We start from the raw sequence: 56,574 nt of genomic DNA on the forward strand, positions 1-56,574 counted from the left end.
ACCACGGCACACATGACAAGACCTCTCAGGAGTACGAGCAATAGCGGGCGTTCGCGGAGCATGACATCTCCTCGCTGAATCGTTTCATGAATGTTCGCGGCTGATGACGTCGCGAAGCAAGGTGTGTTGCGGGGTCAATTCGCTGCACCGCTCAGCACCGTCTTGAGTTCGGCAGTGGCATCGGCACCGCCGTCTTCGATCAGGACCGCCGTGGGCCACGGCCGTTGGAGCATTGTCACCGTCGCTTCGGACAGGCCGAAGTGCCCTACCTTGCCGTCCTGTACGAGCTCTGTGACGGCGCCCGCGACGTCCTCGATCGGAACGTCGGGATCGACCCGGTGCTCGTAGAAGAGGTCGATCGTGTCCATGCGTAGTCGGCGCAGAGAGGTGTCGGCGACCCGCTTGGCCTGCTCCGTTCGACTGTCGAGCCGAAAGAGGTGCTTTGTGATGCCCCGGTCGACGGCGCTACGGATCACGGCGAGCATGTCCTGCCGATTGCTGATTGCCGGGGTGGGGGCCGCAACTCGGGGACATGCGCATGCAGTCAAGCCCCATGGCCGAGACCTCAAGGCTCTGGGCGAGGGACGAGTGTGCGCTGTGGCGCCTCCTCGCGGTGATTGCGGACCTGCCGCCGAGGCCGTTGTTCAGCGGCTGGTCGAGCGGTCGACGGCAGCGGAGGGATCCTCAGTGGCGGCCCAGGCGGCCCAGGCGGCCAGCAGCTGCAGCGCGTCGTAGGCCGGGGTGTGCGGGGCGGCGCTGTACGCGGTCAGGGTCAGGCCGGGCTGTGCGGGCAGTTCCATGGCGTCGAAGTCCAGGGTGATCTCGCCGACGGCCGGGTGACGGAACGACTTGCGGCCGGTGTGGTGCAGGCGCACGTTGTGCTTGGCCCACGCGGTGCGGAACTCCTCGCTGCGGGTGACGAGTTCACCGATCAGCCCGGTCAGATCGCTGTCGCCTGGAGCCCGTCCGGCCTCGGTGCGCAGCAGCGAGACGGTTGTGTTCACGGACTGCTCCCAGTCCGGAAAGAAGTCACGGCCGTGCGGATCCAGGAACTGGAAGCGCGCGACGTTGATCGGGCGCGGGGCGTCATCGGTGAACAGCGGTGCGTACAAGGCGCGGCCGAGGTGGTTGATCGCGAGGATGTCGAGGCGGCCGTTGCGGATGAAGGCCGGGGAGTCGGTCATGGAGTCCAGGACGCGCAGGACGCTGTCCGGGAGCGGACCTCGAGTGCGTTTGGTACGGCGGAAGGGGCGTCTGGCGACGGCGCGGGCCAGGTCGTAGAGGTGAGCGCGTTCGGCTTCGTCGAGTTGCAGGGCGTTCGAGAGGGCGTCGAGGACTTCCTCGGAGGCTCCGGCGAGGTGGCCGCGTTCGAGGCGAACGTAGTAGTCGACGCTGACGCCGGCGAGCATTGCGACTTCCTCGCGGCGTAGACCGGGCACGCGCCGGTTGCCGCCGTAGGCGGGCAGCCCGGCCTGCTGCGGGGTGATCTTGGCGCGGCGAGAGGCCAGGAATTCGCGGATGTCGCTCTCGGTACTCACGTGTTCCAGGCTAGGCGGGCGGGCGCGGACGAGGGGGGTTCTGTCAGTACCTGGAACAGCCGTACCTTCCACACGCGCGTGACCTGCGGTTACCTCGGTAGTGGCCGCTGCGGCGGCGCCCGGGACGAGAGGTCTCGGGCTGCTGGGACGGGCACCTGGCTACAGGCTTGCGGTGCCCGCTTCCACGACGTTTGTGAGCGAAGGAGTCGTCTGATGGCGAAGCAGTCCGCACCCCAGGAACTGGCCGGAATCGCGCCCAAGCTCGTCGAGGTCACCAATGAGGTCCTCTTCGGCGACGTCTGGGAGCGGGCGGAGCTCTCCCCGCGGGATCGCAGCCTGGTCACCGTGAGCGTGCTTGCCGCGCTGTACCGCGGCGAGCAGCTCGGCTACCACCTTCGTGTGGCGCTGGAGAACGGGCTGAGTGTGGAGGAGCTGTCCGAGGCAATCACGCACCTCGCCTTCTACGCCGGCTGGCCGAACGCCATGACCGCGATCACCCTGCTCAAGGAGATCGCAGACGAGCAGACCGCGGCCTGACCGCGAGACCGGCGAAGAGGAGCACCGCTGATGGAATTGTTGAACAAGCAGCCGACGATGAAGCTGCCCGCCCAGTGGTTCACTGGCGACGCCTGGGCGGATGTGATCTACCGAGGTGAAGAGCCCTCCCGCGCCCGCGCCAACGCCGTGCGGTTCGCGCCCGGCGCCCGGACCGCCTGGCACAGCCATGGCCTGGGCCAGACCCTCTATGTCGTCGAGGGCATCGCCCTGATCCAGTCCCGCGGTGGCGAGATCCTCGAAGCCCGTCCGGGCGACGTGATCTGGACTCCGCCGGGCGAGGAGCACTGGCACGGCGCCGCTCCGGACCACTTCATGACGCACATCGCGCTATGGGAGACCGACGAGGTCGACTGGCTCGAACACGTCGGCGATGACGAGTACGGCGGCCCGCGTACCAGCGCCCGCCGCTGATCCGAACCCGGGCAACTTGCGAGGAGCATCATCATGCGCGGAGCCGTTCTCCACGCTCCCGGGGACGTGCGCTTCGAGGAGCGTGCCCACCCGACGATCATCAACACGACCGACGCGGTCATTCGTACCGCCGCGACCTGTGTGATGCTCGGACCTGTGGGACTACCGCGGTATCAACCCGGTTGAGCAGCCAACCCCGTTCGGTCACGAGTACGTCGGCATCGTCGAGGAAGTCGGCAGCGAGGTGACTACCGTCAAGCCAGGGCAGTTCGTTGTTCATCGCCGGCCCGCCTACGCCGCCCTGTTCGCCTGCCTCTCCGGGGCGACCTACATCCGCCAAGGCAACTACGGGTGATCTTCGGCTCCATCGGCGGTCGCACCGCCGAGCGGTGGACCCTGGCGGGCGTGGTGATGTCCGGGCAGCTTGCGGGACGGGCCGGGCTGCACCACAGCGTGCGGCCTTTCGCCGTCCGTGACCACCATGGATGTGACGGCGTTCTGCCTGTTGCCGGAGACGAACTTGTCCCGGGCCTTGCGCCCTTCCCGCTCGCGTCGAGGTGGTTGACGACCTCGGCCAGGTACCGCAGCCGCACCGCGTTGACGGCCCGGGTGATCGTGGAGCGGTCCGCGCCGAACGAGCAGGCCTGCACGTTGTGGGTGACCCCGGGGCGCAGATGGACAAGCGTGACCAACAGCCGGTCGACGAACACCAGCCGGTGGTTCGCACCGACACCCAAAGCCCGCTTCCGCGGCCGGGAGGCAAGCCTGACTTGGTGACGCTCGTGCCACAACGGCCCGATCTCGCCGACGAGTTCGGCATCACTCCGGCCGTCAGGCCCGTGCTCGTCAGGAGCGCGGGAAACCCCGTCGGGGCAGGGTGACCAGATGGGTCTCTCACCCCGACGGAGCTCGGTCGGCCGGGCGGCGGGTTATCGGCGCCCGGCAGAGGCCGGTGCCGTGTGCGGCGCTGGCCGGATCAGCCGAAGTTCACGTCGCTGCACCACATGTAGGCCTGGTCCAGGTGCGAGGCCTGCCAGATGACGAACAGGATGTGGTGTCCGGTGTAGCCGGAGGTCTGGATGGGGAACGTGATGTCCTGCGCCGGGGCGAAGCGGCCGGTCTGCGTGATGAAGTCGAGGTTGCTCCAGCCCAGGGTCTGGGTCTGGGGGTTGAAGCCCTGCTTGCTCACGTAGACCTTGAAATAGTCGGCACCGTGGGACGCCTGGTCGTACAGGTGGACCGAGAAGTTGTTGCCGACGGTGGTGGTCTTCCACGGCCCGGGCTTGTCCAGGCTGGCGTTCCTCGAGAGATTGTTGCTGCAGAGCGTCCCGTCGGGGGTCCGCGCCTCGAACTGGCCACCGAGGCCGTCGCGTAGCGCGCTCATCCAGTTCCACATGGTGTCGGCGTTGGCCTGGAAGGCCTGCCAGCACATGGGGTCTTCGGTCTGCATGGCCGGGTTCGTGTGGTTGCTGCCCCACGTCTTCCAGCACTGGTACGCGCGGGAGGCGGGGTCGACGATGGTGCCGTGGGCCTGGGCGGGGGCCGACCAGGTGAGGGCGCCGACAACCAGGGCGAACAGCATGACGAGCGCCTGGAGAGGCCGGCGGAGGGGTGATCGCGAACGCCCGGTTAACGGACTCTGTGTGCGCATGTGGGGGGACTCCTTCCAGTTGCAAGGCTATGGGAGCGCTCCCAACGCTAGGACTTCTGAGGGAGATGTCAATGAAGCAAACCGAGTTGATTACCGGGGTGGGCGGCGAGCAGGGAATCTGTCGTGAGTCGGGAGTCAGAACCGTTCCCGGGACCGGAAAACGAGGATGGCCTGCGGTTCCCGAAGCCGGACTGGAGGCGACCTCGCAGAAGTACGCACACCTGACGCTGACAGTGAATTCCCGGGACCTCTACCAGCACGTGCCGTCGCAGGACCACACCATCCACCTTTTTTCACGCCCAGACCCGGAAGGTGACCAGACAGCCCACGTCCACTGGCTCGCCCATCAAGTAGGCGGCCGGTTCACCGGCAGGATGGAGTCCGCGTACCTGTAACCCCTCAGCAAACAGGCAAAACCGCCGTCTCCAGCTGCCTCTGTCACCTGATCGGCCGGACAACTCCCCGTCTTCCAGCGCGACTTCGTGAGCGGGTATGTCGACGCTTCGGCGGGCCGACGCCATTGCGCGAGAGGTCTGATCGATCTGATGGGTGACCATCTGCTGTCAGCGAATCTGCCTGGCCGGGCGGTGATCCCGGTGCTTGTGTGTCGGTATGGAGATCCTGGTTCTGGGCGGAACGGCGTGGGTAGGTCGGGAGTTGTCGCGGCAGGCGATCGAACGCGGCCATCGGGTGACCTGCCTCGCGCGTGGCGAGAGCGGAGACGTCGCGGACGGAGCGACACTGGTCGCCGCCGACCGCCGCGATCCGTCGGCGTACGAGCCCCTGCTCGACCGGGTCTGGGACGCGGTCGTCGAGGTGTCATGGCAGCCGGGCTTCGTTCGCGGAGCGCTCGACGTACTGGGCAGCAAGGCCGGGCACTGGGTGTACGTCTCGTCCGGCAACGCCTACGCCTCCCACGCCACCCCGGGGGCGGACGAGTCCGCGGCGTTGCTCGCCCCAACCGACCGGAGCGAGGCCGACCGCGAGGTGTACGGCGAGGCGAAGGTCGCCTGTGAGCAGGCGTCGACGGCCGCTGGGGGAGACCGCCTCCTCATCGCACGCGCCGGGCTCATCGGCGGCCCGGGCGATCACAGCGGGCGTTCCGGTTACTGGGTCGCCCGCGCAGCACACGATCCGCGTGGGCCGATGCTGATCCCCGACACACCGGCCATGCCGACCCAGGTGGTCGATGTGAGGGACCTCAGCTCCTGGTTGCTCGACTGCGCGGAGACGGGAACCACCGGCACGTACAACGCTGTCGGTCCGGTCGTTCCGTTCGGAGAGTGGATCGAGCTGTGCCGCGCCATCGGCGGGCACACCGGTCCGGTGATCCCCGCCGAATCGGCGTGGCTGCTCGCCAACGGCGTGGCCCAGTACATGGGATGTGAATCGCTGGCGATGTGGCTGGTCGAGCCGGGCATGGAGGGGTGGTCGGCCCGGGACGGGTCCGCAGCACGCGCCGTGGGGCTGCATCACCGGCCCCGGGCGGAGATGCTGGCCGACACGCTGCGCTGGGAACGCGAGCAGGGGCTGGACCGGGAAAGGCGCGCAGGCCTCAGCGCGCGACGCGAGCGCGAGTTGCTCGATGCCCTCGGCTGACGGCGCTGGACCGGTCGCGCACACCCGAGCATCTCTACAGGCACCTTCCGTTCTGATTTACCGATCTCGTGGTGGGCCGGCCGATAGCCGGTACGGCCACCGCGTGATCATCGAGGGTTGCGTGGATTCCTGACGATCGTGCGGTGGCCACAGGCCATAGCGCGGATCCTGCCCGTTGGCGGGCGATGCTCGACCAGGCTATGGCCCGAATAGCGGGCCGGATCGCGTCGGAACCAGCCGGGCGAGATCCTCCGCCGCGCCGACCGCACGGGCCGGGGCGGCGTACGGCGTCAGGGCGGGCGGGCGCGCCCTGACGCCCCGGTGTGGGGCCGATCGCCGCCACGAGAGGCCGCGAAGCTGCCCGGCTACGCCTCTGGCGGGACGCCACCCCTGACGCTCTCCCGGTAACTGGTGGACGGAGAAATTCGCATACGCGGACCCTTTGCATCCGGCAAGGGAGATTTTCCTCCCCCTCACAGAACGGATATCCGGTGCGAGGCTGTGCGGCGTCAGCACTCCCCGCGGCCAGTCGCGGTCCGCTCCGGAAAGAGAACACCACTCAGATGCCACCCCTGACCGACGACCGATCCGCCAGGCTGCCTTTCGTCGTCCTGGTGCTGGCAGCCGGGATCTTTCTGATGGGCACCACCGAGTTCGTCATCGCGGGCCTGCTGCCCGAGATCTCGGACGATCTGGGCGTCAGCGTGTCCCACGCGGGGCTGCTGATCACGGCCTTCGCGGCAGGCATGATCGTCGGCGCGCCGGCGATGGCGATCGCGACGCTGCGCCTGCCGCGGCGGTTCACGCTGGTCCTCGCGCTCACCGTCTTCGCGGTCGGCCACGTGGTCGCCGCCCTCAGTCCGTCCTTCGCGGTCGTGCTCGCGGCTCGCGTGGTGACCGCACTGGCCACAGGTACCTTCTGGTGCGTCGCCGCAGTCGTGGCGACAACCGCGGCCGGACCGGCAATGACGTCCCGGGCCCTGGGCATGCTGCTCGGGGGCATGACCGTGGCCAACATCGCCGGCGTACCGCTGGGCTCGTGGCTGGGGCAGGTATCCAACTGGCGGGGGCCGTTCTGGGTCCTCGCCGCCCTGTCAGCCGCCGCGGCGGCGGTCATCGGCCGGTACATCCCCGATGAGGAGCGGTGCGAAGCGCGTTCGGTTCGGGCTGAGTTCGCCGTGCTGCGCCAGGGCCGGGTCTGGCTGGCGCTGAGTGCCATCGCGTTGCTCATGGGAGGTGTCCTGGCGACCTACACCTACATCTCGCCCCTGCTCACCGAGCGGGCCCAGATACCCGCCGCGGCTGTGCCCCTGGTCCTGACCGGCTACGGTGCGGGCGCCCTGCTGGGCACCACGGTCGGCGGGCGCCTGGGTGACCGTCGGCCGCTCGCCACCCTCATCACGGCCGCCGCCGCGACCAGCCTGATCCTGCTTCTGCTGGTGTTCTTCTCCACGAGCCCCGTGGTGACCGTCGTCCTGGTGACGGTCATGGGGGTGACCGCGTTCGCCGCCTCCCCGGTGCTCGGCGCGCTGGTCAGGCGCTTCGCCGGTTCCGCGCCCACGCTCGCCTCCGCGCTGGCCAGTTCGTCGTCCAACGTGGGCGTCGCCGTCGGCTCCTGGGCGGCAGGCATCGCCCTGGCCTCACCACTGCGGCAGGCCGGGCCTCCGCTGGTCGGCACGGTGACGGCCGCCCTGACCCTCGTACCGCTGACCGCACTCGTGCTGATGCGCGCCACCCGATCTGACGACCACGCCGTCACCAGCGACCCTTCACCCCGTGGTCGAGCCCGGGTGGGGTGAAGAAGCCGCACCCCACATATCCCCTTAGTGAGACTGCCGAGAGGGGCCATCGTGACTACTCCGACCGAAGCCGCAGCCGAGGGCATCATTCATCTCCGCGCAGCAGGTGTGAGCCTGATACTCGACCTGCGGGGCAACGGTCTGCCCGCCGTTCTGCACTGGGGCGCCGACCTCGGTGACCTCAGCCGCCAGGACCTGCACCGGTTGGCCGAGGCCGTCACCATGCCGCCGATGCCGGGATTCCCCGACGCCGTACCGCGTGCCGCACTGCTGCCCGAACACGGCACCGGCTGGCCCGGACAGCCCGGACTCACGGGACACCGTCAGGGAGCCGACTGGTCACCCCTGTTCACCCGCGACTCACTGGAACTGGATGCCGCAGCACCATCCGTGAAGGTGCGGGCCACCGACGCCGCAGCCAGGCTCAGCCTGGTACTGGAAGCCGGACTCACCCCGTCCGGCCTCGTGCGCATGCGAGCCGCCGTACGCAATGACGACCCAAACCGCGGCTACACCCTCGACGGCCTGCTGCTCGCCCTGCCGGTACCCGACTCCGCCACCGAACTGCTCGACCTCACCGGCCGCTGGTGTCGCGAACGCGCCCCGCAACGCCGGCCCTTCACCCACGGCACCTGGCTGCGCGAGACCCGCAGTGGGCGCACCGGCCACGACGCCCCTCTTGTCCTGGCGGCCGGCACACCCGGCTTCGGCTTCGGCACCGGCCAGGTATGGGGCCTGCACCTGGCCTGGAGCGGGAACCACCGCGTACTGGCCGAGCGACTCCCCGCCGGTCGTCCGGTCATCGCCGCAGGCGAACTGCTCCTGCCGGGCGAGCTGATCCTCGCCCCCGGCGAGGAGTACACCGGCCCGTGGCTCTACGCCTCCCACAGCGACCAGGGGCTCGACGGCCTCTCCGCCCGCTTCCACGACCACCTCCTCGCCCGCCCCGAACACCCCCGCAGCCCACGCCCGGTCGTGCTCAACACCTGGGAAGCCGTCTACTTCGACCACGACCTCGACCGCCTCACCCACCTCGCCGACCGAGGCGCCGAGGCCGGCGTGGAGCGTTTCGTCCTGGACGACGGCTGGTTCCGCCACCGTCGAGACGACCGGGCCGGACTCGGCGACTGGTACGTCGACGAGACCGTCTGGCCGACGGGACTTCATCCGCTCATCAGCCACGTTCGCGGCCTCGGCATGGAGTTCGGCCTGTGGGTCGAGCCGGAAATGGTCAACCCCGACTCCGACCTGGCCCGCGCCCACCCCGAATGGATCCTGGCCACCGGTGGCCGCACCCCCGCCGACCGCCGCTCCCAGCAGGTCCTGGACCTCACCCACCCCGAGGCGTACGCCCACATCCTGCAGCGGCTCGACGCCCTGCTCAGCCAGTACGACATCGACTACCTCAAGTGGGACCACAACCGCGAACTGGTCGACGCCGGCCACGCACCGGGCGGCGAGCCCGCCGTGCACGCCCAGACCCTCGCCGTCTACGCCCTGCTGGACGAACTGCGCCGACGCCACCCCGGCCTGGAGATCGAGTCCTGCGCAAGCGGCGGCGGACGCGTCGACCTCGCCATCCTGGAGCGCACCGACCGCGTCTGGGCCAGCGACTGCAACGATGCCCTGGAACGCCAGTCGATCAATCGCTGGACCCAGCTGCTCCTGCCGCCCGAACTCATCGGCTCGCACGTCGGCGCCGCCCGTTCTCACACCACCGGTCGCACCCACGACCTGGCCTTCCGGGCGGGCACCGCGCTCTTCGGTCACCTCGGCATCGAATGGGACCTCACCCGCACAACCGAGACCGAACGCGCCGAACTGGCGCACTGGATCACCCTGTACAAACAGCTGCGCGGGCTGCTGCACACCGGCCGCGTCGTACGCATCGACCACCCCGACCCGGCCCTGTGGGCCCACGGCGTCATCTCCCACGACCGCACGGAAGCCATCTTCGCCCTCACCGCCATGGCCACCCCGATCTCCGCCCAGCCCGGCACGCTACGACTGCGCGGCCTCGATCCCGACGCCACTTACCGCCTGCGCCCGCTGCCGCCCGCCGACCAGGCACCCGGCATGGCACGCGGCACCCCCGCATGGTGCACCAGCGACGGAATCACCGTCCCGGGCAGCGTCCTGGAACGCGTCGGGCTCCAGATCCCCAACCTCCACCCGGAACAACTGCTTCTGCTGCGGCTGTCGAAAGCCTGACCCCGCCGCCCTCGGTCTCCGCAGGCCCTGCACTGCGGGCCTCGCGAAGTGGGAAGTCCCCCGGCACCCTGGAACATCGAGCCGGGGCAGGCGGCCGCGCTGACGGCTCCCTTTGTCCCGCGTTGCTCGTCGGTCAGTCGGGTGTTCCGGCCGTGTCGGCCGACTCGGATTCGTTGGCCGGTGTGGACCGCTCGATGTCGTTGCCGGTCGCGGCCCGGCTGGCCAGCAGGTTCAGGGCGTCCTGCGTGGGTGAGTGGGGCTCGGCGGTGTAGGGGAGGAGCAACTGCTGGGGTCGTGGGGGAGCGGGAAGGTTTCGAAGGGCAGGTCGAGGTCGCCGACGACCGGGTGGTGCAGGAGCTTCACGCCGGTGGTGTGCATCCGGACGTTGTGGGCCGCCCAGCGGCGCCGGAATTCCTCGCTGCGGGTGGACAGCTCCCCGATCCCCGGAGGTCCTCACCCGTCACGGTTGTGTCGTCACGTGACTCCGAGTTCGACCAACGTCCCCAGCATGCGATCGTCTCACTTGCCGACGAGGCGCATGTGCTGGTCGTTGTAGCGGTCGCCGTGCACGCCGATGCGGGCCGCCGTGGCGTCGAGGTCCGCGATGTCATCGGCGGACAGAGCGACCTGGGTGGAGCCGGCGTTCTCCTCAAGGCGTTCGATGCGGCGGGTGCCGGGTATCGGGGCGATCCACGGGTGCTGGGCGAGGAGCCAGGCCAGGGCGACCTGCCCGGAGGTGGCGTTCCTGGCGCGGGCGAGGGTGGCAACGTGGTTGACCAGGGCCTGGTTGGCTGCGAGGTTGTCCTGGTCGAACCGCGGGATGGAGGCGCGGATGTCGCCTTCGGTGAACGCGGTCGTGGTGTCGACGGCGCCGGTGAGGAAACCCTTGCCGAGCGGGCTGAACGGCACGAATCCGATGCCGAGTTCGGCGAGTGTGGGCAGCACCTCGGATTCGGGGTCGCGGGTCCACAGGGAGTACTCGCTCTGCACGGCGGTCACGGGGTGGACGGCATGGGCCCTGCGGATCGTCGCCGCGGCGGCTTCGGACAGGCCGAAGTGGCGTACCTTGCCCGCCTGTACGAGTTCTGCGACCGCGCCCGCCACGTCCTCGACGGGGACGTCGGGGTCGACCCGGTGCTGGTAGAAGAGGTCGATCGTGTCCGTACGCAGCCGGCGCAACGACGCGTCGGCGACCTTCTTGATCTGTTCAGGCCGACTGTCGAGCCCCACCGACGTGCCGCCCTCGATGCGCCAGCCGAACTTGGTAGCGATGACGACCTGTTCGCGCACCGGCGCGAGTGCCTCGCCCACGAGTTCTTCGTTGGTGTAAGGGCCGTATACCTCGGCCGTGTCGAAGAAGGTGATGCCCCCGTCGACGGCGGCGCGGAGCACACCGATCATGTCCTGCCGGTCTCCGGGGTTGGGGCCATAGCTCTGGGACATGCCCATGCAGCCCAGTCCGATCGCCGAGACCTCGAGGCCCTGGCCGAGTGTGCGGGTGTGCATGGCGGTGCTCCTTGTGCGGTAGCAGGTGACAGTGAACGAAAGCCTCGCTCGGGCGCGGGGAGGCCGTTCGCGGCACGAGAGCCAGAGCGGCTGAGGGGCATGGTGAACGCCTTCGACCGCCCGCCGCCGGAGTCGTGGAAGCGGCCGACGGCGTCAGGTGAGTGGTGGCGACGCGGGCAGGTGCTGGTCGGCGGCCCAGGAGGAGAGGATGCGCAGCCGTTCGTGGGTGGGGGAGCCGGGGGCGGCGGTCCAGACGGTCAGGTTCTGGTCGGGGTCGGTGTTGGCGGTGAGGGTGTCCCAGTCCAGGACGAGTTCGCCGACGACGGGATGGTTGAGGGTCTTCGTGCCCACGGTGCGGGCGGCGACGTGGTGTTCGCCCCACCATTTGGCGAACTGTTTGTCCCGCAGGGACAGTTCGCCGACCAGCTCGATCAGGCGGGGGTCCTCGGGATACTTCGCGGCCTCCATGCGCAGCTGGGCCACGGAGATCTGCGCGGAGGCCTTCCAGTCGGCGTACAGGGTGCGCATAGCCGGATCGGTGAAGATGATCCGGGGATAGTTGCGGTGCTTTTCCGGGAGGTGGGAGAAGTCGGTGACCAGGGCGGCGGCCAGTGCGTTCCAGGCGAGGATGTCTCCGCGCCGGCCCTGCACGATGGCCGGGGTGGCGGTCAGGTCGTCCAGGACCCGTTGCAGTTGCGGCTGGACCTTCTGCCGACTGCGGCGCCTGGTGCGGGTGCTGGTTTTGCCGGCGAGCTGGAAGAGGTAGCCGCGCTCGTCGTCATCCAGATGGAGTACCCGGGCCAGCACGTCCAGCACGGGTGCGGACGCCTGCATGCGGCCCTGTTCGAGGCGGGTGTAGTAGTCGGTGCTGATGCTGGCGAGCTGGGCGACCTCCTCGCGGCGCAGCCCGGCGACCCGGCGGGGCCGGTCGCTCTCGGGCAGCCCGACCGTGCGCGGGCTCAGCTCGGAGCGGCGTGTCTTGAGGAATTCTCCCAGCTCATTGAGGGGGACGTTGGCGGTCATGCTTCCCAGCATGACACCGATTCCACTCGGGAAAGGGGGGAGAATTTACTCCCAGGATGTTCTCCTCCCAGGATAGATTTCTCCGCTTTTCGCGCCCGCCCTCGCGTGTGAGGCTCGATGTCGAGCAGCCGATTTCGTGACCACCGGCTGCCCGTACACCGACCCTCGTACCGAAGGAAGACCCCATGCGCGGAGCAGTCATCTACGCCCCCGGCGACGTACGCTTCGAATCCCTCGACGACCCGAAGATCCTCCAGCCGACCGATGCGGTGATCCGTACGGTCGCCACCTGTGTGTGCGGCTCGGACCTGTGGCCCTACCGCGGCGCGGAACCCATCGGCGACCCGCACCCGATGGGGCACGAGTACGTCGGCATCGTCGAGGAGGTGGGCAGTGAGGTCGCCAACGTCAGGCCGGGCCAGTTCGTGGTCGGCTCCTTCGCCACCTCCGACAACACCTGCGCCAACTGCCGCAACGGCTGGCAGTCCAACTGCCTGCACCGCGAGTTCATGAGCACCTGTCAGGCCGACTACGTGCGCATCCCCAACGCCCACGGCACCCTCGTCGCCACCGACGAGCACCCCGACAGCGAGATGGTTCCCAGCCTGCTCGCCGTCTCCGACGTGATGGGCACCGGCTGGTACGCCGCCCTCGCCGCCGAGGTGAAGCCCGGGTCGACGGCCGTCGTGGTCGGTGATGGAGCGGTCGGCCTGTGCGGCGTCATCGCCGCGAAGGAACTCGGTGCGGAGCGGATCATCGCCATGTCACGGCACGAGTCCCGGCAGAAGCTCGCCCTGGAGTTCGGCGCGACCGACATCGTCAGCGAACGCGGCGACGAAGGCATCGCCCGCGTCAAGGACCTCACCGGCGGTATCGGCGCCGACTCGGTCCTGGAGTGCGTCGGCACGGCCGAGTCCATGCGGCAGGCCCTGCACTCCACCCGGCCCGGCGGCAACGTCGGCTTCGTCGGCGTGCCGCACGACGTGGCCGTCGACGGCCAGGAGCTGTTCTTCTCGCACGTCGGTCTGCGCGGAGGCCCCGCCCCCGTGCGCCGCTACCTGCCCGACCTGATCGACCGGGTCCTGTCCGGCCGGATCAACCCGGGCAAGGTCTTCGACCTCACCCTGCCCCTGGACCAGGTTGCCGAGGGCTACCAGGCGATGGACGAGCGCCGCGCCATCAAGGCCCTCCTCAAGCCCTGAGCACAGACGCGTCCACACCTGGGGCCGCACCGACGCGGTGCGGCCCCAGGACCGCCAACCCACCCCCGCTCGCACAAGGACCGACCATGACGACCTTCGCCCTCATCGGTGCCGGCCCCGGTCTCGGGCTTGCCACCGCCCGCCGCTTCGGAGCCGCAGGCCACACCGTCGCCCTCATCGCCCGCAACGCGGAGAAGCTGGACGGCCTGACGGCCGAACTCGCCCACGACGGCATCCAGGCTCGCGGCTACACGGCCGATGTCCTCGACATCGAGTCGCTGAGCTCGGCCCTGTACGCAGCCGCGGCCGATCTGGGCACCGTCGAGATTCTCCAGTACAGCCCCGTGCCCCGCGCCGACTTCATGAAGCCGGTGCTCGACACGAGCGCCGACGACCTGGAGGCGCCCCTGTCCTTCTCCGTCAAGGGCCCGGTCGCCGCTGTGACGGCCGTCCTGCCCGGCATGCGCGAACTCGGCCGCGGCACCGTGCTGTTCGTCAACGGCTCCAGCGCCGTACGTCCCAACCCGAAGGTCGCCGGCACCTCGATCGCCTTCGCCGCCGAGAGCGCCTACGCCCGCATGCTGCACGATGCGCTCGCCCCGGAGAACATCCACGCGGCCCAGCTGATCATCCCGGGAGCGATCCGGCCCGACGCCGAGCACAGCAGCCCGGACGTCCTGGCCCAGCGCCTGCTCGACATCCACCTCGAGCGGGGCGGCTTCCGCCACTACGCCGAGCCCCTGCCTGACTGATCCCCTGGACGAACTCGTGAACCCGGCACCCCTGCGCACCCCCGCCCGCGTGGTCACGGCCACCGCCCTGCTGCTGGCTGCGACCGCCTGCACCAACGACTCCCCATCCTCCTCATCGAAGCCCCCGTTGCCGCAGGCTTCGACAGCCCCGGCCACCACCTCACCGTCCGCTAGGACTACCGCCATGAACATCCGGCTCACCATCAACGGCCACCGCATCGACGCCACCCTGAACGACAGCCCCACCGCCCGCGACTTCGCCGCCCAGCTCCCTCTCACCCTGTCTGTGAGCGACTTCAACCAGGCCGAGAAGACCGCCGATCTGCCCCGGAAGCTGTCCACCACCGGCGCCCCGGAAGGCGCCGACCCTCAAGTCGGTGATCTCGCCTACTACGCGCCCTGGAACCATCTCGCCACCTACTACCGCGACGCCCCGTACGCGACCGGCCTGGTCATCCTCGGGCACATGGCCGACGGCGGCGCCGAGCAGCTCGCCACCGCCGACGAGATCACCATTGAAGCCGCGCCCTGACCCGCGCCACCGTTCGTCCCTGCACGAAGGGGGGAGGAGATCCTCCCCTTTTCGGCCGGTGCGCTCCGTGGAACCGTGAAAGACGTGGCCGCGCCGTCCACTGTCCGCCGCGACGGCTTCAGCCGCCACCATGATCCGCCGAATTCCACTCAAGGAAAGAGCACACGTATGCCTTCCGCGTCCGGGACCACCCCCGGCAAGCTTCCCTTCGTCGTCTGGGTGCTCGCCGCCGGCACGTTCCTGATGGGAACCACCGAGTTCGTCGTCGCCGGCCTCCTGCCGGAGCTGGCCGGCGACCTCGGCGTCAGCGTCTCCCAGGCCGGCCTGCTGATCACCGCCTTCGCCATCGGCATGATCATCGGGGCGCCGACCATGGCCATGGCCACCCTGCGCCTTCCCCAGCGCCGGACGCTGATCCTCGCCCTGTCCGTGTTCTGCCTCGGACATCTGGTCGCCGCTCTCAGCACGTCCTTCACCGTCGTTCTCATGGCCCGCGTCGTCACGGCCCTGGCGACCGGAGCGTTCTGGTCCGTCGGTTTCGTCGTCGCCACCACCGCCGCAGGCCCGCGCAACGCCACCCGCGCCACGGGTGTCATGATCGGCGGTCTGACCCTGGCCAACGTCGTCGGCGTGCCGATCGGCTCCTTCGCCGGGCAGTTCACCGGCTGGCGCGGCCCCTTCTGGGCCCTGGCCGCCCTGTCCGGGCTTGCCGCCGTCTTCATCGGCCGCTTCATCCCGGCCCAGGAGCAGCGTGTCGAGGTGTCTCTGCGAGCCGAGGTCCGCGCTCTGCGGCAGGGCCGGCTGTGGCTGGCGCTCGGCGCCGCGATGCTGATCATGGGCGGTGTCCTGGCGACGTACACCTATGTGACGCCGCTGCTGACCGACCGCGCCGGCATCCCCGAAGGCGCTGTACCGCTCGTCCTCATCGCCTTCGGCGTGGGCGCCCTGGGGGGCACCACCACGGGAGGCCGTCTGGGCGACCGGCGTCCGATGGTCACCACCATCGCGGCCGCCGCGGCCACCGCCCTGGTCCTGCTCCTGATGATCCCGCTGTCCACGAACCCGGTAGCAGCCACCGTCCTCGTCTTTCTCATGGGCCTGACCGGCTTCACGGTCAACCCGGTCGTCACCGCCCTCGCCATGCGCTTCGCGGGCGACGCGCCCACCCTCACCTCGGCGCTGACCACCTCCGCCTTCAACGTCGGCGTCGCCGCCGGATCGGCGATCGCCGGTAGGGCCCTGGACTCCTCCCTCGGCCTGACCGGCCCGCCCCTGGTCGGCACCGCCATCGCCGCCCTCACCCTCCTCCCGCTGATCGCCCTCGCCGTTCACGGCGTCTCCCACAAGGGGCGGATCGTGGCCCAGAGGAGCGCTCCCACGCACGCGCAGTCCGACGAACCCGCGCAGGTGTCCTCGCAGCACTGACTCCAGCCGCGACCCGTGTCCTGCCGAAGGCGAACCCGACGACGCACCAGCATGCGAGAGGACACCGCCCATGACCGTGAGCAGCGCAGCCTTCACCGGCAAGGCGGCCTTCGTGACCGGAGCGGGTTCCGGCATCGGCCGTGCCACCGCCGTCGTCTTCGCTCGCGCCGGCGCCCGCGTCGCCCTCGCCGACCGGTCCCCGGACGGCCTGGGGGAGACCGCTCGGCTCATCGAGGAGGCGGGCGGCCAGGCCCTGGCCCTGTTCTGTGACGTCACCAGCGAAGACGACGTACGGTCCGCGCTGGACGACACCATTCAGGCGTTCGGACGGCTGGACGTCGCCTTCAACAACGCCGGCGTCGAGCAGCCGGTCATGCCGGCCGCGGACATCGCGAAGGACGAGTGGGACCGCGTCATCGGCGTCAGCCTGACCGGGATGTTCCTGTGCTTGAAGTACCAGATCCCCTTGCTGCTCCAACAGGGGGGCGGCGCGATCGTCAACGCCTCGTCCGGCGCCGGCGTCAAGGGCTTCACGGGACAGGCCGCCTACGCCGCCGCCAAGCACGGCGTCGTCGGCCTGACCCGCTCGGCCGCCCTCGACTACGAGGCATCCAATATCCGCGTCAATGCCGTCTGCCCCGGCTCATCGACACCGCGATGATCCAACGCTTCGCCGAAAGCACGCCCGGAGGGCGCGACGCCCTGATCGCGGACGAGCCCATCGGACGCTTCGGCACACCGGAGGAGATCGCAGCCGCCGTGCTCTGGCTCTGCTCGGACGCCGCCTCGGTCGCCACCGGCCACGCCCTGGTCGTCGACGGCGGCCAAATCGTCTGACGGCGGCCCACGGCAAGGCGCGGCGTCACCGCAGCAGGGCGGAAGCCGAGCAGCCCGGCACCGCACGTGCGCTCCCACAGCTCAACGCCCGAAGGGACAACACCGAATGAACCCGACATACGACTTCACCGGCCAGGTGGCCTTCGTCACCGGCGTCGGCGCCGGTATGGGCCTGGCGACCGCCCGCGCCTTCGCCGAGTCCGGAGCCGCGGTCGCCCTCACCGACATCGACGAAGCAGCCCTGAACGCAGCCGCGAAGGAACTCACCGACGCCGGCCACCAAGTCCTCGCCCTCACCTGCGACGTCAGTGACGAGGACCAGGTCGCCGTCGCGGTCGACCGCACCGTCGAGACCTTCGGCCGCCTCGACATGGCCTACAACAACGCCGGCATCCAGATCCCGCCCAGCGACGCCGCCGACGAACCCGCCGAACGGTTCGACCGCGTCAACGCCATCAACCTCCGCGGCGTGTGGGCCTGCATGAAGCACGAACTGCGCCACATGCGCGCCCAAGGCAGCGGAGCCATCGTCAACTGCTCCTCCCTCGGCGGCCTGGTCGGCCTCCCCGGCCGTGCCTCGTACCACGCCTCCAAGCACGGAGTGATCGGCCTGACCTCCAGCGCCGCCCTCGAATACGCCCCGCGGGGCGTCCGCGTCAACGCGATCTGCCCGGGCACCATCGACACCCCCATGGTCAGCGACATGATCGCCAAGGGAGAACTCGACCGCGCCGAGGCCGAGGCCAACCAGCCCATCAACCGGCTCGGCACCGCCGAGGAGATCGCCCAGGCGGTCCTGTGGCTGTGCAGCCCCGGAGCGGGCTTTGTCGTCGGTGTCGCCCTGCCCGTGGACGGCGGCTACGTCGCCCGTTAGAGACGATCCGCGCACCAACAACTCGGGAGACGCCATGGAATTCACCAAGCAGCAGCCCAGCAGCAAGGCCCCGGCCAACTGGTTCACCGGCGACGTGTGGTGGGACGTCATCGTGGCGGGCCAGGAGCCGTCCAGGATGCGCGCCAACCTGGTCCGCTTCTCACCAGGCGCCCGCACCAACTGGCACTCCCACGCTGTCGGTCAGACCCTGCACGTCGTTTCCGGCATCGCCTTGATCGGCACCCGCGACGGCACGATCCTCGAGGCCCACCCCGGCGAGACCGTCGCCTGCCCGCCGAACGAGGAACACTGGCACGGCGCCGCCCCCGACCGGTTCATGGAGCACATCGCCATGTGGGAGGGCACCGGCGACGACACCCCCGAGACCACCTGGGCCGAGCCGGTCACCGACCAGCAGTACAACGGCCCCCGCAGCCGCAACCAGTAACTCCGGCCAATTATCGACCACGCAACCGGGGCTTGCTCAGGACGCCAGGGCGTCCCGCACCAGGGCCGTGTCGGCGAACTGCTCGCAGCGGACGGTCGGTCCGCCACGCACAACGAAGTCGTGAGCGACGCGGACGCACCCACGACCAGGGAGGCGACGCGCCCTGTCCTGCCTCCCCGCGCGAAAGTGCCCCCGATCAGGTCGGCCATTCGCTCCTGACGGAGCGTAAAGGGGGAGGAAAGTCTCCCTGCCACAAGCGTTGTCGGTGGTGCAAGACTCCCCATGCGACCAGTCGCCGCCGCCAAGGCGCGCGGTTGCCCGGTTCCCCCGCGGTGACGACGATCCAGTCTCCCGTCCCGCTGTTGTGTACGGCCGATCCGTCCGCGATACGAAGGCGTACGTATGTCCACTGAACTCCCTGAGTCTGCCGTTCCACCCCCCAACGGAGCCGGCGAGCCCTCCCCAGCGCCCACTCGGCGCACCTTCATCGCCACCAGCACGGCGGTCGGTGGTGCGGTCGTCGCGGGCGGCGTGATCGGAGGATCATTCCTCGCGGCCCCGGAGGAGGTGGCCGCAGCCGAGGCGCCGCCCTCCAGCCGCGTGTCCCTGACGGTCAACGGCACCCGCCGGACCGTGACGGTCGACAACCGCACGTCGCTGCTGGACCTGCTGCGCGAGCACTTCGACCTGACCGGCTCCAAGAAGGGCTGCAACGCCGGGGCCTGCGGCGCGTGCACCGTGCTGGTCGACGGCCGACGGGTCAACTCCTGTCTGACGCTGGCCGTTCGCCTGGAGGACGCCGAGGTCACCACCGTCGAGGGCCTGGCCGACGGCGACCGACTCCACCCGCTGCAGCAGGCGTTCATCGACGAGGACGCCTTCCAGTGCGGCTACTGCACCCCTGGCCAGATCGTCTCCGGTGTCGGCTGCATCCAGGAGGGCCACACCGGCTCTCCGGAGGAGATCCGGGAGTGGATGAGCGGCAACATCTGCCGCTGCGGCTGTTACGTGAAAATCGTGCGCGCGGTCGAGCAGACCGCCGCCCGGAAGTAAGGAGCGGCCGTCATGCATCCCTTCACCTACACGCGCGTGTCCGACACGCGGGAAGCACTCAACGCCGGTCGCCGCGGCGGGCGTTACGTCGCCGGCGGCACCACGCTGGTCGACCTGATGCGGGAGACCGTCGAGCGCCCCGAGGCGTTGGTGGACATCAGCGGTCTGCCGTTGGACGAGGTCACCGTCACCGAGCGCGGTGGGCTGCGTATCGGCGCGCTGGTGACCATGTCCGAGGCCGCCGCCCACCGCAAGGTGCGCACCCTGTTCCCGGTCGTCTCCCAGGCGCTGGAACTGAGTGCGTCCGCGCAGCTTCGGAACATGGCCACCATCGGCGGCAACATCATGCAGCGCACCCGCTGCACCTATTTCCGTGACGTGACTGCCGCCTGCAACAAGCGTGAGCCAGGTTCCGGCTGTGCGGCGCTGGAGGGCGTCAACCGCACGCACGCCGTCCTGGGCACCTCCGACTCCTGCGTGGCCACTCACCCCTCCGACGTCGCCGTGGCGTTCGCGGCGCTGGAGGCGAGCGTGCACCTGCTGGGCCCGGACGGGGAGCGCCAGGTCGCCTTTGCCGACTTCCTGTTGCGGCCGGGCAGCACGCCCAACCGTGAACAGGCCCTCAGAAAGGGAGAGTTGATTACCGCGGTGGAGATTCCCGCGGTGCCGCGTCCGCTGAAGTCGGGTTACCTGAAGGTGCGGGACCGGCAGTCCTACGAGTTCGCCCTGACCTCGGCGGCCGTCGCGCTGCATGTGCGCGGCGGGGTGATCCGCGAGGCGAGAGTGGCCGCCGGAGGGGTGGGCACGGTGCCGTGGAAGCTGCCGGCCGTCGAGCGGCACCTCGTCGGCGAGCGCCCCTCGGACGCGTTGTGGACGGCCGCTGCCGCCAAGGCGGCGGAAGGCGCCCGTCCCCTTCAACACAACCGGTTCAAGGTCGAGTTGCTCCAGCGGACCGTCGAACGCCAGCAGCGCATCGTAGGAGGTACGAAGTGAGCCCCCAGCCGCAGGCAGCCGTGGGTGCGCCGCTGTCCCGGGTGGACGGCCGGCTGAAGGTCACGGGCAAGGCGCAGTACGCCGCCGAGTTCGATGTCGACGGGGCGGTGCACGCCGTCATCGTGGACGCGAGCATCGGCCGCGGGCGTATCACCGGCATCGACACGGGCGCCGCCGAGGCCCAGCCGGGCGTGCTGCGGGTGATCCACCATGGCAACGCACCGAAGCTGCCGTACCGCGACAACTCCGGGTCGAACAACCCGCCCGGCCGGCGACTCCGCGTCTTCCAGGACGACCGCGTCCGCTTCCACGGCCAGCCGGTCGCCGTCGTGGTCGCCACCACCCTGGAGGCCGCACAGCACGGTGCGAGCCTGGTGAAGGCCGAGTACGACGCCGAACAGCCCTCGACCGATCTGCACGAGGCGGAGCGGGACAAGCCGACGAACTACGCGCGCGGCGATGCGGATGCGGGCCTGCGCGACGCTCCCGTACGGCTGGATCTGACGTACCAACTGGCGCGCAATCACCACAATCCGATGGAGCCGCACGCCACCATCGCCCGCTGGGACGGCAACAAGCTGACCGTGTGGGACAAGACGCAGTGGGTGATGGGCACGCATGACGAGCTCGCGGCCGTGTTCGACCTGCCCGCGGAGTCGGTGCGCGTCATCAACCCGTTCGTCGGCGGCGGCTTCGGCAGCGGGCTGCGCTGCTGGCCGCACAGCGTCGTCGCCGCCCTGGCCGCGCGGGAGACGAAGCGTCCGGTCAAGCTGGTGCTGAGCCGCAAGCAGATGTACTTCGGCGCCGGCTTCCGGCCGTCGTACGAGTACCGGCTGCGCCTCGGCAGTGACCGGCGCGGCCGGCTGACCGCCGCGATCCACGACATCGATGCCGAGACCTCCTCGTACGAGACGTTCACCGAGGCCGTCATGGGCGCGGGGCAGATGCTCTACAGCATGCCGAACGTCAGCCAGGCGTACCGGACGGTCCCCCTGGACGTGAACACCCCGATCTGGATGCGTGGCCCCGGCTTCGCCTCGGCGTCGTTCGTGATCGAGTCGGCCATGGACGAACTCGCGCACAAGCTGGGCGTCGACCCGATCGAGCTGCGCCGGCGCAACGAACCGAACGAGGACGAGTCGAGCAACCTGCCGTTCTCCACCCGTCGGCTGCGCGAGTGCTACACCCTCGGCGCCCGCGAGTTCGGCTGGCAGCGCCGCTCCGCCCGGCCACGTTCGAGGCGCGAGGGCGACTGGCTGATCGGCCTGGGTATGGCCGCCGGTGTGTACGACCCCGGGCGTTACCCCGCACAGGCCCGGGCCCGCCTCGATGCCGACGGCACCGCTGTGGTCGAGGCGGCCACCAGTGACATGGGGCCGGGCACCTACACCTCCCAGACCCAGGTCGCCGCCGACGCCCTCGGGCTGACCATGCGTACGGTCACGTTCCGGCTCGGCGACTCCCTCTACCCGCCGACCTCGCCGCACGGCGGCTCGGCGACCATGGCCAGCGTCGGCACCGCCGTCCACGACGCCTGCAACCAGGTGCGGCAGCAGGCGATCAAGCTGGCCGTCGAGGACCGCGAGTCACCGCTGTACGGGGTGAAGGCGGACGACGTCGTCGTACGCGGCGGCCGGCTGCACGTGCAGGGCAACCCGACCCGCGGCGAGACGTACCGGACGCTACTGGCCCGCAACAACCGCACCCACCTCGAAGCGGGTGGCTCCTACACCGGGCCGCCCAGCCCAGAGCGGCACTCCTACCACGCCTACAACGCCACCTTCGCCGAGGTCGCCGTCGACGCGACCCTGGGCCTGGTGCGGGTCAGGCGCATGCTCGGCGTGTACGACGCGGGCCGCATCATCAGCCCCAAGCTCGCCGACAGCCAGGCGATCGGCGGCATCGTGGGCGGCATCGGCACGGCCCTCCTTGAGCACACGGCCACCGACCACCGCGACGGCCGGATCGTCAACGCCAACCTCGCCGACTACCTCGTCCCCGTCAACGCCGACGTCCCCGACGTCAGGGCGATCTACCTGGACGGCGAGGACAACGACGGCAACGCGCTCGGCGTCAAGGGGCTCGGCGAGGTCGTCCAGGTGGGGGTGGCGGCCGCGATCGGCAACGCGGTCTTCAACGCCACCGGCCGCCGCATCCGCGAACTGCCCATCACCGCCGAGGCGTTGCTCTGAACGATGCGCTTCGGGTCGGCGCAGTGCACACCGCTCGTCCGGTGGTCCGTCTCCCCGTCCGGCCGCCGGACCTTCCAGGGCCGCCGCCGCATGACGCTTTCCCCGGCGTCGTGGCGGCGGCCCGCTCACCTTCCTCCGATCCTGTCCTGTCATGGAGAACCGCCATGCTCAACATCGCGGACACACTGCACCGCTGGTGCCGCGAGGCACGCCCCTTCGCCCTGGCCACCGTCGTCGACGTGACCGGCAGCGCACCCCTGCCGGTCGGTACGTCGGTCGCGGTGGACGCGGACGGCACCGCGGTCGGCAGCATCTCCGGCGGCTGCGTCGAGGGCGCGGTCTACGAACTGTGCCGACAGGTGCTGAGCGACCGGGGCGCTCCGCAGCGGGCCTGGTTCGGCTACTCCGACGACGACGCCTTCGCCGTCGGCCTGACCTGCGGCGGCGAACTCGACGTCCTCGTCCAGCGCATCGACCCCGCAGCCCAGCCGCACTTGGTCACGGCCCTCTCCGAGATCGATCGAGGACGTCCGGTCGCCGTGGCACAGGTCGTGGACGGCCCGGAGCACCTTCTCGGCTCCACGTTGAGCGTGCTCGACGGTGACCATGCCGCCCATGGGCGGGTGGACGGCGGCCCGGCGGACCGGGCGTTGGCCGACCAGGCCAGGGCCCTGCTGCGGGTCGGCCGGACCGCCCGCGTCGACATCGGCGGGGAGGGAGACGGATGCCCCGAACGGCTGTCCGTCCTCGTCCACGTCCATGCGTCTCGGCCACGCCTGCTGGTCTTCGGCGCGGTCGACTTCGCCGCCGCCCTCAGCCAGGCCGGCCGCTTCCTCGGCTACCGGGTCACCGTCTGCGACGCCCGCCCCGTCTTCGCCACATCCGCACGCTTCCCGCACGCGGACGAGGTCGTGGTCGACTGGCCCCACCGCTACCTCGAACGCACCGAGGTGGACGGTCGTACCGCCGTGTGCGTCCTCACCCACGACTCCAAGTTCGACATCCCCCTGCTGCGGCAGGCACTCGATCTGCCCGTCGGTTACGTGGGCGCGATGGGATCCCGTCGGACGCACGACGAACGCCTGCGTCTCCTGCGCGAGGCGGGCGTCGCCCAGGACCGATTGGCTCGGCTGCGCTCCCCGATCGGTCTCGACCTCGGCGCGCGCACGCCCGAGGAGACGGCGATCTCCATCACCGCGGAGATCATCGCCCACGCCAACCAGGGCACGGGCCTGTCCCTGACCCTGGGCACGGGCCCGATCCACCGGCCGGGTCACCAGGCAGTCGACGAGCGTCACGCCCTCAACGCCCCGATACTGACGGCGTGATCGCCGCCGTCCACGAAACCTCAGTAGAACCATCTGGCCGGCGAGGTGCTGTGACTTCCTCGAGGCGACCTGGCCGACGGGATGGCAGCGATGTCGCCACTGCCATGGGCTGGGCACCGGTCCCGCGGGTGGGATTCGAACCGGTGTCGCTTCTGATGGGGGATCACGGTTGGGCCTTGGCCCACTGGCGGGCTCCGGCTCGCCGCATGAGGTCCTCGACCTCGGCAGGGTCAGCCATCAGCGGATGCACACGCTGGATGTAGTCGGCATGTCCCAGGAGGGATGTGCGGAGCTGCTTGAGGTGTGGGGCGCTGAAGGAGATGCCGCCGCGTTTTTCCACGACTCCGGCGGTGATCGCCAGCGGTTGGTGACCAGGGAGACCATGATGACGGCGGTCTGGGACAGCACCTGGTTCGGTTCGACGAAGACCCTGGACGTCCATGTGGCCGCCCTGCGAAACGAACTCGGCGACGCGCTTTCCCTCGAATGCGCGCACAGGGTGCACCGGAGCGTGCTGATCATCGCCGTGTCCCTGGCGCTTGCCATGCCGCTCTTCCTGCTGTCGGGCCAGAGGGCGGTCGGCGGCGCCATGCTGCTGATCGTCTGGGGGCTGACCTACGGCGGCGTGTCCGTAGGCCTACAGACATGGATGATCAAGGCTGTCCCGCAGGCGGTGGAAGCGGCCTCCTCCCTGTGGGTGGCGGTCTTCACCCTGTCGATCGGTCTCGGCGCGCTGGCCGGCGGCGTCATCGTCGACACGCTCACCCTCCAGGGCGTTCTGTGGCTCGGCGGCGCCTGCGCCTTGATAGCCGCCCTGGCGGTCTGGAGCGCCCGCACCAATGAGAACCTGCGATGACCGCAATCCGTGCGCCACGCACCCCGAAGGGCCCGGCTTCAGCCTGAGTTCACCGCGGAGACCGGATCCCCGGGCCCAGCTGATGTACCTGGCCACCGCCATCACCCTTCCCCGTAGGGCCAACGACGGGACGATTCCTCTCGTTGGCCAGTACGACAGCCACGAGCGCGTCTTCGACCCGACGCTCCCGCACCTGGTCCAGCGCAGAGCCCGGGGCCACCGTGATCAAACAGAAGAAGTGGGTGAGCTTCCGCTGCCAAGCACATCGAGGATGTGGCGCCGGACAGCCTTGCCGAGGAGCGCGTCAGCTTCGCGCGCGCCCCCGTACGGGAAACGCGGGGACGCAGATGCGGGGCTCTCGCCAGGAATGCGTGGCCGGTGGCGGGCGTCGTTGCGGACGATCAGATGCACTGAAGTGTTCGGCTCAGTCGCCTCGACGCCGTCGGCCTAGCGGCTGCTCGCCGACGTTGGCAAGCGGGCACCGTCTGTCGGTGCTCGGCCGCGCTTCCGCTCGGGAAGTCGCTGGCTGAAGGCCGCCGAGCCGGGCGGGCGTATCCGCCGCCCGGACCGCGGGACGCACATTGCCCGGCCTCGCCGTGGACCTCGACACCACGCTCGTGTGGCATTCCGAGAACGAGGCGACCGCACCCACCTACGAGGCGGTTTCGGGTTCCTCTGGACGACCGGGTGGTCCTCGCGGGACCGAATGGCGATTCCGGGATGGGGTGCCTGACCGGCCAGGTTCATCCGGCCTGCGACGCCGTCGGTCGCCCGCCCGCGTTGCTGCGCCGTTGGAGCGAAGTTGCAAGCCCACGGGATATCGGGCCCGGCCCGGCGGGGGAGACCCCGCATTGTGACAGGTCATGCAGCAGGACACGTAATTCCGTGTGAGGTACAGGGCAACGGCCCGGAGCGGGTCCTCGCACTCCACCACTGGCTCAGCGACAGGTCGAGTTTCGGCCATCTGCGGCGGTACCTGGACGGGAGCGCGTTCAGTTACGCCTTCGTGGACTGCCGTGGGTACGGCGAGGCGATGGACACCCCTGGGGCTTACACGATGGAGGAGGTCGCAGCCGACGCTCTCGCCGTGGCTGACGACCTGGGCTGGGACAATTTCTCGGTGATCGGTCACTCCATGGGAGGCAAGGCGGCCCAGCTGATGCTGCTGGACGCCCCCTCGCGGATCCGCTCGATCGTCGGCATCTCGCCGGTACCTGCGTCCGGGTTCCCGCTCGAAGGGGAGATGTGGGAGCTGTTCGCCGGAGCCGTGGAGGATTCCGGCAACCGCAGGACGATCTTTGACGTCACCACCGGCGGTCGGCACGACGATGCGTGGCTGGATGCCAGGGTGAGCGGCTCGGAACGCTCCTCGTCGGGGGCCCTGCGCTCGTACCTCGAATCTTGGACTCGCGGCACCGACATCCACGAGCGGCTCAAGGGAAATCCGACCCCGGTGCTTGTCGTGGCTGGAGCGAACGACCCGGCGATGGGTCCTGACACCATGCGGTCCACCTGGCTGCAGTGGTATCCGAACGCTGAGCTCCAGATCTTCAACGACGTCGGTCACTTCGCCCCGGATGAGAGCCCAGAGGCTCTGGCGACAGTGGTCGAGAGATTCCTGGGCAGCTAAGGCCCGTCTCTGAGATCTGTCCGTGAGATCGTCGTGCTCGTGATCGAGTCCTGGGTGATCAATGACGACAGCCCTGTCCTGGTGTCGTCCGAGATGGTGCTGGAGATCCTCCGGTCGAGGGTCGACAGTGGGCAGCTTGAGACGTGGCTGACCAGCTCCTCCGGCCGATCGCTGGCCTTCGTGACGAACACCGAGCGCGCGATGGTGATGCTGATCGAACAAGAGGGCGATCCCGGCGAGCATGCCGTGGATCCCGGAGCTCAGGGGTCGAGCGGCGGGTTCGTCCTCTCCAACGGCCAGGACGACGAGCACCCGGATGAGGACACCGTCCCCATCCGGGACGCGTTCAGGCTCGTGAAGCAGATCGTTGGCACTGGATCCTGGCCGACGGATGCGCGCTGGGTGGTCGATCGCTGAGCGGGCTGTCGCCGGGCCCAGCTGAGGATGGCGACGAGGTGGAGCGCAGCCTCGCTAGGCGATGGCGAGCTTGTCCGTTCCCATGGCCAGGCCACGCCATTGCTTGAGCCGGTTGATGCACGGCTCGACCGCGTTGCGCTGCTTGTACGACTGCGCGGATCCCGCGTCGGCGGAGGTGATTCCGGATCGCGCGGGATGAATACGCGCGGTCCGCCAGGACAGAGTCCGGGCGGGTTCTCGGTCGAGACCGTCATGGCCGCCATCCGTGTTCCGCGAAGCGGACCCGGAAGCTGGGGCGTCACCCGCCTGGCCTGCGGTGACGCGAAGGGCCAAAGGCCGTGCCTGGCTGTCGCTGGCGAGATTGGACCGTGCTCAGGCCGCCGCGCGAGCGTCCGAGCGCAGGGTCGCCGGGTTCGGCCCGGGCCGGAGCCCCTTTCTCCTGGCTCCGGCACATGCTGGTGAGCCCGGCAGACGGTGGAGTCCACCGACACGGTCCAGCCGACGTAGTCGGCACCCTCAGCCGCGACAAGAACCGTTCCCAGGTGCCGTCCACAGCCCGCCTGATCAGCCGTTTGTGGGCGGTCCGGACGAGCCGAGCTCGTCCGGCAGACCCCGCCACGGCGAGCAGGTGCGGTACTTCCACGCAATGGCCTCCAGGGTTCGGCGGTGATCGGCCCACCGCCGACCGCGGACCGAATCGGCCGCCATCAGCGGCTCGATCAGGTCCCACATCGCATCAGTGATCACTAACCGGACAGGCGCCTCCGATCAACTGACCAACCGATCAAAGAGGCGCGCTGTAGTAGTCCAGCTGTAGATCGTGATCTTGCCGGTCGGAGTACCGAACTGATCAGCGTTGCGTGGTCGGCCAAGCGGTCAGTGCCAGTTCGGCTACTTCGGCCAGTTGGGGGGCAGTAGCGCCATCCTGGGCTCGCTGTGAGAGTCCCTGGAGGACTGTGGCGAAGTAGTCTGCCAAGGCCCGAGGGCTGGCCTCGACTGGCAGTTCCCCCTCCAACTGCGCCTCCCGCAGCCGGGCCTCGAACCCGTCCACGTTCTTGTTGCGCAAATTGCGGAGAAGGGCCTGCACCTCCGCATCCTGCGGAGTGACGTTGGTTGCGGCGCTGATGGCCAGGCAGCCGGCTGGGTGCGAGGGGTCCGGATAGATGACCGCGGCCTCCCGAAGGATGCGCGCGAACGCCTCATACGCAGTCGACTCCTCGCGGAGCGCCACACCCGCGAAGGCGCCGACGGGCGACTGGCCGTAGCCGTCGACCACTTCCTCGAACAGGGACTTCTTGTCCCCGAAGGCGGCGTACAGGCTCCCTGAGCGGATCCCCATGGCCTCGGTCAGCTCGCTGATGGAAACGCCTTCATAGCCGCGCTCCCAGAACAGGCGCGTGGCCGCGGTCAGCGCCGCTGCGCGGTCGAAGGTTCGCGGGCGGCCGCGCTTGGGCTTCTCGGTCATGGACCACATTCTAGAGTGTTCGACCAAGAAATCGTGCTACCGTCTTTCTTGGTCGAACACTCAACAATGAAGGGCGGTCAACCACCATGGGTACGCAGCGACTTGAAGGAAAGATCGCACTGGTCACTGGCGGCAGCAGGGGCATCGGGCGAGCCGTCGTGGAGCGGCTCGCCCAGGACGGCGCTGTTGTCGCACTGACCTACGCCAGCAACGAGAGCGCGGCGCACGACGTCGTGGAGCGCGTCCGAAAGGACGGCGGCCGGGCGTTCGCCCTCCACGCGCAGCTGGGCCGTCGTGGCGATGCCGCCGCCCTGTGGTCGGCGTTCGACGCCCAGATTCCCCAGCACGCACCCGGGCGATCCGTCGACATCATCGTCAACAACGCCGGCATAGGACGGAGCGCGAACCTGACGTCACTGACCGAGGACGGCTTCGACGAGGTCTTCGCCGTGAATGTGCGAGCGCCGTTCTTCATCGTGCAAGAGGGGCTGAAGCGACTGCGCGACGCCGGCCGGATCATCAATATTTCCAGTGGCGCGGCCCACCTCGCCATGCCCGAGGCCATCGCCTACGGCGCCACCAAGAGCGCCCTGGACAACTTCACCCTCAACCTCGCCAAGGAGCTGGGCGCCCGGGCCATCACAGCGAACTCGGTCGCTCCCGGGATCATCGACACGGACGTCAACGCGGGCTGGCTGCGCGGCAACCCGGAGGCCGAAGCCCACGCGGCCTCCCTGGCCGCACTGGGCCGGGTTGGCCAGCCGGAAGACGTCGCCGACATCGTGGCCTTCCTCGCCTCGGACGACGCACGCTGGGTCACCGGCAAGGTGATCGACGCGACCGGCGGCTCGGGTCTGTGAGCCTCCACCCTTGGGAGGGAGCACCCGTCGGCGACCTCCCGCCCGAGGGAACTCGCTGGTGGGGAGCGTTCGAAAGCCTGATGCAGCGGATTGCGGGCCGGTTCGCGCGACGTTCTCAGCCTGTCCGACTGTTCGTTTGGTGATCATCCATTTCGGTCCGGATCATGACACCGTCCGCTAGAGAGTCCAGGCCGTCGGAGTTCAGCTGCTCTGCTGATCCATCCTGCTGGGTACGGCGTGGCCGCAGATGTGTGAGCGTGTCGTCGGCCTGGCGCTGGGTGAGGGCCGCGGGGTGGGTGGCGACGGTGGCATCCTCACGCAGCCGTGCGTGGGTGGCACAGACGGTCTCGGCGACGGTCTGCGGGTCGTGGTGGGGGAAGCTGGCGGTGAGGATGACGCGTACCAGGGAGTGCTCGCTGTCCATGACGGGGCTCTCAGGTATCGGCATCCGATGTCGACTCCCGATATCCGGAGCGCGGCCGCTGAGGCAGGGGCCGACCGGGGCAGGTCGCGGATGCGGCTCCCACCCCGGCGCTGGCGGCGTTGCGGCCCGGGTGAGCGGTGTCCCAGGTGGCGACGGAGGCCATGGCCAGGCCGGTACCGAGCAGGGCCCCGGCGAGGGTGTCGGTGAGCCAGTGCACGCCGAGGAGAGATGTCAATGAAGCAAACAGAGTTGATTACAGGGGTGGGCGGCGAGCAGGGAATCTGCCGTGAGTCGGGCGCCAGAACCGTTCCGGGGAGCGGAAAGCGCGGACGCGGTCTGGTGTGCGGGGCGATGTCAGGGAGGGGCGTTCGCGGCATGGCAAGGGGACCTGGTGCTGGCGTGAGGGCTGTCCAGTTCCACAACACGCGAGATCCCAGGTCCCGATGTCTCCCACGCCTGCTCGTCGACGTTCAGCATTTCGGTGACCGCTGGTGCCGGGCCACTTCTCCAGCCGTCTTCGGCAGCTTTGAGTGAGCGTTAAGTTCGATCATTCTCATGCTCCCCGCAGCCCGCGGTGCCTTCGCCGCGGCAGGCGGCAACGCACATCTCCTGGCGATCGGGCCCGCCGAGGGTGCGCCCGCCGTGCACGGCACCGAGATGTACGCCCTGATCGGGCAGGAACAGCCGGGCCGCAGCCCCGAACAGGCCAGCCGTGACACGCGTATCCGCGCCATCGTCCTCGACTTCGTCACCGGCGAGCAGACCCGCCTGTGGCCGGCCGTCACGGACCGGCCCACCTCGGGGAGAGTGTCGGCAACCCTCCCTACGAGCCCAGCGCCCGCAACCAGGCGGTCCTGGACCTGTTCGGGAACATCGCCCGCCCCTGACGGCCGTCGGCCGATACGAGGAATGCGGGCCCACCCCGCTCCACCCCGTTCCCTGCCCGGCGGGTAGCTACAGCGATTCCCCCCCCGGGGCCGACCGGCCTGATCCGCCCGTCAGACCTTAGGCCGACGATCTGGCGCAGCCGTCGTACGGTGGCGTCGATGCCGCAGCTTTCGAAGTCGCCGTCGAGGAAGCGATGTTCGGAGGCCTGCCCGGGGTTCTTGAAGACCAAGCTCCAGTGTTCGCGTAGCAGCCGGGCCTTGAGGAGGACCTCCGCGGCGGCCTGGAGATGGAGCACCGCGTACGTCACATGCCAGAGCGGCGGTCCCTCTATTTCGTCAGAGGGCCAGCGCCTGACACAGCGCGAGGCGATCGACATGAGCGCGGATCTTCCGGGTAGGCGGACAGTGCCTGGTGGGAGAAGGGCCGTGGAAGCCTGGGGAGGTCAAAGCGGCTCTTCTCCCTTTAATGGACCAGTTGACGTTCGGCGGGACCATCATGGAGACCGGCACGGGCTCCTGCCGTCGGGCCGCCACCCGTGCCCGCGCCGGACCGCAGGCGTGCGGTTGCCGCGGGCTGGCGGATACGGCGCCCTCGTATGGAGGCGACCGGTGCCCTTCTGGTGGGCCTCAGCCTCTGAATCGGATGCTCCCGGACCCGCCACGGCCCGGTCTATGCTCCGAACAAGGCCCTCGCACCTTTGCCGGCCACGGTCGGCGGCGGGCTGCTGGCCCGCAGATATCGGTCTGGGGGCCGTAGTGAATATCCGGCCACTGTGAGTGGCTGGAGCTGCATCGCCGACTATGAAGCTCCAGCCCTTCGTCCTCCCGCCCCGGTTCGAGCCCGGGGTGAACTCCCGCGCACCCCGGGAAGGGTGGGAAGGACGGTCAGTGCGAGGCGGCGATGTGAGGGGAGCCAGCGCCGATCTCGCACCGCGCGGCCGCCGCCGGTGCTCGCCCGCATCCGGCGGCGGCTGTTCACGGCTTCACGACCAACGACCTGGGCATCCACGGCAGTTGCCCGCCAGTGGTCCCCACTGCAGGCTGCCCCCATCCTTCACGGCTTCCGGCCCGGGGCGAATTCCCGCAACGCTGTCCGCAACGCGCCGTGCACGGTGAGATCGGCACCCGCCACGAACTGCTCCGGCAAGCCACCGGCTTGCGGCGGGCGGACAGTACTGCGGTACTGGTGCGGCTCCTCCTCAGGGAGCAGGCGCCGCCGGGGGTTCTGTCTCATGCCCCACGAAGAAGATCGAACCCCGGGCCGAAGCTCCGCCCTGCTTGGCGAAGAACATGGAGGCCCCCGACACCCGATTACGGGCCAGAGCCTGATTCATGACACTCCCCGCGCCCTGGGTCGATCAGCCGTTCTTGCAGTTGGCATCGACGCCCTCACCGCTGACGGAGGCTCGGAGGGCGAGGGTTGTGGAGGTGCGGGAACGGGCGGAAGGTGAGCGGGTTGCGGGAGTTAGCATGCAGCCCGCGGAGACTTTCGGTGGGGGCTGTGTGGTGGGTGATGCGTTGCTGGCCGGGCGATACCAGCTCAAGCAGTTGGTCGGGCGCGGTGGGATGGGCGAGGTGTGGGAGGCGTTCGATGAGCGTCTGGGGCGCACCGTCGCCGTCAAGGTGGTCTCGCTTCTGGCGGGCGGGGGGAGCGCGGCCGGTGAACTGCGGGCGCGTTTCCTGCGGGAGGCGCGGATCACCGCGGCGCTTCAGCACCCGTGCATCGTGGCCGTGCACGATCTCGGTGAGGCGGTCACCGCGGAGGGCAGCGCGCCGTTCCTGGTGATGGAGTTCCTGCGGGGCCAGGGTCTTGAGACCGTCGTACGCCGTGGTCCGGTACCCGGCCAGGAGGCCGCACGGTGGGGTGCGCAGATCTGCGACGCGCTGGCCGAAGCGCATGCCGGCGGCGTTCTGCACCGCGACATCAAGCCGGCGAACGTGTTCATCACGGCAAATGGCGGGGTGAAGGTACTGGACTTCGGGATCGCGCGCGCCGCGGACCCGGCGGGGGCCGGAGAGCTGCTGACCCGCACCGGAACGGTGGTGGGAACGGCCGCTTACATGGCGCCGGAGCAGGCCCGCGGCCGCCCCGAGGAGCGCAGCGACCTGTACGCGGTGGGGTGCCTGCTCTTCGAACTGCTCACCGGCAGCCTGCCGTTCAGCGCTCCGGACGCGCTGGGCTATCTGACCGCGCACCTCAACGACACGCCGCCGACGCCGAGCAGTGTCCTGCCCGGTCTGCCCGCCGCGTGGGACGAGCTCGTGCTGCGGCTGCTGGAGAAGGAACCCGGCCGGCGGTACGCCTCGGCCGCGGAACTGGCCGCCGAACTGCGTGGCCTGTACGGGAGCGCGGGGGCGGCGGTACCTGCGCCCCGCACGCCGACGGTCGTGGATGCGGGCGGATCGCCCGCCCGGCCGTCCCCGGGTGCCACGACGGCATCGGTGCCTGAACCACCGCCCCCGCCCGGGCTCACCCGGCGCAGCGCACTGGGGTGGGGTGCGGGGGTCCTCACCCTCGGCGCCGCCGGGACCGCGGCCGCCCTGTATCTCACCGAGGAACCCGACAAGGGCCCGGTTGCCTGGTCACAGAACATCGGTGACGCACAAAAACTCGACAGAAACCACCCGACGTCCGTCGTCAGCGGCGGCCGCTGGTACATCGCGAGCGGCGACGCCCCGGTCATGGTGCACGCCTTCGATGCCGCCCGGGGCGCCCGCTTGTGGAAGGCCACGCTGAGCGGGCAGAACTGGAACGCGGACGGCAGCCCGCAGTTCGCCGTTGTCGGGCACGCGGCCATCGTCAAGAGCAAGGTGAAGGAGGAGCAGAGCCCCTGGCTCGATGCCTTCGACACCGCCGACGGCAGACGGCTGTGGCGCCACGAGCTCGACTCACAGACCTGGGACATGCACCGGCCCGCCAGCCTGGTCATCGTGGCCGGCGACCGCAGTGTGGCCGGTCTCGACCCGCGTAGTGGAAAGGACCGGTGGAGGTTCCTCACGGACACGCCGGGAGGGGCGCTGTGCGTCGGGGACCTGGTGGTCAGCGGCGATACGGCGCTCTCGGCCCGGACCGGGAAGACCGCGTGGCAACAGTCAGGATTCAGCGCGAACGGCCGCCTGGCTCATGCGCTCGGAAAGTTCCTCCTCTTCTACGAAGCTGGCACGAAGGCCACCGATCTCGTATGCCGCTCGGCGCACACCGGGGACGTGGTGTGGCGCACGCCGTTCAACGCCGCCGAGGAACGCGCCGGTTCGGCCGAGCGCAGCTGGCAGGCGGTCATCTCGGGCACCACCATCTTCCTGCCGCTGGCGGCAGGGGACCGCCGCAGGCCCACAGCGGTGGACGCTGCCACCGGAAAAGTGAAGTGGACCTACGACGGGCCGTACCGGCGGGCCTCCGACTACGGCGACGACGGCTCCGTCAAGCAGATCGAGGGTGTTCAGGGCGTGCTGGGGGTCGAGGGCGGATTCGTGGTGCCCACCGGCAAGGGCACGGTGTGCCTGAACGCGAACGACGGCCGGCAGCGCTGGCGCACCAGCGACGAGGGCGCCCAACTCATCGGCAAGCACGTACTGTTCACCACGCCCCGCGAGCGGATGTTCACGCAATGGCGACACACGCGGATCGTCGACGCCCGCACCGGCAGTGAGGTCTGGACGGGCGACTTCGATACGGGCCTGGCCACCCTTCCGCAGTCCACCGATGGCCGGGTCTTCATCGCGGACATGGACGGAAAACTATGGGCCCTGCGGATCTGAACTGAGCACACAAGGCCTGCACAGAGCAAACTGCCCCGTAACCTCGACGCGCTTCATGGCTCTCGGCCACCACCCGACAGTGGGGCCGGGTGAGGCGTCGGCCCGCGACCCGCGTCCGAGGGCGCGGCCCACGACCGTGGTTTTGATCGCGCGCCTCGACCCCGTGCCCGCGCGGATCCTCTGCGGATCGTGATGGTGATCGCTCCTGCGGCATCCTCAGCCCCGCGCGCTGAACTACTACGAGCGCTGGATCAAGGAGGGTAGGCCCCGTCGCGGAATCGTCTGTTGCCTCAAACGCTACCCGGCCCGGGAGGCCATCCAGCTGGACGGACAGCTGCAGCCAGGATTCCGCGCATAGGGACCGTGTGATCGCCTGTGACACGGCGAGGTCCGCCAGAAACCGTTCCGACGGGGACCTCCGCGCGGAGCCGCGAGACGCCGAAGCCGCACCGAAGCGCTCCGGCGCGGCTTCGGCGTGAGATCGTTGCGCTCGCACAGGTGGTTCCCGGGAGCGATATACGAACGCCTGCCCGAGCAGCCGCCCCGCCGCAGGACGGCACTCCCCGATGCGAAAGACTCTGCCGATGAGATCACGCACTTCCCCGATCAGCCTGCCGATCACGATTCGGAGGGCCGTCGCGCGGGATGCCAAACGGCTCACGCGGCTTGTGCGTGGCTCAGGCGCCTACGAGGGTAAGTACGCGGCCGCAGTGGCGGGCTACCGGGTCGGTCCTGATTACATCGAGGCCCACCGCGTCTTTGTGGCCGTCGGCGGCGACGAGCATGGAGGCCGGGTCCTCGGGTTCTACTCGCTTGTCCTCGCGCCACCGGAGCTCGATCTGATGTTCGTCGCCGACGAAGCGCAAGGACGGGGTATTGGACGGCAGCTCGTGGCGCACATGCAGTCCGAGGCCCGTGCTGCCGGGCTCGACCGTCTCAAGGTCGTGTCGCATCTTCCCGCCGAGGCCTTCTACCATCGCGTGGGTGCGGTGCGGACCGGGACCGCGTTGGCGAACCCGCCCGCCGTGCCGTGGGACCGTCCCGAATTCGAGTTTCGCATTCCTTCGGAATGACGTGGTGTGCCGGTCGGCGGGGCACCGGCTTCGCCTGCATGGTGGCCGGCATGCAGGCATCGCTGGATGCCGCGCGCTCCGTGTGCCGTCGCCTCTGCCCCCGCCCCCAGGGGTACTACGAACGCCGCACTCAGGTGGGCAAGACGGACGTGAGATCATCCGATGCCTCAAGCAATAACTGTCTCTACGTAATCGCCGCTGCCTCGGGCCTGGCGGTCCAGGAACTCAATCAGCCGTGATTCCGAACGTGCAAGCCTCTCCCGTTGTTCGCGGGGAAGCGAAGCGAGGGCGTCGAACAGGACCCGATTTCGTGGGACGTGCACCATGTTGCCGCAGTAGATCCGGCAACGGGAACACCAGGCGAGTCCGATGCACCGCTCGAACACGGAGGACTCGGGCGGATGAAATCGGTACTGGTACGAGCGGACGGGCGTTCCGCAGCCGGCACAGATCCGACGGTCCCCGTCGGAGACCGTGTCCCAGGTCCCGACCTTGCGCCAGTGCTGCCGCCGAGCCGGTGCTCTTCAAGTCGTCATGTCCGGCATTCTCTCCCACAGCGAGTCGCCCGGCACAGCCGTCCCCGGCGAAGCTGGGCCGGAGCAGGCCGGAGCAGGCCGGAAGCCGGGGCCACGTCAAGCCGGAAGAACCGCCGCACCAGCCCCGCCGGTGGGGCCAGTTCGGCCCGGAAAGGCGGGGCCCAGTTCAGACGGTTAACGCCAGTCAGCCTGGTGTACTGCTCGGCGAGTAACTTCGCGTCCACGCTGCGTCACCAGCTGCGCAGCATCGAGGGCATCCGAAACGATCGGCAAGGATGAGCCAGGGGAGTGCCAGTGCCGGAGCACCAGCAGCGCCAGATCACCGACGAGCAGTTCCACGACGCGACGCTGATCTGGGACTACCACCAGATGGGACACGAGCTGCGGCCAAGTTCGGCGGCGATCGGCCTGGGCAGCCACGACCTGGGTGTGGCGAGTGCGGCCACCGATCTCTACCGCACCGGCCTGTTCCCGGTCGTGGTGTTCAGCGGCGGCAACAGCCCCACCACCCGGGCCCGCTTCCCGCGCGGAGAGGCCGTGCACTACCGGGAGCACGCGCTCGGCCTGGGGATGCCGGACGAGGCGATCCTCGTGGAGCCGAGGGCCGCGAACACCGGCCAGAACATCACGTTCTCGAGGGAGCTGCTGGCCGAGGCCGGCGTCGAAGTCGACTCTCTGCTGCTGATCTCCAAGCCGTACATGGAGCGCCGCTCGTACGCGACCTGCCGCAAGCTGTGGCCCGAGGTTGAGGTCGTGTGCGCCTCCGAGCCGCTGGAGTTGGACGACTACATCAAGTCCATCGGCGACGAGAAGCTCGTTCTCGACATGCTCGTCGGCGACCTGCAGCGGGTGATCGAGTACCCGAAACTCGGCTTCGCCGTCGAGCAGGACGTACCGGGAGATGTGCATGACGCCTTCGAGCGCCTTCTACGGGCAGGCTTCGACGGCCGCCTCATCGGCGCCTGACCCGCGGCTCACCGGCAGGAACAGGTCCACGAGCTTGACACCCGCCGGCGTCTCGGGACGAAGTCTCGTCGAGACCGGTGCCGGCTAGTGCTGTGACCGTGTTGGTTCGCCGGGTTGTTCAGGCTGCGGTGGTGAGGGGGCGTCCGCCCCAGCGGATGCCTTTCTCGCTGCGGATGCGGGCGCGTTCCTTGCGTTCGGCGGCCAGGACGTCGCGATGGCGGGCGTTGGCGTTGCGCCAGCGCAGGTAGGCGTGCAGGGCCCGGGTCTGCACGGTGTGGTTGGGGTGGTTCGAGTTGGCGATGGTGAACTGCCGAAGCGGCCCGAAGTGGGCCTCGATCGGGTTCGCCCAGGAGGCGTAGGTCGGGGTGAAGCACAGCTCGACCTTGTGCTTCTTCGCCCAGCGGCGGATGTCGGTGCCCTTGTGGGCGGACAGGTTGTCCAGGATCACGTAGATCGGGGCGCCGTCGGGCCGGGCGGCGCGGATCGACTTCAGCGCGGCCAGCGTGTTCACGGCGCCCTTCTTGCGGTGGTTGACGCCCCACAGGCGGTCGTCGCCGACCGAGTAGCAGCCGTGGAAGTACCGGACGCCATGGGTACGGTGGTAGGTCGCCGGCAGCCGGTCGGGATGTCCTTGTCCGGCCCAGCCCGAGCCCGCGGTGGGCCGGATCCCGAGCGGGCCGAACTCGTCCAAGGCGAAGACCCGGTCCGGGAAGCGGTCCAGGACTTCCTCGATGCGGTCGAGCTTGGCGTCGCGCTCGGGGTCCGGGGACTCCTTCCACGTCTTGGTGCGCTGGAAGGTGATGCCGCGGCGGGCGAGCAGGCACCGTAATGCCTCGCGGCCGATGCGGATCACCCGGCCGTGCACTTTCCGCAGGTAGGCGACCAGCTTGCGCAGTGACCAGCGGGTGAACGGTTGGCCGAGCTTGACCGGGCGGGTGGTGGCCGTCGCGATGACGAAGTCCTCGTCGTCATCGCTGAGTTGGCGGGGACGGCCTCCCGCCCATTGAGGGTCCAGGCAGGCCAGGCCGATCTCGTTGAAGCGATGGATCACGTCCCGGACGGTGTCCTCGTCGGCCTGCACCAGCTGGGCGATCACCGGCACCCGGTTCCCGCCGGCCGAGGCCAGCAGCATCATCGCCCGCCGGTAGCGCACCGTGCTGGTGCTGCCCCGGCGCACGATCTGCTGCAGCTTCTGCCCTTCCTGGTCGGTCAGTCTGCGCACACGGACAGGCTCAGCCACCGCACCTCCAGCGATCGGATCGGACGTCACCGCACATCCAGCCGCCACGACCACCAACCCGGCCAACCGATGCGGTCACAGCACTAGCTCTCGCCACGACAGTCCGCCACCTCACCAGAACTCACGAGGAACTGGTCGGCGTTCCGTCAGATCGCAGCGCGGACCGCACCTCATCGAGGTTCGGGGGCCCGGGGTCAAGAACGGGCTGACCGACCTCGGACGGCCAACCGGGACGGAAACGTACCTCGGAGTCTGCGAAGTCGTTCCGCTGATACCGCGAGTCCAACGGCCGCAGTCGGATCTGTTGACGGCCGTCTGCCCACCAGATCTCGAAATCCGCAACCGTGCCTTCCGTCGGCCAGTCATCGCTCTGTTCCGGAAGCCACACGACGTCGACGAAGCCTCCGACGCTCAGGCCGATGTTCACGAAGATCCCGACCGCGCCGGGCCGGGGAATCTTCACAACGGTGCCTTCGAAGACCTGCCCGAAGCACAACCCTCGGCGAATCCGAGCCCACTCGGCATCTGTCCGGAAGAGGTCGGTGACCACATTGAAGAGGAGGAAGAACCACATCGGCCACAGGAAGAGCCACATCATCGTGAGGAAGACGTTCAGCAGCGGATAGTCGTCCATGGGTCCACTCCGTTCGTGCGCCCCCTCCCAGTCATACCGGCGCCTCCTGCCTGCCTGCCTGCCGCATCCGCTCCGACCCCGCACGAGCAGCTGACTGCGCAGGGCTCGTGCCGCCAATGTGCGCCGGAGGACGTGGAGGTTCAGATTGGATGTATCGGACTCGTCGCACGGAAACGTCGACGGGCAGCCCGCGACAGGAGGGAACCTGTCATGACAACCCATGTGAGAGAAGCCGGCCCGGCCAGGACAACGCACGGCAGTGGCTGGCTCGTGTTCGCCGCCGTGATGATGATCTTCAGTGGCATCATGACGCTGCTCGCGGGTATCTCGGCCATCGCCGAGGACGACGTGTTCTTCAGCACCCGCAACTACGTCTACGAGCTCGATCTCACCGGGTGGGGCTGGATCCACCTCATACTGGGCCTCGTGATCGCCTGCGCTGGCTTCGCCCTGCTCAAGGGCGCCACGTGGGCCAGGGTCGTCGGCGTGGTGCTGGCGGGTCTCAGCATGATCGCGAACTTCATGTGGCTCCCTTACAACCCGTGGTGGGCGCTGCTCTTCATCGCCATCGACGCTTTCGTCATCTGGGCGCTGTGCGTAGCCCCTGGGCCGATACGGGACTGAGTCCCGGACTTCGACGCCCGTGGCGGGCGAGACAGCGGCCGGGCCGTCGCCGGACGTGCTGCTCATCGTCGGCGTCGCCGGGTCGGGCAAGACGACGGTGGCGCGGCTCGTGGCGCAGCGGCTGGGCCGGCCGTATCGGGACGCGGACGAGTTTCACTCCGAGGCCAACCGCGCCAAAATGGCCGCCGGCCATGCACTCACGGACAGCGACCGAGAACCTTGGCTTGATGCCATCGGTGCGTGGATGGACCGTGAGATCGCCGTCGGCCGGTCGGCCGTGGTGACCTGTTCCGCGCTCAAGCGTGTCTACCGGGACCGCCTCCTGACGGGGCGCCCCGGAGTGCGCCTGGTGTACCTGCACGGGTCGCACGATCTGATCCGCTCACGGCTGGCCGCCCGGCACGGCCACTTCTTCCCGGCCGGTCTGCTGGACAGCCAGTTCGCCGAACTACAGGAGCCGGTGCCCGATGAACACCCGTTGGTGGTCGAGATCGACCAGTCCCCGGAGGCCGTTGCCACGTCGGTGCTTTCGCTGATGCGCCGAGAAGACGCTGCGGACGACCCACCGCCAGGACCGCTCATCGAGCGCCCCGCACGAGGCGCGGAGCCGCTCGTCTCCGCCGGCCCGACGGGCGACCAGTGGCAGTTGCGCCGTGGTGGGCAGCGGGCTTCCATCGTCCAACTGGGCGGCGCGTTGCGCGAGTACGTCGTGAACGACCGGCCCCTGCTCGACAGGTTCACCAGAGACTCGGCCATCACCGGAGGGCGAGGACAGCTCCTTGTCCCCTGGCCGAACCGTGTGGCCGACGGACGCTACCGCTTCGACGGCCAGGACCTGCAACTCCCGTTGACGGAACCGGAGGAGCACAACGCCATCCACGGTCTGCTGCGGTGGACCTTGTGGAAGCTGCTCGCCCACAGCGAGGACTCGCTCAGGATCGGCACCACACTGTGCCCACAGCCGGGTTATCCCTTCCTCCTCGAGGTCCGTGCGGAGTACCGGCTCGGGCCCGAAGGCCTGGAAGCCTCCGTCTTTGCCACCAACTCCGGTACGGTCCGCGCTCCTTACGGAGTGGGACAGCATCCGTATCTGACGGTCGGCACCGACCTTGTCGACACCGCTCTGCTGACCGTTCCGGCCGGGTACCGGCTGCTCACCGACGACCAGGGCCTGCCTGTCGGCCAGGAGCCTGTGGAGGCAACCGTGTACGACTTCCGCGCTGCCCGCCCCATCGGCGACCTGCGGCTGGACACCGCCTTCACCGGCCTCGACCGCGACGCGCGCGGCCGGACGGTGGTCAGGTTGGCCCACCCTTCCGGACTGCGAGGCGTCGACCTGTGGCTCGGCGACGGGACCCGCTACGTCCAGGTGTACACGGGTGACACGCTGGCCGAGCCCGAACGCAGACGCCGGGGGGTGGCCGTGGAGCCCATGTCCTGTCCGGCGGACGCGCTCCGCAGCGGCACCGATCTCACGGTTCTCGAGCCGGGTGACACCCATGTCCTGCGATGGGGGCTCGCCCCTTGGGGTTCCCCGTGACGTCGGCCGGTCCTGGTCCGGCCGCCGGGCGCATGGACGAGCGCGAGTTCCGGGTGCTTCACAAGCGGTTGCGGGACGCGGCGTGGACGGAGGGCGAGACGAACCCGCGCGGTGCACTCGACCATTTGACACCGGAGCGTGTCGTGGCGGCCGCTACCGAGGTGCGGTACGGGCGCACGGTGTCGCTGGCCGCACCGATCGAGATCCGGCCGGGTCCGGACAACCCCGACCCGGCCTGCCATTGGATGACCGGACCGGTGTCTGCCGGTGGGCGACCGGAAGGGCTGCAATTCGCCACCGATCGCTTCGCCATGAACGTGCACGGGGATGCGGACAGCCATCTCGACGCGCTGTGTCACGTGCTGTTCGAGGGCCGGCTGCACGCCGGTGTGTCCGCGGACAGCGTGACGGGGGAGGGGGCTCACGCGCTGACCCTGGACCTGGTCGCCAACGGCATCGTCGGGCGCGGTGTGCTCCTGGACATCCCGCGGCTGCGCGGCGTGGCCTGGCTGGAACCGGGTGAAGCGGTGACCGCGGACGACCTGACCGCCGCCGAGACCGCTCAGGGAGTCCGGGTGGGCCCCGGTGACGTCCTGTTCGTCCGGGTGGGCCATCGCCGCCGCCGCAGCCGGCACGGGGCGTGGAACGCGGCGCAGGAGCGCGCCGGGCTGCATCCCCTCGCTCTGGAGTTCCTGGCCGACCGCGACGTGGCGGTCCTGGGCGGGGACGGCAACAACGACGCCGCTCCCAGCCCGGTCGAGGGCATCGATTTCCCCGTACATGTCCTGGCCATGCAGGCGATGGGCGTGCACCTGCTGGATTACCTGCAGTTCGAGGAGCTGGCCCCGGTGTGCGCCGAGACCGGGCGCTGGAGTTTCCTGTGCGTGATCGCCCCGATCCGGTTGCCCGCTGCCACCGGCTCCCCGGTCAACCCGATCGCCGTGTTGTGACCGAGGTGCTGTGGTTCGCGTCCAGGGCGCCGCCCCGTGCGGTCGCCGATCACCGGCGGCGGAGATACGTTCGCACGTGGGGGACCAACTCGGCCTCGGCCAGGGGGGACAGGCCCTGACGCAGGTCAGGGCCGTGATCGCAAGGATGGTGGTTGTCGTGGGCGACACCCCTCACTACGATGTCATCATCATCGGCACCGGCGCGGGTGGCGGCACGCTGGCCCACCGGCTGGCCCCTTCCGGCAAGCGCGTGCTTCTCATCGAGCGGGGCGGCCACCTGCCGCGTGAGCGGGACAACTGGGACTCGACAGCCGTGTTCGTCAGGGGCAAGTACCGGGCACCGGAGTTCTGGATCGACCGGCACGGGACCGAGTTCCCGCCCGAGGTCAACTACTACGTCGGCGGCAACACGAAGTTCTACGGCGCCGCGCTTTTCCGGCTTCGCCCCGAGGATTTCGGGGAAATCCGGCATCACGGGGGTCTCTCGCCTGCCTGGCCGATCACGTACGAGGAGCTGGAGCCGTACTACACGCAGGCCGAGCACCTGTACCTGGTGCACGGCCGGCACGGCGAGGATCCGAGTGAGGGCGTGGCCAGCGCGCAGTATGCCCATCCGCCCGTGGAGCACGAGCCGCGTATCCAGCAACTGAGCGACGACCTGGAGAAGCGTGGTCTGCACCCCTTCCACCTGCCGATCGGCGTGAACCTCAGCCAGGACGGAACCGGACGTGCCACCCACTCCAGCGTCTGTATCCGATGCGATCGCGTGGACGGCTTTCCCTGCCTGGTGCGTGCCAAGTCCGATGCCGAAGTGATCTGTGTGGAACCCGCTCTGCTCCATCCCCACGTCGAGATGACCACCAACACACAAGTGGTCCGGCTGGAGACGGATGCGACGGGGCGCAGCGTCAACGCCGTCGTCGGCCGGCTCGCCGACGGCTCGGAGGTGGCGGTTCACGGCGGACGTGGTGGTCGTCGCCTGCGGCGCGGTCAACTCCGCCGCGCTGCTTCTCGCGTCGGCGAACGAGCAACATCCACGCGGACTGGCGAACAGCTCCGACGTGGTGGGCCGCTTCTACATGCGGCACAACAACCTTGCTCTGATGGCCATTTCGAAAGAGCCCAACGACACCCAGTTCCAGAAGACCCTGGCTCTGCATGACTGGTACTTCGGCGCGGACGACTGGGACTACCCTCTGGGCGGTATCCAGATGCTGGGCAAGTCGGACGCCGAGCAGATCCACGGCCAGGCTCCGCGATGGGCGGGAGCGGTCGCCCCGGACATGCCCTTCGAGGTGCTGGCGCACCACGCCGTCGACTTCTGGCTGTGCGGTGAGGACCTGCCTCTGGCCGACAACAGGGTCACTGTCGAATCCGACGGCCGTATCCGGCTGGCTCTCGACGAGACGAACAACATCGAGGGCATGAAGCGACTGAGGCACAAGCTCCAGGGCATGCTCGGCCACTTGGGCATGCATGAACACCGGCTGCTGTCCCGCAGCATCTACCTGCACAAGGGCATGCCGATCGGCGCGACGGCGCATCAGGCGGGCACCGTCCGCTTCGGAACCGACCCGGCTACCTCCGCGCTGGACGTCAACTGCAAGGCCCACGATCTGGACAATCTCTACGTCGTCGACACGAGCTTCTTCCCGAGCATCGGCGCGGTCAACCCGTCCCTGACGGCCATCGCCAACGCGCTGCGGGTCGGCGACCATCTCCTGGCACGGCTCGGCTGACCGGTCGGGGCCGCTCCTCCTATGGGACGAAGATGCTCGACCCAACGGCCCAACGACCGCTTGCGTGGTCATGCCGTCCGCCGCGACCGGTGATTGCGTGACCTGCGTGCCGGGCCGGCCGCAGACGGCGGATCCTGGCCGTGCTGCGAGGAGGCAGAGCATCGTGGATTCGACCGAAGCACCACAGGGCGTCATTCAGGCGCACCTGCTGAGGGGTCAGAAGGCACTGGTCACGGGAGCGAACTCGGGCATCGGCATGGCGACCGCGCTGGGGCTCGGCCGGGCCGGCGCGGACGTGGTCGTGAACTACGTGGCGGATCGTGACGCCGCCGAGAAGGTCGTCGAGGAGATCACCTCCTTCGGCGTGCGCGCGGCCGCCTACGAGGCGGACGTGTCCAAGGAGGACCAGGTCGTCGCCATGGTGGATCGGATGGTCCAGGAGTTCGGGACGATCGACATCATGGTCGCCAACGCCGGTCTGCAGCGCGACGCCCGGCTCACCGACATGACGCTGGCGCAGTGGCAGAAGGTGATCGATGTCAACCTCACGGGGCAGTTCCTGTGCGCCAGGGAGGCGGCCAAGGAGTTCCGGCGCCGCGGTGTCGTCCCCGAGGTGTCCCGCGCGGCCGGGAAGATCATCTGCATGAGCTCGGTGCACCAGCTCATCCCGTGGTCCGGCCACGTCAACTACGCGTCATCCAAGGGGGGCGTGCAGATGATGATGCAGACCCTGGCCCAGGAGCTCGCCCCGGAGAAGATCAGGGTGAACGCGGTCGCCCCCGGTGCGATCAAGACGCCGATCAACCGCAGCGCCTGGGAGACGCCCGAGGCCCGGGAAGACCTGCTGCGGCTGATTCCCTACGACCGGATCGGCGACCCCGTCGACATCGCCCACGCCGTTGTCGCCCTCTCGTCCGACCTCATGGACTACGTCGTGGGGACGACCTTGTACGTGGACGGCGGCATGACCCTCTTCCCCGGGTTCGCCACCGGTGGCTGACCTTTTTCTGGTACGCCGCGAACAGTAAGGGCGTCGATGCACACTTACGTCTCGCTGGTGGCGGATGCCCCAGCGCAACTGCTGCCGGCCCGGGAGCTCATGGCCTTCACTCTGGCCTCCCACATCATCCTGGTGCCCCTGGGTGTGGCGCTCCCTTTGATCACCCTGGTCATGCACTACCGAGGGCTGCGCCGCAACGATGCCATCGCGCTGCTCCTGGCCCGGCGCTGGTCGGCCGTCATGGCGGTGCAGTTCGCGGTCGGTGTCGTCACCGGCACGGTGCTTTCCTTCGAGTTCGGTCTGCTCTGGCCGGGACTGATGGGTCGGTGGGGTGACGTCTTCGGGATCGGGTTCGGTGTCGAGGCCTGGGCGTTCTTCCTCGAGGCGGTACTCATCGCGATCTACCTCTACGGGTGGCGCCGGCTGAAACCGCGTACCCATTTCCTGCTCGGGCTGCCGCTCCCGGCCACCGCCCTGTTGGGCGCGTTCGGCATTTTGGCCGCCAACTCCTGGATGAACACACCGCAGGGGTTCTCCCTGGACGCCGCGGGCAGACCGGTCGACGTCGACGTGTGGAGGGCGATCTTCACGCCCATGTTCGGGCCGCAGTACTGGCACTTCGTCGTAGCCATGCTGATGACCGCGGGGTACATGGTGGCCGGCGTCTATGCCGTGGGCTGGCTGCGGGGCCGCCGGGACCGGTATCACCGGCTCGGGTTCGCCATTCCCTTCACGATCGCATCCATCGCCGCACCTGTGCAGATGGTCCTGGGCGACTCCATCGCGCGGTCGGTCTTCCACAAACAGCCGGTGAAGTTCGCGGCCATGGAGATCGTCTGGGAGACCGACACTCGTGTACCGGAATACCTCTACGGTCGCCTGCACCCGGACGGTTCGATCTCCGGCGGTATCAAGATTCCCTTGCTCGACTCCGTGCTGGCCGGGTTCCGCCCGGACACCAAGGTGGTCGGGCTGACCTCCGTCCCGGCGAGCGAACGGCCGACCGCCACCCAGGCGACCATCGCCCACTGGGCCTTCGACACGATGGTCTTCATCGGCACCGCGTTGCTGCTGCTCGCGCTGTGCTACGGATGGATCTGGCTGCGCCACCGCCGGCTTCCCGAATCCAAGTGGTTCTATCGCGGCGCGGCATGCGCCGGAGTCGCGTCCGTCGTGGCGGTGGAGTGCGGATGGGTCGCCACCGAGGTCGGCCGCCAGCCCTGGATCGTCTACCAGAACATGCGGGTCGCCGAGGCGGTCACGTCGACCCGCTCCACCACTCTGTGGATCATGTTCGGCCTGGTGATCGTGGTGTACGTGTTCGTCTTCGGCTCGCTGCTGACGGTTCTGCTCAAGATGCGGGCGCGCTGGCGGCTCGCCGACGAGCAACAGGCGGCGCACGCACCGGAGGCCGATACCCCCTACGGGCCGAGGGCAACTCCTCAGGCCGGCGACATCCTCACCTCCGGCACCGCAGGCAGGCCCCGGGACGGCCGCCCGTGACCGCCGACGTCATCGCCGTGACGCTGCTCCTCGCCGTCGCCGCGTACGCGTGTGCGGGCGGCACCGACTACGGCGCCGGATTCTGGGATCTCACCGCGGGCGGGGCGGAGCGCGGCAAGCGCCCCCGGCAGCTCATCGACCACGCCATGGCTCCCGTGTGGGAGGTGAACAACGTCTGGCTGATCTTCGTCTTCGTCATCATGTGGACCGGCTTTCCGATCCTCTTCCAGACCGTGTTCTCCGCGATGTGGCTGCCGTTGGCGCTGGCCGCGATCGGCATGGTCCTGCGGGGCGCCGGCTTCGCCTTCCGCAAGCCCGCCCGCCGGCTCGTGGGGCGGCGTCTGTACGGTGCCGTGTTCGCCGTGGCCTCGCTCGTGACGCCGTTCTTCCTCGGCTCGGCTGTCGGCGGGGTCGCGTCGGGCCGGGTCTCGCCCGGCACGGAGGCCTCCGCCGACGCCTGGGTCAACCCCACCTCGCTGATGTTCGGTCTGACCGCTGTCGCGGGCACCGCGTTCCTCGGCGCGGTCTTCCTCACGGGGGACGCCCGGCGCCTCGACGCCGATCTGGTCGGCTACTTCCGGCGGCGCGCGCTGGCCAGTCTCGGGGTCGTGTCCGCGCTGGCCGTGCTGGCGTTGTCCGTCACCCGGGACGACAGTGCGCACGTCTGGCACGGACTGACCCATGGCGTGGGTCTGGGCTTCGTCATCGCCGCGGGGGTGGCCGTCCTCGCGACGATCTGGCTGCTTCTGCGGACGCCGGGCGTCTGGGTCCGGGTCGCGGCCGTCGCGGTCGTCGCGGGTGCGGTGCTCGCCTGGGGCATGGCCCAGCGGCCCTACCTCCTTCCGACGTCGTTGACCGTGTCCGACGGGGCGGGCGCCCCCGCCACGCTCACGTGGCTGTTGGTGGTCACGGTGATCGCCGTGGTCGTGGTCCTCCCGGCCGTCGCTCTCCTGTACTGGCTGGACACCCACGGCGAACTGGAGGAACTCACGGACGCCGAACTGCGACGAAGCGGTACGGGCGAGGACGGCCCCTCCGGGACCGCCTGACGGCCCACCGCCGTATCCCCATCGCGCCCGCACCCCGACCGAGGGAGCTGTTGTGACGGACGACGAGATCCTTCTCGGGATCGCTCTGACGTTCGCGCTCGCCGCCGGATCTCAGATCCTGGCGAGCAAGCTGCGCGTCCCCGCACTGATCATCCTGCTGCCGGCGGGTTTCGCGGCCGGGACGCTGACGGACGTCATCCATCCGGACAAGCTGATCGGCCCGGACTTCTCCGCTCTGGTCTCGATGGCCGTCGCGGTGATCCTCTACGACGCGGGCCTCGGGCTCAATCTGGGCAAACTCACGGGTCGGACGCGATGGATCGTGGGGAGGCTGCTGCTGTTCGGCGTGCTGCTCACGTTCTTCGTCACGGCAGCGGTGGCGCCCGCGATGTTCGACATGCCCCTGCGGGTGGCCGCGATGCTCGGTGTGATCCTCGTGGTCTCCGGCCCGACTGTCGTCGGTCCACTGCTCGACTTCGTCCGTCCGAACGACAAGGTGCGCCGCATCCTGATCTGGGAAGGGACGCTGACGGATCCGATCGGCGGCATCCTGGGCGCGCTGGTGTTCCATGCCGTGGCCACGACGCACCGGGTCGACATCGGCCGGGGCTACCAACTGGGTCAGTTCGCGCTCAGCCTCGTTGTGGGCCTGGTCGGGGGAGCGGTGGCGACGGCCGTGCTGTGGCTGACGCTGCGCACCCTGCGGCTGGGCGAGACCCTGGGAACGCTGGCGCAACTGGCCACGGTGATCACCGTGTCGGCGATGTGCGACATCGTCCGGGACGACACCGGGCTCATCGCCGCGATCGTGGCCGGTCTCGCCGTGACCAACATCCGCGGCTTCGACATTCCGGCCCGACGGCCCTTCTTCGAGACGCTGGCCCAACTGATCATCGGCTTGTTGTTCGTGTCCATCTCCTCCAGCGTCGCTCCCTCCTCCGTGAGGCCCGTGCTGTTGCCGGCACTGGGCCTCATCGCTCTGCTCGTCCTGGTCGTGCGCCCCGTGATTGCCTTCGCGTCGACCACCCGGTCCGGCCTGACCCTTGGGGAACGGGCCTTCATCGGATGGATGGCACCGCGAGGCATCGTGGCTGCGGCGACGGCCTCGGCATTCGCGGCGGGCCTCGTCGAGCAGGGGGAGCCCGGGGCCTCCCGCATCCTTCCCGTCACCTTCCTGGTGATCGTGGGCACCGTCGTGCTGTACGCGCTGACCGCGGCGCCGGTGGCGCGACGGCTCGGCATCGTCGAACCCCGGGGACACCGGATTCTGCTGGTGGGCGGGGAGCCATGGGTGGTGGACCTGGGAAGGACGTTGCAGAGCGCCGGCCTGGACGTACTGATGTGGGCGGGGGCCGACGCCGAACGAGAACGCATCGATGCCGCGGGAATCGAGCTGGCCACCGGTGATCTGCTGGCCACGGCCACCAATCCCGGGGCCAGGCTGGAGGGTGTGACGGCCGTCTTCCTGGCCACCGACGACGACGATTTCAACGCGCTCGCCGCCGTGGTGATGCAGGACAGCGTCGAAGGCCCCGTGTACCGGGTGGGACCGCCGCACGGCGGCCATGGCGTCGTCGCCCCTTACACCGGCGGCGACATCCTGTTCGGCACCGCGCTGGTCCGCCACGTCCTGGCGGCACGCTACGAGCTGGGAGCCCGCTTCGTGATCCGGTCCGGCTCGGCCCCCCTCCCGGAGGGCCACGACACCCTGTTCGTCGTCCGTGCCGACCGGCGGCTGGAGCCGGTCACCGACAAGCAGCAGGTCATCCCGGGGGAGGGCGACCAGGTGGTGCTGCTCGGCTCCGCCCCCTCCGAAGGCTGAGCACCGAGGGCTGAGCGTCGAAGGGCAGCGGAGCCGGCGTTTCGGCGGTCTCCCTAGGCCGTCACGCGCTTGCTGTTGAGGGTCGCGTCGAGAGTGATGGCCGCGTCGATCAGCGCCAGGTGAGTGAAGGCCTGGGGGAAATTGCCCAGTTGACGCCCCGTCAGGGCGATCTCCTCGGAGTACAGGCCCAGATGGTTGGCGTAGGTGAGCATCTTCTCCAGCACCAGTCTGGCCTGATCCGTGCGACCGGTCCGCGCCAGGGCATCGACGTACATGAACGTGCACAGGGAGAAGGTTCCCTCGGAGCCGCGCAGTCCGTCCGGTGACGCTTCGGGGTTGTAGCGGTAGACCAGGCTGTCGCTGACCAGTTCACGCTCCATCGCGTCCATGGTGGACTTCCACATCGGGTCATCGGGCGTGATGAAGCCCACCGTCGGCATGCGCAGCAGCGACGAGTCGAGCACATCGTCGCCGTAGTGCTGCACGAAGGACTGCTTCCGCTGGTCCCATCCTTGGTCCAGGACCTGCACGTAGAGGTTGTCGCGCTCGGCCATCCAGCGGCCGCGGGCCGCCGGGCGCCCGTCGTCGTACGCGATCCGCAGGGCGCGGTCGAAAGCCACCCAGGACATCACTCGACCGTAGGTGAAGTCCTTGCGGCCGCCGCGAGTCTCCCACAGCCCTTCTCCGGGCTGGTCCCAGTGGTCGACCAGCCAGTCGAGAAGGGTGTGCAGCGCCGTCCACCCCCTGGTGTCCAGATGGATGCCGTGCTGGTGCGCGAAGTAGATGCTGTCCAGTGCCTCACCGTAGATGTCCAGTTGCAGCTGGTCCGCGGCCCCATTGCCGATACGGACGGGGGCGGAGCCGCGGTAGCCCTCCCAGTGCTTCAGCTCCTCCTCCACCAGGTCGGACGAGCCGTCGACCCGGTACATGATGTTCAGCGGCCCGGTGCCGTTGCCCTGGCCGGCCTCTTCCTTCACCCGGTTGTGGAGCCAGCTGATGAACGCCGTCGCCTCTTCTTTGAAGCCCAGGCCCAGCAACGCGTACACGGAGAAAGACGCGTCGCGGATCCAGGTGAAGCGGTAGTCCCAGTTGCGTTCGCCGCCCAGCTGCTCCGGCAACGCCGTCGTGGGGGCGGCGACCAGGGCGCCGCTCGGCGCGTAGGTCATGAGCTTGAGCGTCACGGCTGAGCGTTCGACCGCCTCGCGCCACCGGCCGGTGTAGGTGGACTGGCTGAGCCACGAGCGCCAGAAGCGGACCGTCCCGTTAAACAGCTCCTCGAACTCCGCGAGCCGCACCTCGCGGGGCGGCCCTGCGGGCGACGACTCGATGACCAGGCCGCGTTGTTGTCCCGCCTGCAAGGTCAGGGTGAAGCGCAGGTCCTTGTCGCCCGACAGAGCGTTCAGGAGCCGCTCGTCGTGCGGCTCCCGGACGGCGTGCACGGCAAGGTCCATGTCCTCCGAGCTGAACAGGGCCCCGTGCTCCGTGATGTGAAGCTCGTGCGGCTTGCGGCCGTAGTCGAAGCGGGGGGCGATCTCACCCTCGAACGTCATGCTGCCGCGCACACAGCGCAGCATGCGGACCAGCCGGTGCCGCGGCGTTGCCGTCGTCCCGGTCACCGGCATGAAGTCGACGACCTCACCGGCTCCGGCCTCCGTCATGAAGCGTGTCACCAGGACGGCGGTGTCGGGGTGGTACAGCTGCTTGGTCTCGTAGTCGCTGGCGGCGGGCCGGACGGTGAAGTGGCCGCCTTTGCGCCAGTCGAGCAGAGCGCCGAAGACGCTGGGTGAATCGAAGCGTGGACAGCAGAACCAGTCGATCGTGGCGTCGGTGGTGACCAGGGCAGCGGTCTGCAGATCACCGATCAGCCCATGGTTCTCGATCAGGGGATAGTCGTCCATCGTGAGCCCCTTTCGGCACGGGCCGACAAGGATCCGGATCCGCCTGAGCGGCCTCGCAGGGCTCCGACGCGGCGGCGAGAGAGGTCACCGGTTACGCGGCGCGCGAGGGAAATCCGGTGCCATCCGTCAGCTTAGGCCTCCGATGTGGCGCCGTCCTGCCGAGCGAAGTGGCGCGGGGAAGGCCTTCGCGCTGCCGCTGCACTCCCGCGAGAACGGCCCTAGCGTGAGAGACAGCGGTCCCGCAGACGCAGCCAGGTGCTCCGCGCGCCCATCAGTACTGGGCTCCTCCGGCAAAGGGGCGTGAAGTGAAGATCGTGGCGTCCTGGGCGGCCAGATTCAGGGTGCGGCAATACATCAAGTCAAGCCTGTGGATCGTGCCGCTGCTCGGTCTCGTCCTGGGCGGCATCCTCGCCGAATGGGCCGTCGCGGCCGACGGAACCGGGTGGCCGCCCAGCGGCTGGCACTACTCCACGAGTACGGCGAGCGGCGTGCTCACCGCCATTGTCGGGGCGATGGTGGCGTTGCTGGGCTTCGTCGTCACCATCGGCGTCCTCGTCGTCCAGCAGGCCACCGGCACGCTCTCTCCTCGCTATATGCGCCTGTGGTACCGCGACCGTCTGCAGAAGGCGGTGCTGGCGACCTTCACCGGGACCTTCGCGTTCGCCTTCTCCTTGCTGCGCAGCATCGAGGACGACTCCGTGCCCGACCTCGGAGTCACCCTGGCCGGCGGAGCGGTGGCCATCAGCCTGGTGCTCCTGCTCGTCTACCTGAACCGGTTCACGCACAGTCTGAGACCGGTGGCCATCGCCGACCTGGTCGCCCGCATGGGACGAGCCGTCTTCGGCCGCGGTGCCGTCCAGATCCGCGGCGCGGCGCCGAACGCGGACGAGCAAGTGCCGCCCGGGACTCCGGTCATGCGGATCTGTTCCGAACGCGGTGGTGCCATCCAGTCCTTCAACGTGGCCGGGCTGGTCGCCGAGGCCGCGCGTCACGACTGCGTCTTCGTCGTCACCCGGCTGATCGGAGACTTCGCGCCGCCCGATGCAGTCCTCGTGGAGGTCCACGGCGGCACGTCGCAACCCGACCCGGAACGGGTGACCGGCCTTGTCGCCCTCGGGGCCGAGCGGACCATCGAGCAGGACCCCGCCTTCGCCCTCAGGATCCTCGTCGACATCGCCATCAGGGCGCTTTCCCCCGCGGTGAACGACCCCACGACCGCGGTGCAAGTGCTCAACTACATCGAGTCGTTCCTGCACATGGTGCGCAAAGCACCCCTGCCCGGCCGCTATGTCCTGGCCGATCACCAGGGGCACCCCCGGCTCGTGCTGCTCGGGCGGGACTGGGAAAGCTACCTTCAGCTGGCCCTGTGCGAGATCCGCGACTACGGAGCGTCCTCGGTGCAGATCTGCCGTCGGCTCCGCGCGGTGCTCGACGGCCTGCTCGATACCCTCCCGCCGGAACGGCATCCCTCCGTGCGAGCCGAGTTGCGTCTGCTCCAGGAGTCGGTCGAGCGGGAGTTTCCCGACGCGGCCCGGCGCGCTGTCGCCGAGCAGGCCGACCGACAGGGCATCGGCGGGCGCTACCCCTCGCAGAAGTAGGGAGTTCGAAGGCGATCCCGTCGGGGTCGAGGGGCCCCGGGCATCGTGGGTGTGCAGCCGAGCGAGTCCGTCCTCCAGGACGGCCTCAGCCATTCCTCGGCCGTCGCGGCAGAAGTGCGGGCCATCGCCGAGTCCTGGACGGCCGTCCAGGTCACTGGACGCATCACTGTCCTGGAGCGGCCGCTGTGGCGTGCCGCTTGCAGGTCCGCGAGCCGGTCGCCGCGGGCGCACGGGTGAAGGGGTACGGCCCGGCTCCCCATGGACTGCGTGAACCGGACCGGCGGGCCCTCGGCGCCGGCGTGATCGGGGAGGGGGCCATCCGGGGGCGCGGCTGCTTCGACCGGGCCGACGCGACGACCGATGCTCTTGCACCGGCGGCGTAGCCATCGTGACCCCGACGGGCGATTCCATGGCCGACGGCGCCGAACCCGTGCGCTCGCGGCGGCTGCAACGTGTATCCGCGCTAGGTCGAACAGGCCCGCCATCCTCGTGAGGTCGCGTCACTGCTCGGGCCCAACGGATCAGAGCGTGACGTTCATCCGACCAGCCGTATCGGGCCGCGCGAATCCCGGCCCCGTCCTTCGGCGGAGCGAGGACGGCGGCCCTATCAGGGCGCGCCGCAAACGGGCGGCGCGACGCGGCTCCGGTCGCGGGACCTGCCGGGAGCGCCTTTGCTGGACTGGCGGCGGTTGCTCCGTCGCTCTCGGTCACCCTCGAAGTTTCCTTGCAGGAGAACCGTATGGAAGCTCAGCCCAGCCGGCCGGATCCGTCACCCGGCGCGCCTTCTCCGCAAGCGCGGGGGGACGAGTTGGCGGATCTGCAGCGCCGGATCGCGGAGCTGGAGGGCGGCGGGAGACCGCGTCGGCACCGCTGGCGGTCGTTTCTGTCCGCCGTGCTGGTGGTCCTGGCCGCGCTGCTGTCCGTGCTGTCGGTCGTCGCGGTGTGGGCCAACAGCATGGTCGAGGACACCGACCGATATGTCGACACCGTCGCGCCGCTCGCCACGGACCCGGCGGTGCAGACGGCGGTGACCAATCGCGCCACGACGGTGATCCTTGAGCAGATCGACGTGAAGGCCCTGGTGGCAGAGCTCTCCACAGCAGTTCGGCAGGAAGGGAACCGTCCCGCCGCCGCGAAACTCATCGGCGAGCTGAGCGGCCCCATCGAGAACGGTCTCAAGGCGTTGGTGAGCACCACGGTCCAGCGGCTCGTGTCGAGTTCCGCCTTCGAAACGCTGTGGACAGACGCCAACCGCGTCGCACACCGGTCCTTGGACAAGGCGCTCACGGGCAAAGGCGGCGGCGCCGTCACCCTCAAGGACGATCAGGTGGCCATCGATGTCGGCCCCATCGTGGAGCGGGCCAAGAACGAGCTGGTGAAATCCGGCTTCTCCCGCGCGGGGCGCATCCCCCAGGTGCACAGCGAATTCGTCGTCTTCTCCTCGGAGGAGCTCGCCAAGGTCAAGACGTTCACCCGGATTCTGCAGATCGTCGGCTCGTGGCTTCCGGTGATCACCGTGCTGATCGCCGCCGCCGGGGTTGTCCTGGCGGCCCACCGGCGGCGTGTCCTGGTGGCGGCGGCGCTTGCCGTGGCCTTCGGCATGCTGGTTCTCGGAGTGAGCCTGGCCGTCTTCCGCGGAATCTACCTCGACCGCCTGCCGGCCGGGATGTCGCAGGACGCGGCGGCCGCCGTGTTCGACGCGCTCGTCAGGTTCCTGCGGGCCACAGTCCGTGCGGTGGCTGCCGTCGCCCTGGTGACAGCCTGCGGTGCCTTCCTGACCGGGCCGTCGCGCGCGGCGGTCACGATCCGGCAGGCGTGCGCCAGCGGCATCGCGTCCATGCGCGGGGTCGCCGGCTCGGCAGGCCTGCGGCTCGGCGCGACGGGCCGCTTCGTACATCGCCACAAGCGCTTGATCGGCGGGCTGATCCTCCTGATCGCGCTGATCGTCCTCGTCGCCTGGTCGTATCCGAGCACGGTGGTCGTGCTGTGGATCGTGGCCGCGGTCCTGGCCGCCTTCGCCGTGCGCGAGTTCCTCGACGAGGCCGACGACGCGGCGGACGGGACCGGGCGGGATGGCCGCGAGAAGGAGCCGCAGCCTTCATGAGCACGCCCCAGGAGAGCGACCGGGGCCGCCGGGTGCGCCCGCACCGCGTGCGCCTGCTCCTGCCGCTCCTGCGTTCCCTGGCCGCGGTGACAGCCTCCACCCTGGCGTACTACCTGCTCCCCTTGGACCGTGATCTGGACCAGCACACCGCCACGGTGCTGGGCATGGGCCTGCTGGGCATCGGCGCACTGCTTGCCGTGCAAGCGGTGAGCATCATCGGTTCGTCGCATCCTCGGCTGCGCGCCATCGAGGCGCTGACCACTGCCGTTCCTCTCTTTCTGCTGCTGTTCTCGGCCACCTACTTCCTGTACGCGCAAGAGCAAGGAGCGCACTCCTTCTCCGAACCGCTCAGCAGGAACGACGCCTTGTACTTCACGGTGACTGTCTTCGCGACCGTCGGCTTCGGCGACATCGTGCCCGTCTCGCAAACAGCGCGAGTCCTGACCACGTGCCAGATGGTGGCCGACCTCATCCTCGTAGGCATGATCGCGAAGATCATGGTCGGGGCGGTCCGGCTCGGACTGGAGCGACGTCAGTCCTCGCCCGCGCCGGAGGAGCGTGCGCCATGACTCCCGACCCTGGTTCCGAATCCCCCGAATCTGTCGAATCACCGGAAGCCGACCGACTGCGCGACCTTCTGCGTACGCCCGCATACCGCAAGCTCCTGATCTTCAGCGCGCTGATCGGCATTCCGATCTCCCTGGCGGCCTTCGGGTTCCTCGTCGGCCTGCACGAGCTGGAGCACGCGATCTGGGCGGACCTGCCGAAGGCCTGGGGCTGGGACACCCCGCCGGCCTGGTGGCCACTGCCGCTGCTCGCCGTCGCCGGGCTCATCGTGGGGCTGGTGGCGACCCACCTGCCCGGCGCCGGCGGTCACGTCCCCGCGTACGGCCTGCAAGCGGGCGGCGCCTCGGCGGCCGCGCTGCCAGGAGTGATCATCGCTGCGACCGCGAGCCTGCCGCTCGGTGCCGCCCTCGGCCCGGAGGCACCCCTGATCGCCCTCGGTGCCGGTCTGGCCGTGCTGTTCCGGCAGCTCGTCCGCGCCCCCGCCACGCCGCAGGGCACCGCGCTGCTGTACGCGGCAGGCGCGGCGGCAGCCATCGCCGCCATCTTCGGCAATCCGCTCATCGCCGCGGTCCTTCTGATCGAAGTGGCGGGCGTGGGCGGTCCACAACTGTTCATCGTCATGCTCCCCGCGCTGCTGTCGAGCGGCGTCGGAGCCGTGGTGTTCACGGGCTTCGGACGCTGGACGGGCCTTGAGACCGGCAGTCTCTCCGTCCACTTCCCCACATCGCCCCCGCGTCTGGACACCGGTGATGTGGTGTGGTCGATCGTGCTGGCGGCAGGCGTCGGTGCGCTGCTGCACCTGGTGATCATCGGTGGTCGGCTGACCGCCGCTTTCGTGGCGGACTCCCCGTTGGTCAGGACGGTGACCTGCGCGGTCGCCGCAGGGGGCTGCGCCGCCCTCTACGCGCTCATCACGGGCCGCACCCCGGTCGAGGTCGCCTCGTCCGGACAGGCCACGCTGGCCGGACTCGCGGCCGATCCCCATGCCTGGGGCGTCGGCGCACTTCTGGCCGTCCTGCTGTTCAAATCCGCCGCGTACGCCCTGTGCCTGGGGAGTCTCCGCGGTGGCCTGGTCTTTCCCGCGCTCTTTTTGGGCGCGGCGGCAGGAGTGCTGCTCGCGCCGCTGCCGGGCCTAGGGGTGATCCCCGGTGTCGCTGTCGGCATGGCCGCGGCGTCGGCAGCCGCCCTGCGGCTCCCGGTCAGCAGCGTGGCCCTGGTGGTGCTGGTGCTCGGCAACTCCGAGACGATCCCTGTGGTGATCCTGGCGTCCGTGACGTCCTTCGTCACCGCCGAGTTGCTCCCGAAGGGACCGTCGGCCGCTACGGGCCGCCCACGTGAGAAGGCCGCCGCGCGCCGCCCACAGGAGAAGACTGCGGGCGGCGCGTAGGCGGGAGGACCCTCGATCGGACGCGGAGGAGTTTCGTCCGGTTCAGAGTGCGAGGATGCGGCTCTTCTGGGCTGCGAACTCAGCCTCGGAGAGCACCCCTTGCTCCTTGAGCTG

General features: G+C 69.3%; 52 protein-coding genes and 5 pseudogenes (1 of these 57 only partly in view). 39 read left to right on the forward strand and 18 right to left on the reverse strand.

Annotation, left to right across the window (positions count from 1 at the left end; all coding sequences use genetic code 11):
• Window positions 1-134 precede the first annotated feature (134 nt).
• Both QF037_RS51190 and QF037_RS45590 read right to left on the reverse strand, forming a co-directional pair.
• Window positions 135-485, reverse strand: coding sequence for an aldo/keto reductase (locus tag QF037_RS51190; RefSeq protein WP_373463904.1), 351 nt, complete (start codon window positions 483-485; stop codon window positions 135-137).
• 159 nt (window positions 486-644) lie between these two features.
• Window positions 645-1,538: a helix-turn-helix transcriptional regulator gene (locus QF037_RS45590; RefSeq protein WP_307035824.1), complete on the reverse strand. Its 894-nt coding sequence runs from the start codon at window positions 1,536-1,538 to the stop codon at window positions 645-647.
• Window positions 1,539-1,751: 213 nt separating this feature from the next.
• Between QF037_RS45590 and QF037_RS45595 the strand changes: the two genes are divergently transcribed.
• From QF037_RS45595 to QF037_RS45605, 3 genes and pseudogenes are all read left to right on the forward strand, one after another.
• Window positions 1,752-2,075: a carboxymuconolactone decarboxylase family protein gene (locus QF037_RS45595; RefSeq protein ID WP_307035826.1), complete on the forward strand. Its 324-nt coding sequence runs from the start codon at window positions 1,752-1,754 to the stop codon at window positions 2,073-2,075.
• A gap of 30 nt (window positions 2,076-2,105) precedes the next feature.
• A complete protein-coding gene (locus QF037_RS45600) occupies window positions 2,106-2,507 on the forward strand; it encodes a (R)-mandelonitrile lyase (RefSeq protein WP_307035829.1) in 402 nt (133 codons plus the stop codon).
• Between the two features lie 33 nt (window positions 2,508-2,540).
• Window positions 2,541-2,784 (forward strand): annotated as a pseudogene (locus tag QF037_RS45605) (alcohol dehydrogenase catalytic domain-containing protein); the annotation flags it as partial.
• On the opposite strand, the gene QF037_RS51195 reads toward QF037_RS45605, so the two are convergent.
• Window positions 2,762-3,217 (reverse strand): helix-turn-helix domain-containing protein, encoded by a 456-nt coding sequence (locus tag QF037_RS51195; protein ID WP_373463905.1) that lies wholly within the window; start codon window positions 3,215-3,217, stop codon window positions 2,762-2,764. The pseudogene QF037_RS45605 and the gene QF037_RS51195 overlap by 23 nt on opposite strands.
• A gap of 266 nt (window positions 3,218-3,483) precedes the next feature.
• Window positions 3,484-4,089, reverse strand: coding sequence for a lytic polysaccharide monooxygenase auxiliary activity family 9 protein (locus tag QF037_RS45615; RefSeq protein ID WP_307035831.1), 606 nt, complete (start codon window positions 4,087-4,089; stop codon window positions 3,484-3,486).
• Between the two features lie 140 nt (window positions 4,090-4,229).
• Between QF037_RS45615 and QF037_RS45620 the strand changes: the two genes are divergently transcribed.
• The 4 genes from QF037_RS45620 to QF037_RS45635 all read left to right on the forward strand — a co-directional run bounded on the left by QF037_RS45620 (window position 4,230) and on the right by QF037_RS45635 (window position 9,767).
• The gene (locus tag QF037_RS45620) at window positions 4,230-4,553 is read left to right on the forward strand and encodes a hypothetical protein (protein WP_307035833.1); all 324 of its coding nucleotides are present in this window, start codon (window positions 4,230-4,232) and stop codon (window positions 4,551-4,553) included.
• 217 nt (window positions 4,554-4,770) lie between these two features.
• Complete coding sequence (locus QF037_RS45625) at window positions 4,771-5,757, forward strand: NAD-dependent epimerase/dehydratase family protein (protein ID WP_307035836.1); 987 nt, start codon at window positions 4,771-4,773, stop codon at window positions 5,755-5,757.
• Between the two features lie 563 nt (window positions 5,758-6,320).
• A complete protein-coding gene (locus QF037_RS45630; protein ID WP_307035837.1) occupies window positions 6,321-7,556 on the forward strand; it encodes an MFS transporter in 1,236 nt (411 codons plus the stop codon).
• Between the two features lie 117 nt (window positions 7,557-7,673).
• Window positions 7,674-9,767, forward strand: a complete 2,094-nt coding sequence (locus tag QF037_RS45635) for an alpha-galactosidase (protein ID WP_373463989.1) — start codon at window positions 7,674-7,676, stop codon at window positions 9,765-9,767.
• Window positions 9,768-9,900: 133 nt separating this feature from the next.
• Here QF037_RS45635 and QF037_RS51200 read toward each other — a convergent pair whose 3' ends face one another.
• The 4 genes from QF037_RS51200 to QF037_RS45650 all read right to left on the reverse strand — a co-directional run bounded on the left by QF037_RS51200 (window position 9,901) and on the right by QF037_RS45650 (window position 12,308).
• A complete protein-coding gene (locus QF037_RS51200) occupies window positions 9,901-10,050 on the reverse strand; it encodes a hypothetical protein (protein WP_373463906.1) in 150 nt (49 codons plus the stop codon).
• Window positions 9,999-10,208 carry an MmyB family transcriptional regulator gene (locus tag QF037_RS45640; RefSeq protein ID WP_373463990.1) on the reverse strand — a complete coding sequence of 70 codons (210 nt, stop codon included), beginning with the start codon at window positions 10,206-10,208 and terminating at the stop codon, window positions 9,999-10,001. Before QF037_RS45640 ends, QF037_RS51200 begins: the two co-directional genes overlap by 52 nt.
• Before the next feature lie 78 nt (window positions 10,209-10,286).
• On the reverse strand, window positions 10,287-11,273 hold the full coding sequence (locus tag QF037_RS45645; protein WP_307035841.1) for an aldo/keto reductase: 987 nt from the start codon (window positions 11,271-11,273) through the stop codon (window positions 10,287-10,289).
• A 153-nt stretch (window positions 11,274-11,426) separates the two neighbouring features.
• The gene (locus QF037_RS45650) at window positions 11,427-12,308 is read right to left on the reverse strand and encodes a helix-turn-helix transcriptional regulator (RefSeq protein ID WP_307035843.1); all 882 of its coding nucleotides are present in this window, start codon (window positions 12,306-12,308) and stop codon (window positions 11,427-11,429) included.
• Window positions 12,309-12,481: 173 nt separating this feature from the next.
• Between QF037_RS45650 and QF037_RS45655 the strand changes: the two genes are divergently transcribed.
• The 7 genes and pseudogenes from QF037_RS45655 to QF037_RS45685 all read left to right on the forward strand — a co-directional run bounded on the left by QF037_RS45655 (window position 12,482) and on the right by QF037_RS45685 (window position 18,366).
• Window positions 12,482-13,498, forward strand: a complete 1,017-nt coding sequence (locus QF037_RS45655) for a zinc-dependent alcohol dehydrogenase family protein (protein ID WP_307035844.1) — start codon at window positions 12,482-12,484, stop codon at window positions 13,496-13,498.
• A gap of 86 nt (window positions 13,499-13,584) precedes the next feature.
• Complete coding sequence (locus tag QF037_RS45660) at window positions 13,585-14,250, forward strand: SDR family NAD(P)-dependent oxidoreductase (protein ID WP_307035846.1); 666 nt, start codon at window positions 13,585-13,587, stop codon at window positions 14,248-14,250.
• 184 nt (window positions 14,251-14,434) lie between these two features.
• The gene (locus QF037_RS45665; RefSeq protein ID WP_307035848.1) at window positions 14,435-14,782 is read left to right on the forward strand and encodes a cyclophilin-like fold protein; all 348 of its coding nucleotides are present in this window, start codon (window positions 14,435-14,437) and stop codon (window positions 14,780-14,782) included.
• Window positions 14,783-14,950: 168 nt separating this feature from the next.
• Window positions 14,951-16,207: an MFS transporter gene (locus QF037_RS45670; RefSeq protein ID WP_307035850.1), complete on the forward strand. Its 1,257-nt coding sequence runs from the start codon at window positions 14,951-14,953 to the stop codon at window positions 16,205-16,207.
• A gap of 70 nt (window positions 16,208-16,277) precedes the next feature.
• Window positions 16,278-17,044: pseudogene (locus QF037_RS45675) on the forward strand (glucose 1-dehydrogenase).
• A 106-nt stretch (window positions 17,045-17,150) separates the two neighbouring features.
• The gene (locus tag QF037_RS45680) at window positions 17,151-17,918 is read left to right on the forward strand and encodes an SDR family NAD(P)-dependent oxidoreductase (protein WP_307035852.1); all 768 of its coding nucleotides are present in this window, start codon (window positions 17,151-17,153) and stop codon (window positions 17,916-17,918) included.
• A gap of 34 nt (window positions 17,919-17,952) precedes the next feature.
• Window positions 17,953-18,366, forward strand: a complete 414-nt coding sequence (locus QF037_RS45685) for a (R)-mandelonitrile lyase (protein WP_307035854.1) — start codon at window positions 17,953-17,955, stop codon at window positions 18,364-18,366.
• Between the two features lie 36 nt (window positions 18,367-18,402).
• Here the strand turns inward: QF037_RS45685 and QF037_RS45690 are convergent.
• Window positions 18,403-18,501: pseudogene (locus tag QF037_RS45690) on the reverse strand (nuclear transport factor 2 family protein); the annotation flags it as partial.
• Between the two features lie 267 nt (window positions 18,502-18,768).
• On the opposite strand from QF037_RS45690, the gene QF037_RS45695 reads away from it, so the two are divergent.
• From QF037_RS45695 to QF037_RS45710, 4 genes are all read left to right on the forward strand, one after another.
• A complete protein-coding gene (locus QF037_RS45695; RefSeq protein ID WP_307035856.1) occupies window positions 18,769-19,419 on the forward strand; it encodes a (2Fe-2S)-binding protein in 651 nt (216 codons plus the stop codon).
• A 12-nt stretch (window positions 19,420-19,431) separates the two neighbouring features.
• Window positions 19,432-20,412, forward strand: a complete 981-nt coding sequence (locus QF037_RS45700) for an FAD binding domain-containing protein (RefSeq protein WP_307035858.1) — start codon at window positions 19,432-19,434, stop codon at window positions 20,410-20,412.
• Window positions 20,409-22,604: a xanthine dehydrogenase family protein molybdopterin-binding subunit gene (locus QF037_RS45705; RefSeq protein WP_307035860.1), complete on the forward strand. Its 2,196-nt coding sequence runs from the start codon at window positions 20,409-20,411 to the stop codon at window positions 22,602-22,604. The genes QF037_RS45700 and QF037_RS45705 overlap by 4 nt, the downstream gene beginning before the upstream one ends.
• A gap of 164 nt (window positions 22,605-22,768) precedes the next feature.
• Window positions 22,769-23,932, forward strand: a complete 1,164-nt coding sequence (locus QF037_RS45710) for an XdhC family protein (protein ID WP_307035862.1) — start codon at window positions 22,769-22,771, stop codon at window positions 23,930-23,932.
• A gap of 163 nt (window positions 23,933-24,095) precedes the next feature.
• On the opposite strand, the gene QF037_RS45715 is transcribed toward QF037_RS45710, so the two are convergent.
• Window positions 24,096-24,272 carry a hypothetical protein gene (locus QF037_RS45715; protein WP_307035864.1) on the reverse strand — a complete coding sequence of 59 codons (177 nt, stop codon included), beginning with the start codon at window positions 24,270-24,272 and terminating at the stop codon, window positions 24,096-24,098.
• A 27-nt stretch (window positions 24,273-24,299) separates the two neighbouring features.
• Between QF037_RS45715 and QF037_RS45720 the strand changes: the two genes are divergently transcribed.
• The 3 genes from QF037_RS45720 to QF037_RS45730 all read left to right on the forward strand — a co-directional run bounded on the left by QF037_RS45720 (window position 24,300) and on the right by QF037_RS45730 (window position 26,835).
• Window positions 24,300-24,788: a winged helix-turn-helix domain-containing protein gene (locus tag QF037_RS45720; protein ID WP_307035866.1), complete on the forward strand. Its 489-nt coding sequence runs from the start codon at window positions 24,300-24,302 to the stop codon at window positions 24,786-24,788.
• Window positions 24,789-25,641: 853 nt separating this feature from the next.
• Window positions 25,642-26,418: an alpha/beta fold hydrolase gene (locus QF037_RS45725; RefSeq protein ID WP_307035868.1), complete on the forward strand. Its 777-nt coding sequence runs from the start codon at window positions 25,642-25,644 to the stop codon at window positions 26,416-26,418.
• Window positions 26,419-26,451: 33 nt separating this feature from the next.
• Window positions 26,452-26,835, forward strand: a complete 384-nt coding sequence (locus QF037_RS45730) for a hypothetical protein (protein ID WP_307035870.1) — start codon at window positions 26,452-26,454, stop codon at window positions 26,833-26,835.
• Here QF037_RS45730 and QF037_RS45735 read toward each other — a convergent pair.
• Window positions 26,832-27,567, reverse strand: a pseudogene (locus QF037_RS45735) (IS5 family transposase); the annotation flags it as partial. The gene QF037_RS45730 and the pseudogene QF037_RS45735 overlap by 4 nt on opposite strands.
• A 118-nt stretch (window positions 27,568-27,685) precedes the next feature.
• On the reverse strand, window positions 27,686-28,309 hold the full coding sequence (locus QF037_RS45740) for a TetR/AcrR family transcriptional regulator (RefSeq protein WP_373463907.1): 624 nt from the start codon (window positions 28,307-28,309) through the stop codon (window positions 27,686-27,688).
• A 77-nt stretch (window positions 28,310-28,386) separates the two neighbouring features.
• Between QF037_RS45740 and QF037_RS45745 the strand changes: the two genes are divergently transcribed.
• Window positions 28,387-29,160: an SDR family oxidoreductase gene (locus QF037_RS45745; protein WP_307035874.1), complete on the forward strand. Its 774-nt coding sequence runs from the start codon at window positions 28,387-28,389 to the stop codon at window positions 29,158-29,160.
• 115 nt (window positions 29,161-29,275) lie between these two features.
• Here the strand turns inward: QF037_RS45745 and QF037_RS45750 are convergent, their stop codons facing one another.
• A complete protein-coding gene (locus QF037_RS45750) occupies window positions 29,276-29,608 on the reverse strand; it encodes a three-helix bundle dimerization domain-containing protein (RefSeq protein ID WP_307035876.1) in 333 nt (110 codons plus the stop codon).
• Entirely contained in the window at window positions 29,595-29,819 is a 225-nt protein-coding gene (locus QF037_RS45755; protein ID WP_307035878.1) for a hypothetical protein, read from the reverse strand. Before QF037_RS45755 ends, QF037_RS45750 begins: the two co-directional genes overlap by 14 nt.
• A gap of 320 nt (window positions 29,820-30,139) precedes the next feature.
• Between QF037_RS45755 and QF037_RS45760 the strand changes: the two genes are divergently transcribed.
• From QF037_RS45760 to QF037_RS45775, 4 genes are all read left to right on the forward strand, one after another.
• Entirely contained in the window at window positions 30,140-30,538 is a 399-nt protein-coding gene (locus QF037_RS45760) for a hypothetical protein (RefSeq protein WP_307035880.1), read from the forward strand.
• Between the two features lie 1,403 nt (window positions 30,539-31,941).
• Window positions 31,942-34,230, forward strand: coding sequence for a protein kinase domain-containing protein (locus QF037_RS45765; RefSeq protein ID WP_307035882.1), 2,289 nt, complete (start codon window positions 31,942-31,944; stop codon window positions 34,228-34,230).
• 584 nt (window positions 34,231-34,814) lie between these two features.
• Window positions 34,815-35,303: a GNAT family N-acetyltransferase gene (locus tag QF037_RS45770; protein ID WP_307035884.1), complete on the forward strand. Its 489-nt coding sequence runs from the start codon at window positions 34,815-34,817 to the stop codon at window positions 35,301-35,303.
• Between the two features lie 830 nt (window positions 35,304-36,133).
• Window positions 36,134-36,805, forward strand: a complete 672-nt coding sequence (locus QF037_RS45775; protein WP_307035886.1) for a YdcF family protein — start codon at window positions 36,134-36,136, stop codon at window positions 36,803-36,805.
• Window positions 36,806-36,923: 118 nt separating this feature from the next.
• On the opposite strand, the gene QF037_RS45780 is transcribed toward QF037_RS45775, so the two are convergent.
• Window positions 36,924-38,045 (reverse strand): IS630 family transposase, encoded by a 1,122-nt coding sequence (locus tag QF037_RS45780; RefSeq protein WP_307035888.1) that lies wholly within the window; start codon window positions 38,043-38,045, stop codon window positions 36,924-36,926.
• A 121-nt stretch (window positions 38,046-38,166) separates the two neighbouring features.
• On the reverse strand, window positions 38,167-38,679 hold the full coding sequence (locus QF037_RS45785; protein ID WP_307035891.1) for a hypothetical protein: 513 nt from the start codon (window positions 38,677-38,679) through the stop codon (window positions 38,167-38,169).
• 210 nt (window positions 38,680-38,889) lie between these two features.
• Between QF037_RS45785 and QF037_RS45790 the strand changes: the two genes are divergently transcribed.
• The 8 genes and pseudogenes from QF037_RS45790 (at window position 38,890) to QF037_RS45825 (ending at window position 48,906) form a co-directional block, all read left to right on the forward strand.
• Complete coding sequence (locus QF037_RS45790) at window positions 38,890-39,303, forward strand: DUF7144 family membrane protein (RefSeq protein WP_307035893.1); 414 nt, start codon at window positions 38,890-38,892, stop codon at window positions 39,301-39,303.
• A 19-nt stretch (window positions 39,304-39,322) separates the two neighbouring features.
• Entirely contained in the window at window positions 39,323-40,843 is a 1,521-nt protein-coding gene (locus QF037_RS45795; protein ID WP_307035895.1) for a gluconokinase, GntK/IdnK-type, read from the forward strand.
• Between the two features lie 32 nt (window positions 40,844-40,875).
• Window positions 40,876-41,793, forward strand: coding sequence for a cyclase family protein (locus tag QF037_RS45800; protein ID WP_307037730.1), 918 nt, complete (start codon window positions 40,876-40,878; stop codon window positions 41,791-41,793).
• 145 nt (window positions 41,794-41,938) lie between these two features.
• Window positions 41,939-43,532 (forward strand): annotated as a pseudogene (locus tag QF037_RS45805) (GMC oxidoreductase).
• A gap of 205 nt (window positions 43,533-43,737) precedes the next feature.
• Entirely contained in the window at window positions 43,738-44,532 is a 795-nt protein-coding gene (locus tag QF037_RS45810; RefSeq protein ID WP_307037733.1) for an SDR family oxidoreductase, read from the forward strand.
• A gap of 36 nt (window positions 44,533-44,568) precedes the next feature.
• Window positions 44,569-46,035: a cytochrome ubiquinol oxidase subunit I gene (locus tag QF037_RS45815; protein ID WP_307035897.1), complete on the forward strand. Its 1,467-nt coding sequence runs from the start codon at window positions 44,569-44,571 to the stop codon at window positions 46,033-46,035.
• Window positions 46,032-47,084, forward strand: coding sequence for a cytochrome d ubiquinol oxidase subunit II (locus tag QF037_RS45820; RefSeq protein ID WP_307035900.1), 1,053 nt, complete (start codon window positions 46,032-46,034; stop codon window positions 47,082-47,084). The genes QF037_RS45815 and QF037_RS45820 overlap by 4 nt, the downstream gene beginning before the upstream one ends.
• Window positions 47,085-47,136: 52 nt before the next feature.
• Window positions 47,137-48,906: a cation:proton antiporter gene (locus tag QF037_RS45825; protein ID WP_307035901.1), complete on the forward strand. Its 1,770-nt coding sequence runs from the start codon at window positions 47,137-47,139 to the stop codon at window positions 48,904-48,906.
• Between the two features lie 53 nt (window positions 48,907-48,959).
• On the opposite strand, the gene QF037_RS45830 is transcribed toward QF037_RS45825, so the two are convergent.
• A complete protein-coding gene (locus QF037_RS45830; RefSeq protein WP_307035903.1) occupies window positions 48,960-50,804 on the reverse strand; it encodes a glycoside hydrolase family 15 protein in 1,845 nt (614 codons plus the stop codon).
• Between the two features lie 305 nt (window positions 50,805-51,109).
• Between QF037_RS45830 and QF037_RS45835 the strand changes: the two genes are divergently transcribed.
• From QF037_RS45835 to QF037_RS45855, 5 genes are all read left to right on the forward strand, one after another.
• Window positions 51,110-52,402 carry a DUF2254 domain-containing protein gene (locus QF037_RS45835; protein WP_307035905.1) on the forward strand — a complete coding sequence of 431 codons (1,293 nt, stop codon included), beginning with the start codon at window positions 51,110-51,112 and terminating at the stop codon, window positions 52,400-52,402.
• A 45-nt stretch (window positions 52,403-52,447) separates the two neighbouring features.
• A complete protein-coding gene (locus tag QF037_RS45840; RefSeq protein ID WP_307035907.1) occupies window positions 52,448-52,639 on the forward strand; it encodes a hypothetical protein in 192 nt (63 codons plus the stop codon).
• A gap of 502 nt (window positions 52,640-53,141) precedes the next feature.
• Window positions 53,142-54,506 (forward strand): hypothetical protein, encoded by a 1,365-nt coding sequence (locus QF037_RS45845; RefSeq protein WP_307035910.1) that lies wholly within the window; start codon window positions 53,142-53,144, stop codon window positions 54,504-54,506.
• The gene (locus QF037_RS45850; RefSeq protein WP_307035912.1) at window positions 54,503-55,075 is read left to right on the forward strand and encodes a potassium channel family protein; all 573 of its coding nucleotides are present in this window, start codon (window positions 54,503-54,505) and stop codon (window positions 55,073-55,075) included. The genes QF037_RS45845 and QF037_RS45850 overlap by 4 nt, the downstream gene beginning before the upstream one ends.
• The gene (locus QF037_RS45855; protein ID WP_307035914.1) at window positions 55,072-56,460 is read left to right on the forward strand and encodes a chloride channel protein; all 1,389 of its coding nucleotides are present in this window, start codon (window positions 55,072-55,074) and stop codon (window positions 56,458-56,460) included. The genes QF037_RS45850 and QF037_RS45855 overlap by 4 nt, the downstream gene beginning before the upstream one ends.
• Before the next feature lie 42 nt (window positions 56,461-56,502).
• On the opposite strand, the gene QF037_RS45860 is transcribed toward QF037_RS45855, so the two are convergent.
• A protein-coding gene (locus tag QF037_RS45860) for an SHOCT domain-containing protein (RefSeq protein ID WP_307035916.1) crosses the window boundary here: on the reverse strand, window positions 56,503-56,574 show its 3' portion. Its footprint extends 219 nt past the window's final position; the window shows 72 of its 291 coding nt (coding positions 220-291); its start codon lies off the right edge, out of view; it ends in the stop codon at window positions 56,503-56,505.

Origin of the sequence: Streptomyces canus, from assembly GCF_030815415.1 — a bacterium.
GTDB lineage: Bacteria > Actinomycetota > Actinomycetes > Streptomycetales > Streptomycetaceae > Streptomyces > Streptomyces canus_F.

Coding starts and splice junctions, on each gene's coding strand:
- QF037_RS45595 (WP_307035826.1), top strand. CDS start 1,752: ATGGCGAAGCAGTCCGCACCCCAGGAACTGGCCGGAATCGCGCCCAAG.
- QF037_RS45710 (WP_307035862.1), top strand. CDS start 22,769: ATGCTCAACATCGCGGACACACTGCACCGCTGGTGCCGCGAGGCACGC.
- QF037_RS45655 (WP_307035844.1), top strand. CDS start 12,482: ATGCGCGGAGCAGTCATCTACGCCCCCGGCGACGTACGCTTCGAATCC.
- QF037_RS45620 (WP_307035833.1), top strand. CDS start 4,230: ATGAAGCAAACCGAGTTGATTACCGGGGTGGGCGGCGAGCAGGGAATC.
- QF037_RS45660 (WP_307035846.1), top strand. CDS start 13,585: ATGACGACCTTCGCCCTCATCGGTGCCGGCCCCGGTCTCGGGCTTGCC.
- QF037_RS45790 (WP_307035893.1), top strand. CDS start 38,890: ATGACAACCCATGTGAGAGAAGCCGGCCCGGCCAGGACAACGCACGGC.
- QF037_RS45700 (WP_307035858.1), top strand. CDS start 19,432: ATGCATCCCTTCACCTACACGCGCGTGTCCGACACGCGGGAAGCACTC.
- QF037_RS45850 (WP_307035912.1), top strand. CDS start 54,503: ATGAGCACGCCCCAGGAGAGCGACCGGGGCCGCCGGGTGCGCCCGCAC.
- QF037_RS45765 (WP_307035882.1), top strand. CDS start 31,942: ATGCAGCCCGCGGAGACTTTCGGTGGGGGCTGTGTGGTGGGTGATGCG.
- QF037_RS45740 (WP_373463907.1), bottom strand. CDS start 28,309: ATGTGGTCCATGACCGAGAAGCCCAAGCGCGGCCGCCCGCGAACCTTC.
- QF037_RS45645 (WP_307035841.1), bottom strand. CDS start 11,273: ATGCACACCCGCACACTCGGCCAGGGCCTCGAGGTCTCGGCGATCGGA.
- QF037_RS45685 (WP_307035854.1), top strand. CDS start 17,953: ATGGAATTCACCAAGCAGCAGCCCAGCAGCAAGGCCCCGGCCAACTGG.
- QF037_RS45650 (WP_307035843.1), bottom strand. CDS start 12,308: ATGCTGGGAAGCATGACCGCCAACGTCCCCCTCAATGAGCTGGGAGAA.
- QF037_RS45680 (WP_307035852.1), top strand. CDS start 17,151: ATGAACCCGACATACGACTTCACCGGCCAGGTGGCCTTCGTCACCGGC.
- QF037_RS45625 (WP_307035836.1), top strand. CDS start 4,771: ATGGAGATCCTGGTTCTGGGCGGAACGGCGTGGGTAGGTCGGGAGTTG.
- QF037_RS45600 (WP_307035829.1), top strand. CDS start 2,106: ATGGAATTGTTGAACAAGCAGCCGACGATGAAGCTGCCCGCCCAGTGG.
- QF037_RS45670 (WP_307035850.1), top strand. CDS start 14,951: ATGCCTTCCGCGTCCGGGACCACCCCCGGCAAGCTTCCCTTCGTCGTC.
- QF037_RS45845 (WP_307035910.1), top strand. CDS start 53,142: ATGGAAGCTCAGCCCAGCCGGCCGGATCCGTCACCCGGCGCGCCTTCT.
- QF037_RS45615 (WP_307035831.1), bottom strand. CDS start 4,089: ATGCTGTTCGCCCTGGTTGTCGGCGCCCTCACCTGGTCGGCCCCCGCC.
- QF037_RS45800 (WP_307037730.1), top strand. CDS start 40,876: ATGGACGAGCGCGAGTTCCGGGTGCTTCACAAGCGGTTGCGGGACGCG.
- QF037_RS45855 (WP_307035914.1), top strand. CDS start 55,072: ATGACTCCCGACCCTGGTTCCGAATCCCCCGAATCTGTCGAATCACCG.
- QF037_RS45760 (WP_307035880.1), top strand. CDS start 30,140: ATGCTCCCCGCAGCCCGCGGTGCCTTCGCCGCGGCAGGCGGCAACGCA.
- QF037_RS45695 (WP_307035856.1), top strand. CDS start 18,769: ATGTCCACTGAACTCCCTGAGTCTGCCGTTCCACCCCCCAACGGAGCC.
- QF037_RS45785 (WP_307035891.1), bottom strand. CDS start 38,679: ATGGACGACTATCCGCTGCTGAACGTCTTCCTCACGATGATGTGGCTC.
- QF037_RS45630 (WP_307035837.1), top strand. CDS start 6,321: ATGCCACCCCTGACCGACGACCGATCCGCCAGGCTGCCTTTCGTCGTC.
- QF037_RS51190 (WP_373463904.1), bottom strand. CDS start 485: ATGCTCGCCGTGATCCGTAGCGCCGTCGACCGGGGCATCACAAAGCAC.
- QF037_RS45750 (WP_307035876.1), bottom strand. CDS start 29,608: ATGCCGATACCTGAGAGCCCCGTCATGGACAGCGAGCACTCCCTGGTA.
- QF037_RS45745 (WP_307035874.1), top strand. CDS start 28,387: ATGGGTACGCAGCGACTTGAAGGAAAGATCGCACTGGTCACTGGCGGC.
- QF037_RS45665 (WP_307035848.1), top strand. CDS start 14,435: ATGAACATCCGGCTCACCATCAACGGCCACCGCATCGACGCCACCCTG.
- QF037_RS45830 (WP_307035903.1), bottom strand. CDS start 50,804: ATGGACGACTATCCCCTGATCGAGAACCATGGGCTGATCGGTGATCTG.
- QF037_RS45815 (WP_307035897.1), top strand. CDS start 44,569: ATGCACACTTACGTCTCGCTGGTGGCGGATGCCCCAGCGCAACTGCTG.
- QF037_RS45770 (WP_307035884.1), top strand. CDS start 34,815: ATGAGATCACGCACTTCCCCGATCAGCCTGCCGATCACGATTCGGAGG.